The following is a 55,934-nucleotide window of genomic DNA, read 5'->3' as shown; positions in this document are numbered from 1 at the left end:
CCAGCAGCGCGGTTTGCAGCTCTTTCGGAGCCTTGTGGGAACCAGCCGAAAAGTCCAGCAGGTACGCCAGCTTATGGAGCAGGTGGCGGATAAGGACGTCAGCGTTCTCATTACCGGTGAGTCCGGTACCGGCAAGGAGGTGGTCGCCCGCAACCTGCATTACCATTCTTCCCGTCGTGATAAACCATTTGTTCCGGTCAACTGTGGCGCCATTCCGGCGGAGCTGCTGGAAAGCGAGCTGTTCGGCCATGAAAAAGGGGCCTTTACCGGAGCCATCACGGCCCGGGTAGGGCGCTTCGAGATGGCCGAGGGGGGCACTCTGTTTCTCGATGAGATCGGGGACATGCCGCTCAACATGCAGGTCAAGATTCTCCGGGTTCTGCAGGAGCGCACTTTCGAGCGGGTGGGAAGCAATCGCACCCAGTCTGCAGATGTGCGGGTAATCGCCGCCACCCATAAGCACCTGGAAGACATGATTGAATCCGGGGATTTCAGGGAAGACCTCTATTATCGCCTGAATGTGTTCCCCATCGAGATGCCGGCCCTGCGTGACCGGGTGGAAGATATTCCCCTCCTGATTAACGAACTCATTTCCCGGATGGAAAAAGAGAAGCGTGGATCGCTGCGGATGAATTCAGCGGCCATCATGAGTCTTTGCCGGCACGACTGGCCCGGTAACGTGCGTGAACTGGCGAATCTTGTCGAACGCCTGTCGATCATGCATCCCTATGGTGTAATCGGCGTGCAGGAGCTGCCCAAGAAGTTCCGCTACGTTGACGACTATGATGAGAATCGCCCGGTGGAGGACACGGGTATGCCTTCCGGTATTCCTGGCCTGGTGGGCCTGGATGCCCCGGCATTGCTGCCGGTGAACGGTATCGACCTGAAGGATTACCTCTCCAACCTCGAGAAACAGCTGATCCAGCAGGCGCTCGACGAGGCCGGCGGCGTTGTGGCCAGGGCTGCCGAGAAGCTGCGGATCCGACGCACTACTCTGGTAGAGAAGGTTCGAAAGTACGGGCTGCGGGAAGAGGAATCTGAGGAGTCCTGAGCAGGATCGCCCGGAATTTAGAGCTCCCTGAACGGCGTCAAAGGTTCGTAACCTGAGGCGCCGTTTCCGTTTCTGACCGACGTAAAATTGTCATTCTACTCTTTCAAGAATCTCCTTGCCTTTGAAATATATAGAAAAAATCAAGTTGGCACGTTGCTGGCTTACAAACCTGCAAACGAAGTATCCGAACTATGAGGTCCGAACCGACGGGCCGATCGGGGAGTCAGGTTATGAGTCAGGCACAATTTGTTCTTCAGTCCGGCGCGGGCGGCACAAAGACCAACGCTGCGGCGGACGTCAATGACAAGGTTACCGCCCTGTTTCCGGAACAGGACGATGAGGCGGTGGATACCGCCCTGGAATTGTTCAACCGGATGTCGCGGCAGATCACTGACTCCTACCGGACCCTCGAATCCCGGGTCAACCAGCTTTCCGGCGAGCTGAACCAGGAATCGCTCCAGCGTCAGCAGGAGCTTGAAGAAAAAGAGCAGCTGGCAGATCGTCTGTCCACCTTGCTGAACGCACTGCCTGCCGGCGTTGTCGTTCTGGATAGCCAGGGCGTGGTAACGCAGACCAACCCGGCAGCTATTGCGCTTCTGGGGGAGCCCCTTGACGGTGCCCGCTGGGTTGATGTCATCCATCGCTGCTTTGCGCCCCGGCGGGACGATGGCCACGAAGTATCTCTGAAGGATGGTCGCAGGGTCAGCATCGAGATCCGGACCATGGAAAACCAGCCCGGCCAGTTAATCCTGCTGACAGACCTAACCGAAACCCGGTACCTTCAGGCGCAGCTGGCACACGCCCAGCGCCTGTCTGCCATGGGCAAGATGGTTGCGTCTCTCGCTCACCAGATCCGTACTCCGCTGTCCGCGGCCATTCTTTACGGTGGTCATCTGAGCCAGGAGGACCTGGACGAAGAAATGCGCCAGCGCTGTGCTTCCCGCCTGATGTCGCGCCTGACCCACCTGGAACAGCAGGTGCGGGATATGCTCATTTTCGCCCGGGGCGAAACCCGGCTGGCCGAGGAGTTATCTGCCGACAAACTGGTCTCGGCACTGGCATCGGCAGTCGAGGGGCTGAAGCCGGCTCCGGGCGCGACAGTGAAGCTTGAGAACAAAATCTCCAGCGACTGCCGGCTGATGTGTAATCGGGATGCCCTAGTTGGCGCCTGTACCAATCTGGTGAATAACAGCCTGGAGGCCGGCGCTCGCCATGTGGCGGTTCGGGTAACCGAGGAAACCGGGGAACTGGTCATCCGGGTTGTGGACAACGGCCCAGGTTTTGAGCTCTCGGACGCTGCCCGGCTGACCGAAGCTTTTTATACAACCAAGTCCCATGGCACGGGTCTCGGCCTTGCAGTGGTTCAGGCCGTTATCAAGGCGCATCAGGGACGGTTTTCCATTGAATCGCCGGAGCAGGGCGGTGCTGTAGCCACCCTGCGTTTGCCGCAATTACGTAACAGACACTGATCGGAGGCAACCATGGCCAAGGCCCAGATTCTGATTGTTGAGGACGACCATGACCTGCGTGAAGCGCTGGTAACCACCCTCGAACTGGCAAAATTCCGGGTTCGGGAAGCATGCAATGCCAGCGAAGCCCTTGAGCGACTGGCCGAGGCTCCGGTGGATATGGTGGTCAGTGATGTCAACATGCCGGGTCTGTCAGGGCACCAGCTTCTGGCAGAGGTGCAGCGGCTGTACCCGGGCCTGCCAATGATGCTGATCACGGCCTATGGCCAGATCAGCGATGCGGTATCCGCCATGCAGGCCGGCGCTATCGATTATCTGGTGAAGCCATTCGAACCGCGTTTCCTGGTGGATGCCGTCAGCAAGGTTGTTGGCGGCGGGCGTGAGAAAGCCAGTGATGAACCGGTGGCAGAAGACCCGATCAGCAAGCGGATGTTCCAGCTGGCGACCAAAGTGGCCGGCAGCGATTCCACCGTCATGATCTCGGGGGAAAGCGGAACTGGCAAGGAAGTCCTTGCCCGGTTCATTCACCAGCAGTCCCCGCGGTCAGAGCAGCCATTCGTGGCGATCAACTGTGCTGCAATACCGGAAAACATGCTGGAGGCTATCCTGTTCGGTCACGAGAAAGGTGCCTTTACCGGTGCCGTCGCCTCCTCGCCCGGCAAATTCGAGCAGGCCAACGGCGGAACCATTCTGCTGGACGAGATTTCGGAGATGGATCTGGGGCTTCAGTCCAAGCTCTTGCGGGTATTGCAGGAGCGGGAAGTGGAGCGGGTTGGTGGTCGCAAGACCATCAGCCTGGATGTCCGTGTTGTAGCGACCACCAACCGGGATCTGGCGGATTACGTTCGCGAAGGCAAGTTCCGGGAAGACCTCTATTACCGTCTGACAGTGTTCCCGATGCACTGGCAGCCGCTCCGGGAGCGGCCGCTGGATATCATGCCACTGGCTACTTCGCTGCTTAAAAAGCATTGCCGCAAAATGAAGCTGACCGGGATTACCTTTGCCCAGGACGCAAAAAGTGCGCTTATGAATCATCAATGGCCGGGGAATGTGCGGGAGCTGGACAATGCCATCCAGCGAGCGCTGGTGCTGCACCAGGGAAATGTCATTCACTCTGGCGATCTGTGTCTGGAGCTGGGCATCACCGGCCGGCCGGACCTTCGCAGCGCGGCGCCGGTTTCGATGACCGAAACCGTTGCCAACATAGCAGCGGGCGAGCCGGATATTTCAGACTCTGGCTTTTCCCCCCTAGACGAACCTTCTCATTTGCGCAGTGACGAGCCGGAGGGCGCGGTTTCGCTGGGAGATGATCTGAGGCAGCAGGAATTCCGTATTATTATTCAGACACTCCGGAAAGAGCGTGGGCGTCGCAACAGGGCCGCGGAGCAATTGGGGATCAGCCCCCGCACGCTCAGGTACAAGCTGGCCCAGATGCGCGACGCCGGAATCGATCTGGACGCCGAAATGGCCTTGGTCTGACCCCCTGCAAGACGAACTCCTTCATTGGCACCCCTCGGGGTGCCGTTTTTTTATCTTCGATTCCCCATGCCGGTGGGGGCACCCTGCCCGTCGTCAAAAGTCCGTCATGGAACTTTCACGACTCCGTCCTTTTATCCGTAACCTTCTGATATTTTTATCTAAAAACTACTTGGCCTGCCAATTGCTTCACCGGAGCTAAGATTATCCCAAGAGCAATTCCGTCCCTGGGAGGGCGGAGCCAGGAGAGAGTTATGGTTCAGCGTGCCGACATCAACAGTGTTTTGTCCGATATCCGGTCCCTGCGTTCACAGATGATGCAGAACCAGCGGGTCGAGCAGGATCAATCGGTTCGTGGTCGCATAGACGGCCCTCGCCAGGTTCAGGAAACCCAGGAGACGCCCAGCTTCAATGACATGCTTAGCAACGCGGTGAACAACGTGAACGACCTCCAGAAAACGGCTGGGGATCTGCGAACCGCCTACGACATGGGCGATCCGAACGTAGACATCACCCGTGTGATGATTGCCGCCCAGAAATCCTCTGTCTCCTTCGAAGCGCTAACCCAGGTACGTAACCGGGTGGTTCGGGCCTACGAAGACATTATGAACATGCCGATCTGATAACGGAGCAGAGTCATGGCCAGCGTACCTGCAGAAACCAATGCCTCCAACATGCCCGCAGCCCGGGAGGGAGACGCGCCAGAGAGCCGTAGCGACCTGTTCATGGGGTTCAACCGGCTCAACCTGCTGCGCCAGATCGGGCTTATGGTGGGGCTTGCCGCCAGCGTGGCGCTGGGGCTGGCGGTCGTGCTCTGGGCTCAGGAGCCGAACTATCAGCCGGTGGTGGGTGATCTTTCATCCTACAATCCCCAGGATGTGACCACCATCCTCGAAAGCAACGGTATCGACTACAAGATGGATCCGCGCACCGGCGCATTACTGGTTCCCTCGGATCAGGTCTACAACGCCCGTTTGAAGCTGGCGGCCGAAGGTGTCACCGATCGTCAAACCATGGGCTACGAACTGCTGGACCAGGAACGTGGTCTCGGCACGTCCCAGTTTATGGAAACCATCTCATACCGGCGCGGGCTTGAGGGTGAGCTTGCCCGCACCGTTGCCAGCATGCGTGGCGTTCGGAATGCCCGTGTGCACCTGGCTATCCCGGAGCGCTCTGTCTTTGTTCGCGATGCCCGTGATCCCTCTGCCTCGGTGTTTCTTGAAGTTTTCGCTGGTCGCCGGCCAGAACAGGAACAGATTAACGCTATTGTGAATCTGGTTGCCGGCAGTGTTCCCATGATGAGCAAGGAACACGTAACCGTTGTCGATCAAAACGGCAATCTGTTGACGGGCAAGCAAAGTCAGAGCGGTGCGGATCAGATGGCGGACCAATACGAATACACCGCCAAAGTCGAGGAGCGTCTGACACGTCGGGTTGCCTCTCTCATCGGACCCATCGTGGGTGATGGCCGCTATCGTGCCGAAGTGTCGGCGGATCTCGATTTCTCCTCGGTGGAGCAGGCACAGGAATTGTTCAACCCCGAACAGCAGGCGGTGCGCAGTGAGCGTGAGCTGACCGAACGGCGCACTGCCGGCGCACAGGGCGGCATTCCCGGTGCGCTGGCAAACCAGCCGCCGGCTAATGCTACGGTGCCAGAGCAGGCTGCCGGTGGTGATGGTGAGCAGGCGGCGCCAGCACCGGTCAACGTGCGAAGTGAATCCACGCGGAATTATGAAATGGATCGTACTGTCAGCTACCGACGTCAGGAGCTGGGCAGAGTCAAGCGGGTGACCGTGGCTCTGGCGGTGGACGACATGAAAGTAGTGGATCCACAAACGGGCGAAGTCAGCTACGAGCCCTGGCCGGAGCAGGAGCTGCAGCGGCTCAGCATGCTGGTTAGGGACGCTGTGGGCTATTCAGCTGCCCGGGGTGACAGTGTTACGGTGATGAATACCGCATTTGCGCAGGAAGAATCCGTTGAATTCGAGGCTCCGGCGTTCTGGGAACAGCCCTGGTTCTGGGAACTGATGAAGCAAGTGCTCGCAGGCCTGGTGATTCTGGTGCTCGTGCTGGGGCTGCTGCGCCCAACGCTTAAAAGCCTGTCCGGCGGTGGCCAGCGGGAACGCGGCCTGGATTCCGGCTCCGGCAGTGGCGGTGGTTACGGGGGCCTGGATGACATCGAGGGTGGAGATGAGCTCCGCAAGGCCATGTCCGCTCAGGATGATCTGCTTTTGCCGGGTGCCACAGACGGTTATGATAGGCAGCTGAACGCATTGAAAGGGTTGATTGCCGAAGACCCGGCGCGGGTCGCACAGGTAATGCGCCAGTGGGTGAACGTCGATGACTGAGCAAGCCAATCAACAGGGTGGCGGTGAGCCATCAAAGCCGCAGCGGAAAATTCCGCGTGTGGAGCAGGCTGCGATTCTGCTCATGTCACTGGGCGAAGCGGATGCCGCAGAAATCCTCAAGCATATGGGCCCCAAAGAGGTCCAGCGTGTGGGCGTGGCCATGGCCCAGATGAAGGATGTCAGCAAGGACGAAGTGACCTACGTGATGAACCACTTTGTTGATGCCGTAGGCGGGCAGACCGGGCTTGGCGTAGGCAATGACGAGTACATCCGGACGATGCTCACCCAGGCGCTCGGCGACGACAAGGCATCCAGCCTGATCGATCGCATCCTGATTGGCGGCAATACCACCGGCCTCGATACTCTCAAGTGGATGGAGCCCCGGGCCGTTGGCGACATCATTCGCTACGAACACCCGCAAATCCAGGCCATTGTTATTTCCTACCTGGATCCGGATCAGGCCGCTGAAATTCTTGGCACCCTGGATGAGAAGGTCCGCCTTGATGTGATGATGCGTGTTGCGTCACTGGAGAGTATCCAGCCCCAGGCCTTGCAGGAACTCAACGATATCCTGGAGAAGCAGTTCTCGGGTGGCGCCGCCTCCCAGACCAGCCGCATTGGCGGGGTCAAGCGGGCAGCGGACATCATGAACTTCATGGATCGGAGCATCGAAGGCAATCTGATGGATTCCATAAAGGATATGGATCCGGACCTTGCCAGCACCATCGAAGACCTGATGTTCGTGTTCGATAACCTAAAGGAAGTGGACGACCGCGGAATCCAGGCGCTGTTGCGGGAAGTGTCCTCGGAAGTGCTGGTGGTGGCCCTCAAGGGCGCCGACGAGGAGGTTCAGAACAAGATCTTCAAGAACATGTCCAAACGCGCTGCGGAATTGCTGCAGGATGATCTTGAGGCCAAGGGGCCGGTCAAGGTCAGCGAAGTTGAATCCGCCCAGAAAGACATTATCACCATTGCACGCCGTATGGCCGAGGCCGGTGAAATCTCCCTCGGCGGTGCCGGCGAAGAAATGATGTGATGAAAGATTCCACCCGTGACGTCAATCGCATTCCCAAGGAACAGCTGACCGCCTATGAACGGTGGGAGCTGCCCCTGCTGGATGCCCGTGGCAATGAAGTAGCGCGGGAAGAGGAGCGCGAGGTCAAGCCCCTCACCGCCGCCGACATTGACGAGATTCGCGAGGCGGCCCGGGAAGACGGCTATAACGAGGGCCGGGAACAGGGTTACCAGGATGGCCTGAAGGCCGGCAAAGAGGAAGGCCACCAGGAGGGGCTGGAAACCGGCCTGGCAGAGGGCAGGGAGCAAGGCAAAAGTCAGGGCTACGACGATACCCGCAAGGAAATCGAGACCAAGCTTGACCGTCTCGAACATCTGCTCGGTGAGTTGCTGCTGCCGATCAAGCGCCACGAGGACGAACTTGAAACCTCTCTGGTCAACCTGACCACGGTTCTGGCCCGGGCGGTGGTCTATCGTGAACTGACCATCGACTCCTCCCAGATCCGTCACGTGGTTCGCCGCGCCATGGAGGCGCTACCCTCCACCGCGGAAAACATCCGCATCCATATAAACCCGGAAGACTGTGAAATGGTTCGCGAGGTGACCGCCCGCCTCGAAGCGTCCGCTTCCGTCATTGAAGACGCCAGTATTCTGCCCGGTGGCTGTAAGGTGGAAACCCGCCACAGCCTGGTGGATTTCACAGTTGAGAAACGTTTCCAGCGGGCCGTGCAGAGCATGCTGGACCAGCAGATGAGCGACAGTGAGGGCGGAGAAACCGAGGAACTGGACTCCATGATGGAAGACTTGACCGGTTTCCATCGGGACGTGCTGGATTCCCCGGAGACCGGGGATTCCTCAGACGATCCGAAGCCGGCGCAAAATACAGGTGACGGTGATGACCTCGAGCCTCGCTGATCGCCTCAACCGCTTTCAGGAGTTTCTGGGAAGCGAGCCCGAGCCTGAACTTTCCGGCCGACTGACCCGCATGGTGGGCCTTACCCTCGAATGTGTCGGCTGCCCCATGGTGGTCGGTGACCGCTGTGTCATTTTTGGCCAGAACACCGGTAATGTTGAGGCGGAAGTGGTGGGCTTTGAGGACGACCGGGTGTATCTGATGCCCCTGACAGCAATCGAGGGGCTCAAGCCCGGTGCCAGGGTTGTGCCTCTGTCTGCCGCAAGCCGGGTGCCGGTTGGCCCCCAGCTGCTTGGCCGGGTGGTCGATGGCAGTGGCGAGCCCCTGGACGGAAAAGGCCCCTTGCAGGCCGAAGCCCGCGTGGCGCTCACCGGCGATATTATCAACCCGCTGAACCGCGCCCCGGTGCGGCAGTCGATGGATGTGGGTATACGGGCGATCAATGCGTTGATGACCGTCGGCCAGGGGCAGCGCCTGGGTCTGTTTGCCGGCAGTGGCGTGGGCAAGAGTATGTTGCTGGGCATGATGACCCGCTTTACCGATGCCGACATCACCGTGGTGGGCCTGATTGGTGAGCGGGGCCGCGAGGTAAAGGAGTTTATCGAAGACATCCTGGGCGAAGAGGGCCTTTCCCGCTCGGTGGTGGTGGCCGCGCCCGCGGACGATTCGCCACTGATGCGGTTGCGCGCCGCCATGCTGACCACCCGGATTGCCGAGTATTACCGGGATCAGGGCAAACGCGTGCTCCTGTTGATGGATTCCCTGACCCGTTACGCCCAGGCCCAGCGGGAAATTGCCCTGGCCGTGGGTGAGCCGCCGGCGACCAAAGGCTACCCGCCCTCGGTATTTGCCAAACTGCCCCAGTTGGTGGAGCGAACCGGCAATGGTCGCCCCGGAGGTGGTTCTATCACGGCGTTCTACACCGTACTGACCGAAGGCGATGACCAGCAGGATCCGATTGCAGACGCTGCCCGGGCGATTCTGGATGGCCACATCGTACTCTCCCGCCGGCTTGCCGAAGAGGGACACTACCCCGCCATTGATGTGGAAGCGTCGATCAGCCGGGTGATGCCGCAGGTAACCGAGACCGAACATTTTTCCAGGGCCCAGCGATTCAAGCAGGTGTACTCACGGTACCAGCAGGCCCGGGATCTGATCTCTGTCGGCGCTTACGTGAAGGGTTCCGATCCCGAGACCGATTTTGCCATCACTCACATCGGTAATATGCGCCAGTTCCTGCAGCAGGGCCTGAATGAGAGTGCACCACTGAAGGAAAGTGTTGACCAGTTGCTGGCGGTGGTGCCAGAGCGTCGATCCCCCGATCGGCGTAAGTCGGCCGTGCCGAATCCGGCAGCTGGCGGCGGAGGTGATGCCTGATGCTGCGTTCCCGGCGTCTGGAAGTGGTTCTTTCCCTGGAGGAGCGCAAGGAGCAGGAAGCCCTGGAGCGAATGGGAGAGGCCAGGAAGCTGGCGGAGCAGCAGCGCGAACAGGTCCAGAACCTGAATCGCTACCAGCAGGAGTACCGGGATCAGATTCGCAACAGCCAACAGGGGATTGTGCAGGTGTCCAGGCTCCAGGCGTGGCAGGCCTTTATTGCGCAACTGGATCAGGTAATCCGGCAGCAACAGACGCAGCTGGAGCAGGCGGAAAAGGTCTTCGAGGCGCGCAAAAAGGAATGGCAGCACGCCTGGGAGCGCCGGCGTGGCATGGAAAAATACATAGAAACCTGCCGCCAGCAGGAGCAGAGGGAGCAGGATCTCCGGGAACAGAAGCTTTCGGATGAGGCCGCGGGGCGGGCTTTTAACCAACGTCGACGCTGAATCTTGCTCCGCATCAAGCAAATACAGATGCAAAATCAGACCACTCAGCTATCCTTACCGGATGTAGGGCTGGTAGTACACGCCGGTCAAATGCTGCTCTTGATAGCCCGGGAGGTTTTGGAATGCCGATCCAGACGCGCCGCGATGATGACGGTCAGACTCTTGTTATCAGGATAGAGGGGCGTTTCGACTTCAGCACCCATCAGGCGTTCCGTGATGCTTACGAGCACGGTGATCCGCACATCCGGAATTACATTGTGGATCTGTCTGACACCACCTACCTCGATAGCTCGGCGCTGGGAATGCTGTTGTTACTCCGTGATTATGCCGGAGGTGACAGTGCCGGAATCGTCATCGAAAACTGCAATAACGATGTCCGTCGTATCCTTTCAATCTCCAATTTCGAGCAACTTTTCAATATCCGCTGATGCTCGCGGACTGCCGGAGTACTCATGGATGATTCCGTTGCAGAACATAGCCGTCCCCTGAGAATACTGATCGCTGACGATTCAGACAGCGATCGCCTGATCCTCAAAACACTGCTGAAGCGACTGGGGCACGAAGTCCTTGATGTGGCAAACGGACTGGACGCGGTCTCTGTTTTCCAGCGGGAGGCGCCGGATCTGGTGCTGCTGGACGCCCTGATGCCGGTCATGGATGGCATGGAAGCGGCCCGTCAGATCAAGCTCCTGGCTGGCGAACGGCTGGTCCCCCTGATTTTCCTGACCTCCCTGTCTGAAGCCGGTGCCCTGGCCCGATGTCTGGAGGCCGGTGGCGATGACTTCCTGGGAAAGCCCTATAACCGGATCATCATTGAAGCCAAGATCAAGGCTTTCAACCGAATGCGATTGATGCACCGGGCCCTCTCGGATCAGCGGGATCTCATTCGTGAGCGCAACCGACAACTTACCGAAGAGCAGGAAATCGCCAAACGGGTCTTCGATAACGTGGCTCATTCCGGCTGCCTGGATGCCTCCAATATTCGTTATCACGCTTCGCCCCTGTCCATTTTCAATGGTGATGTGTTGTTTGCCTCGCCCCGGCCGGCGGGCGGGATGCTGATCTTCATGGGGGATTTCACCGGCCATGGTCTGCCGGCTGCCATCGGCGCCATGCCTGTAGCCGAGATCTTCTACGGCATGGCCAATAAGGGTTTTAACGGCCAGGACGTGTTGCGCGAGATCAACCAGAAACTCAAACGGATTCTGCCGACGGGCATGTTCTGCTGTGGCGCCATGATTGAGGCGGATTTCAAACTTAATCAGTTGCAGATCTGGAACGGCGGTCTGCCGGATGGCTGGCTGATCCGGACCACCGGAGAACTCCTGGCATTGCCATCGCGGCATCTTCCCCTCGGTATCCTTGCACCAGATCAGTTCAATGCCGATTTCGAGAGGGTTGGTGCCGCCCCTGGCGACAGAGTGCTGATGATGACCGACGGCTTTCTGGAATCTGCCGACAGCGCCGGCAACGTGTTCGGTGAGCAGGGCGTTACCGGCACGCTTGACCGGCTGGACGATGGGGACCATCCGTTCGATGCCATGATGTCCGCGGTTCACCGGTTCACCGGCAACTTTGAGGATGGCGATGACCTGACGCTCTGTTGTCTGGAAATGATGGACGAGGCGGGGCTGGCTACCCTGCCAGATCGTGCCGCACCGTCTGCTCTTGCCGGGCCGGCGGAATGGCGCTGCAGCTATGAAATCCGGGAAAGGACCCTCGGAGAGTTCAGTCCCCTGCCTCTGTTGCTTCATATCTGTATGGAGGTGCCGGGTCTTCGACGGAAGAGCGGCGAAATCTATACCCTGCTGGCGGAACTCTACAACAACGCGCTGGAGCACGGTGTTCTGGAACTCCCGTCAGAATGGAAGCACTCACCGGAGGGCTTTGGCCGCTACTACGCGGAGCGCAATCGGCGCCTGGCCAACGTGGAGGGTCACTACATCCGGTTCACACTGCACCATTCCCTGAAACCGGATGGAGGTCGGCTTCGTGTTATCTGTGAGGACAGCGGCCAAGGGTTTGATTTTCACAATCATCCCAGCGTGGCCCCCGGTAATTCCCCAACCATGAGCGGGCGCTATGCAGGGCGGGGCCTGCTGCTGTTGAAACGTCTGGCGGAGACCATCAGGTTTCATGAACAGGGCAATCATGTTGAAATTGTCTACGATTGGCAGTTCGCCCGTACAGCGGAGAATCGAGATGACTGATAAACCACACCTGGACGAGGAGGCACTGGCTGAGCTTCGAGACGTCATGGAGGACGAATTCGAAGTGCTGATACAGACCTATGTTGCAGATTCCCGCGACAGGATTCGGGGATTGCAAGAAGCCCTGAGGGCTGACGATAGTGACGCCTTTGCCAAGACGGCCCATAGCTTCAAGGGCAGTTGTATCAATATTGGCGCCCCACGACTTGGCGATCTCTGCCTGAGGGCGGAAATCGCAGGAAAGGAATCCCGGCTGGACGATGCCTCGGGATTACTGGATGACATCGCCCGGGAATTCGAACAGGTAATCGCAGGCCTGGATGGCTTGATGGTGGGGTGAATCAGGTCTATTCAGGCCGTTTGTCAGGCGAAGCAGGTGTGCGCTGGCATCACAATTGCTTTGTCCTTCGCATTGAGTGGATTAACCGCCCATGCACCGGCCAGGTCCGGCAAGGTGAGGGCGACAATGCGATAAAAGCGGCAAGAGGTTGCCATGGCCCAGATGGTTCTTCCCCAAACCCCCGCGCCCGGGACGCAACAAGATCCCGGCCCGTCAAAATCCGGAGCCAGCCGAGATCCGGCTGACAGGAAAAGCGATTTCGACTCTGTCTCCCAGGCTGAGCAAAAGCGGCTCGATCGCCAGAGGGCGGATCGGAACGCTGAGGCCAGATCTGCCGATGAATCCCGGGCGACCCAGGACACTTCTTCAGAGACGAAAACGGAAGCAAACGCGAACGCTGATCCAAAGGGTGGCGAAAAAGCCGACGCTGCCACGGATGCTGAATCACGGGACGCGGACTGGGCCGCTGTAGCAGGTGATGGCAAATCAGAGCCGACGGCGCTTCCCCTTACCTTTGTCGAGTTGCAGTCCTGGCTGAATCCAAAAGCCGGAGGTGCCGGTGAGTCCGCCATGTCAGCTACAATGCCGGGAGTCGGCGTCAATGCAGCCAACGGTGTTTCGGGCCAAGCGAATTCCGTTGCCGGATTGTTCAGTGGCCTTCTCACAGGGGCCTCGGGTCAGAAAGCTCAGTCCGGATCCGGCGGTGTTTCCGGCGATGCGACACTGACAGATGTCATGAAGGCCTCAGTGCTCACCGACTCCGGCCGCAATGCGGATTCCGGCTCGTTGATCAATTCTGGCCGCTTCCAGTCCGCCATGGATCTGGTGTCCCAGCAAGCGGCCAATAATGCCAATGGGGCAGCAAAACTGACGGCCGAGAACGCTGCGCCATTACGAGGTTATGCTACGTCCATTGATGTGCCGGTAGGCCATGCAGAGTGGGGCGACAAACTGGTGGGCAAGCTCAGCTGGCTGACTGCCCGTAACATGTCGGTTGCCGAAATCCACCTGACACCACCGGACATGGGCCCCATGGAGGTCAAGGTCCGGGTGCAGAACGAGCAGGCGAGTATTACGGTCCATTCGGCCAATCCCGTGGTCCGTGACCAGCTTGAACTGCATTCCCACCGGCTCAGGGATATGCTGGGTGAGCAGGGAATGTCGTTGGCAGGCTTCGATGTTTCCGATTCGCCTCGCCAGCAGACCGGCGAGCAGGGCACCGGAAACGATAATGGCTCCGGTGGCGGTTCGGCATCGCTGGTCGCTGGCGATCAGGACGATGAAGGCATCAGCTCCGGCAGCCTTGATCTCAGCTGGAAAGGCGAAGTAGACATCTTCGCCTGATACCCTTCGATATTCTCTTCCAATCTCCTTTGCCCATCCTTCCCGGCAACGCTAAACTGCTGTTCTGAACGGGAAGGTTGGGTGTTCTGGCCCGCCCTTTGCATCCAATCCTGAAAAGTCGCGGAAAATTGCTCCCCGTGACGGATTTCTGGCAAAGCGAACATTATGGCTGAAAATAACGAATCTGAAGCGGCTCCTGCCAAGAAGGGAAAACTGAAACTGATCATCATGCTGGTTGTGGTGGTGATCCTGGCCATTGTGCTGTCTGTGGTGGGTACCCTGTGGTTCCTGGGCGGCGGTCTTCCGGGCATGGGGGAGGAAGAGGGTGACGCAACCGAGGTTGCAGAGGAAACCTTTATTCCCAGCAGCTACTACCAGATGGAAAAAGCCATCGTTACCACGGTTCAGGCTGAGGGTCGCCAACGCTACGCCCAGGCTTATCTGGCGCTGGAGTCCACCGATCCACAGGCGCTTGAAGCTGCCAAGCTGCACATGCCTCTCATTCGAAGCCAGCTGGTGACAGTCCTTGGTAGCAGTAACTTCAACGAGCTGCAGACGCCCGAGGGCCGCAGTGGCCTGGCCGAGCGGATGCTGACCACGGTGAATCAGGTTCTGGAGCAGGAAGGCGAGCCCGCCATCAAACGGGTGTTATTCAGAAATTTTGTCGTGCAATAGCGCACGGGCCAAGGTACTTCACGGGCAGGACTACGTATGCAGGACTTGTTGTCACAGGATGAAATCGATGCCCTCCTCCACGGGGTGGATGACGGTGACATTGATACCTATGAAGAGACTGACGATACCGGCATAAAGAACTACGACCTTGCCAGTCAGGACCGCATCGTTCGGGGCCGGATGCCGACCCTGGAGATGATCAACGAGCGCTTTGCCCGTTACACCCGGATCAGCCTGTTCAACCTGATGCGTCGCAACGCCGATGTCTCCACCGGAGGCGTCCAGATCATGAAATTCGGCGAGTATATCCACACCCTGTACGTGCCCACCAGCCTGAACCTGTGCAAAGTCCGCCCGTTGCGCGGCACTTCGCTGTTCGTGCTGGATGCCAAGCTGGTCTTCAAACTGGTGGACAACTTCTTCGGTGGGGAGGGGCGGCACGCCAAGATCGAGGGTCGCGAGTTCACCCCGACCGAGACCCGCATCGTGCAGATGGTTCTGGATCAGGTGTTCCACGATATGAAGGAAGCCTGGCACGCGGTCCTCAAGGTGGATTTCGAGTACCTGAGCTCAGAAGTGAACCCGGCCATGGCCAACATCGTCAGCCCCAGTGAGGTGGTCGTGGTCAGCACCTTCCACATTGAACTCGACGGCGGCGGCGGTGAGCTGCATTTTGCCTTGCCCTATTCCATGATCGAGCCCATCCGCGACGTGCTCGATGCCGGGGTTCAGAGTGATATTGACGATGTTGATGAGCGCTGGGTGAACGCGCTCCAGGAAGACATCAAAGAGGTCAACGTTCCGATCAACACGACGGTCTGTCGCCGTCGGATCTCGTTGCGGGACATCGCCAAGATGAAAGCCGGTGACATTATCCCGGTGGAGGTGCCCGAGCATTTGACGGTCACCGCCAACGACATCCCCGTTTACAAGGCAACTCTGGGGACCCGTGACGGGAAACTGGCACTGCGGATTCATGAGCGGGCATCAAGGCCCAAGGTAAAGAAACAATTGAAGGTGGGACGCAATGGCTGACGACGACAAGAAAGACGAGCAGGAGCTCAGCGAAGACGAAAAGCTGGCTGCCGAGTGGGAAGCCGCCATGGAAGAGTCCGGGGATGAGGGCGAACGCGAGGACGAGTGGGCCGCTGCGATGGCTGAGGCCGGCGAGGCCGAGGATGATGTTCAGGCTGCCCCCATGGAGGAGTTTGAAACCGGAAGCGAACCCACGAAAGGGGGAGGCCCGGCTCCGGATATCGACGTTATTCTCGATATTCCGGTCACCATTTCCATGGAAGTGGGCAACACTGAGATTCCGATAAGGAACCTGCTGCAGCTCAACCAGGGCTCGGTTATCGAGCTTGACCGGCTGGCGGGCGAGCCGCTGGACGTGCTGGTAAACGGTACCCTGATCGCCCATGGCGAGGTGGTCATGGTGAATGAAAAGTTCGGCATCCGTCTCACCGATGTGATCAGCCCGGGCGAACGTATCAAGCGGTTGCAGAAGTAACATGTGGTCCAGAGTGACTGCGGCACTGGCGCTGCTTGTGATCAATCCGGTTGTTGCCCAGGAAACGGCAAAGACTGCTGCGCCTGATTCGCCGGTGCGAGCCCCGGATACCCTCGGAACCATTCTCAGCCTGGGGCTGGGTCTGGTGGCCGTGGTTGCCGTGATCTATGGCTGCGCCTGGATCATCCGCCGGATGAACGGCATGACCGGCATGAACAACAACGCCATCAAGGTGGTGTCGGTGATGGCCATTGGTGCTCGCGAGCGTATCGCGCTGATTGAGGTGGGCGGCCAGCAGATCCTGTTGGGTATTACCCCATCGGCGATCCGGACCCTGCATGTGTTTGACGAGCCGGTTGTCGAGGCTGGCAGCGCCGGCTCCAGTGATTTTGCCCGGCGTCTGCAGGGCATGATCGGCAAATCCTGGACTTCCCCGACAAGGAACGACTAGCCCCATGCTTGCGGCAACCATCAAGCGACTGCTTCCATCCCTGATTGTCTTGGCGGGCTTTGTCTGGGCGCCACTGGCGCTGGCTCAGGAGCCTTCCGGCATCCCTGGTATACCGGCTTTCACAGTGACGCCCGGAGAAGGCGAGGGCGCCCAGGAATACTCGGTAACCCTGCAGATCCTGGCGCTGATGACAGCGCTGACGTTCCTGCCGGCCATGCTCATGATGATGACGTCTTTTACCCGCATCATCGTTGTGTTTGCGATCCTGCGCCAGGCAATTGGCCTGCAATCCACACCGTCGAACCAGATTCTTCTCGGCCTGGCCCTGTTTCTCAGCATCTTCATCATGAAACCGGTGCTGGAAGAGGCCAACCGGGTGGCGCTGCAACCCTACATGCAGGAGGAAGTAACCTCCCTGGAGGCGGTCGAGCTGGCAAGCCAACCGTTCCGGAAATTCATGCTGGAACAGACCCGTGAGAGCGATCTGGCCCTGTTCATGCGGATCTCCGACACACAGTACGATACACCGCAGGACGTGTCCTTCTGGATACTGATGCCGGCATTCGTAACCAGTGAGCTCAAAACCGCGTTCCAGATCGGGTTTATCCTGTTCATCCCGTTCCTGATTATCGATATGGTGGTGGCCAGTGTTCTCATGGCCATGGGTATGCTGATGCTGTCGCCGATCATCATTTCCCTGCCGTTCAAGATCATGCTCTTTGTTCTGGTGGATGGCTGGGCCCTGATCATGGGCACACTCGCCGCCAGTTACGGAATATAGGAGGCATCATGACTCCGGAAACCGTTATCGACATTCTGCGCGAAGCCCTGTGGATGATCGTGCTTCTTGCCTCGATCATCATCGGCCCGGGGCTGGTGATTGGTCTTGTGGTCAGTACCTTCCAGGCTGCCACCCAGATTAACGAACAGACCCTGAGCTTCCTGCCGCGCCTGCTGGTTACGTTGATTGTCATCATCGTCTGGGGCCCCTGGATGCTCACGCAGTTGCTGGATCATGCCAACCGGTTGTTCGGCAACATACCCTACCTGATTGGCTGACGGATGATACCGGCGGAGATCAGCGCGGATGTGATCGGCCAATGGGTCGGCCAGCACCTCTGGCCGCTGTTCCGCCTGGCCAGCTTCCTGATGGTGATCCCCATTTTCGGTGCCCAGCTGGTGCCGGCCCGGATCCGTCTCGGGCTGGCCTTGCTGATGACCATACTCATCGCGCCCATGATACCGCCCGTTCCTCAGGTGGAAGCCCTGAGCGCCGATGCCGTGGTCATTACCCTGCAGCAGATACTCATCGGCGTCGGCATGGGCTTTGCGCTGACCGCACTCTGGCAGTTGTTCGTGATTGCCGGCCAGATGATCGCCATGCAGATGGGGCTGGGCTTTGCCTCAATGGTCGATCCGGCCAACGGTGTGAACGTGCCCGTACTGTCCCAGATTTACACCATCACCATCACCCTGTTGTTCCTGGCCATGAACGGCCACCTGGTTGCCTTTGAAGTGTTTATAGAAAGCTTCCGGACCCTACCTATTGGGATGGAAGGCCTAGGCCAGACCGGAGTCTGGGAACTGGCCCACCGGATCAGCTGGATGTTCGCCTCCGCCATGCTCCTGGCGTTGCCGGCGGTTACCGCCGTGCTGATCGTCAACATCTCCTTTGGTGTCATGACGCGCGCCGCTCCCCAGATGAACATCTTCGCGTTGGGTTTCCCGATTGGCCTGATTTTTGGATTGTTTGCCATATGGGTGCTGCACGCCAATTTTCTGCCGCACTTCGATCAGTACGCCCGGGAAACCTTTGATTTCATGCGGGGATTGCAGGGGCAGCCGTAGAGATTTATGGCCGAAGAAGACGACAACAGTCAGGAAAAAACGGAAGAGGCCACCCCCCGAAGGCTCGAAAAGGCCAAGGAGGAGGGCCAGACTGCGCGCTCAAAAGAGCTGGCCACCATGGCCGTCCTCCTGGCAGGCGCCGGCGGCATGCTGATGTTCGGCGCCAGCCTGGGAGCCTCGTTGGAGGCGATCATGCGAGATAGCTTCGTTATCGAACGCTCCGCCATCTTCGACATGCGCCACATGAGCGTGCAGCTCATTGAATCCTCCAAGGAAGCGGCCTGGGCTCTCTCTCCCATTCTGGTATTACTGCTGATCGCCGCTATCTTCGGCTCCATCGGCATCGGCGGCCTGCTGATCAGCGGCAAAGCCGTGGCCCCGAAACTCAATCGCATGGACCCCATCAAGGGCCTCGGGCGCATGTTCTCAATGCGCTCCCTTATCGAGCTGGTAAAGGCCATTGCCAAGGTCGGTCTGGTAATGGCCTTGGCCATTCTGATCCTCGATCTGCGCACGGAAGACTTGTTGGCCATTGCCGAGGAGCCGGTGGTGCCGGCCATGGAACATGTACTCTGGACCATCGCCTGGAGCTTTTTCCTGCTTTCCTGCGCCACCATCATCATCGCGGCGATCGACGTACCCTTCCAGATCTACGATCACCAGAAAAAACTGCGCATGACCAAGCAGGAGGTGAAAGACGAATACAAGGACACCGAGGGCAAACCCGAGGTCAAAGGCAAGATCCGCCAACTCCAGCGTGAAATGGCCCAGCGCCGCATGATGCAGGACGTGCCTACGGCAGATGTGGTGATCACTAACCCGACCCATTACGCCGTTGCCCTGAAATACGATCAGAAGGCGATGGCCGCGCCGATAGTGGTGGCCAAGGGCGCCGATGAGGTGGCCTTCAAAATCATGGAAATTGCCCGTGAGAACAAAGTCGAGATCCTGAGAACGCCGCCGCTGACTCGGGCGGTGTACCACAACACCGACATCGGCGAGGAGATTCCCGATGGCCTGTACATGGCCATTGCCCAGGTGCTCGCCTATGTGTTCCAGCTCCGACAGTTCCGCAAGGGGCGCGGGCCCAAGCCCGGTATGCCGGAGTTCCCGATTCCTTCGGATTTGCGGCGGGACGTTTAGTTTGGAGTTGGGTTTCTTTTGGTAGCCTGCGGGTTTGGGAGTTAGCGCGGTTGTGGCTGGCCTTTTCAGGACACGCTACGAGCACATCCATGTGCGCTTGACTGTGGCCATCCATGGCCACAGTCAGTCCTGAAAAGGCCACCCACAACCGCTTATCAAACCCCTTCGATATCGCTGAAAAATACCCATCCAACTCAGGAGCTTTTGGCGGATTCCCGTCGGGTTTGCGAGGTTTGTGGGGCTGCCTCCCAAAAATGTCGGCGGCCAAGGATGGCCGACGCCAAGCGCACATGGATGTGCTCGTAGCGGTTTTTGGGAGGCAGCCCCACGAACCTCTTCCCGCTAAATCATCAGGCTGGGGCAGGAGTGGAAGGCGAGATCAGCAACCAGCCTCGATAACCCGAACCATCGGCTCCCCGCGGCTTTCCGGAATCGGCAGTATCCCATACGAGGCCCGCGGGTCATGGACCGTGGTCGAGGTAAAGCCGCAGGACAGGAAGTGCTTGCGGGCCTGCTCGTCGGTCTGGAAGTGGAACGGTACCTCGCTACGGGTAACGGCCCCGAGGACGCCACCGAGCACTTTGAGGGTAGTGTTCAGCACCGGCTGGCGGGGTTGGTAGTAGCTTTCGGAGAGGTAAACCGAGCCCGGGCGTTTGGCCATGGCGGCGGCCAGTCGGCCGGTGGCCATCAGGCGGAGGGCCTTGCGGGCGGCCATGTCGGGCAGATCGGCTTCGACCATGTGGAGCAGAGGGTGTTTCTGCCGTAACCGAATGCCGCGGGGGGGCATGCCGGAGCTGTCAGTCGGCTTTCTGCTCATAGACGGCTTTACCCCATGCCTCGCGGCTGCCGGGCAGTATCAGGTTCAGGATGATGGCAGCCACCGCACAGAGCGCGATGCCTTCGAGGTGCCCGAGCACCATGCCGCCAATACCGAACACCAGGGTAACGCCTACGATAACCAGGTTGCGAGACTGCGACAGATCTACCTGGTGGCGGATCAGTGTGTTCAGGCCAACGACGGCAATGGAACCGAACAGCAGGCAGAGGATGCCGCCCATGACGGGCACCGGGATGGTTTGCAGTGCTGCGCCGAATTTGCCAACGAAAGCCAGAACAATGGCGATGCAGGCAGCCCACCACATGACCTTGGGGTTGAAATTCTTGGTGAGCATAACGGCGCCGGTGACTTCCGAGTAGGTGGTGTTGGGCGGTCCTCCAAGCATGGAGGCGGCGCTGGTGGCCAGGCCGTCACCCAGCAGGGTGCGGTGCAGGCCCGGCTTTTCCAGGTAGTTCTTTCGGGTCACGTTGCCGATGGCCAGCACGTCACCGATGTGTTCAATGGCCGGGGCAATGGCGACGGGGATCATGAACAGCACGGCGCCCCAGCTGAATTCCGGCGCAACAAAGTTGGGAACGGCGAACCAGGCGGCGTCCCGGATTGGCGTGGTATCCACGATACCGGCAAACGCGGAGAGGATGTAGCCGGTGATAACGCCGAACATGATCGGAATCAGCCGGAAAATGCCTTTCGACCAGACCGACATGATGATGGTTACGGCCAGCGAGATCATGGCGATCCAGATCGCCGTGTCGTAGGGAATCAGCTGGTTGGCGCCATCACCGGTGCGGCCGGAGGCCATGTGAACGGCAACCGGCGCCAGGCCGAGACCGATAGTCATGATCACCGGGCCGATAACCACTGGCGGCAGCAGGCGGCGGACAAAGCCGGTGCCCCGCAGCCGCACCAGTCCACTGAGGAAAATATAGAGAATACCCGCTGCCATCAGGCCGCCGAGTGTCTCTTCCATGCCGAACTTGCCTTTGGAGGCAATCACGGGGGCAATAAAGGCGAAGGACGACGCGAGGAAAATCGGGATCTGACCGCCGGTCACCACGTGAAAGATCAGGGTGCCCAGGCCGGCGGTGAACAGGGCCACGTTGGGATCCAGCCCGGTAATCAGTGGCATCAGAACCAGCGCGCCGAACGCCACCAGCAGCATCTGGGAGCCAGCAATGGCCTGTTTCCAGACCGGGTCGTTGGTATGGTCCTGCATTCTTAAACGTCCTTTTGCTTGGTGCCGAAGATTTTGTCGCCGGCATCGCCGAGACCCGGAAGGATGTAGCCTTTGTCGTTGAGGCGCTCATCAACGGAGGCGGTGTAGATAGACACGTCCGGATGTTTTTCCAGAACCTTTTCAACACCTTCGGGCGCGGCAACCAGCACCAGGGCCCGGATCTCGGTGCTGCCGGCCTTCTTGAGCAGGTCAATGGTGGAGATCATTGAGCCGCCGGTGGCGAGCATCGGATCGACAATCATGGCCATACGCTGGTCCAGTTCGCCCACCAGCTTTTCAAGGTAGGTGCTGGCCTCGAGGGTTTCCTCGTTGCGGATCTGGCCGACAACACTGACCCGGGCCACCGGAATCAGGCTGAGGACACCGTCAAGCATGCCAAGGCCGGCCCGCAGGATCGGCACGATGGTGACCTTCTTGCCGTGAATCTGTTCCACGTTAACCGGCCCTGCCCAGCCTTCGATGGTCTTTTCCTGCAGATTGAAGTCTTTGGTGGCCTCGTAGGTCAGGAGTGCACCGACTTCCTGTGCCAGCTCCCGGAAATTCTTGGTGCTGATATCCGCACGGCGCATGATGCCGAGCTTGTGGCGGATCAGAGGGTGTTTTACCTCGTGGATTGGCATGGGGTCACCTGTGTGTCTGGTTGGAATTTTGGCGTCGCGATCAAATGGCGCAAGGATACCGCATCTGGCAAGGGGAGTCAGGCCGCAAATGGCCGGTTCCGTGAAATCCACTAAGGGCTGGTACGGATCTTGCGATAACCCTTCCAAACGACGCTCCGGTGTCAGATTTTCGACCTTCAAAACGCCTGCAGGCACGGCCAATCGGAGAAGTATCCGGCATGGACAGAGCTTTAGTCCTCAATAACGTCAAAACCCTGACGCGGGGCAACCTGGGCATACCAATCATGCTGATGGGCTTGCTGGGCATGATGATTCTGCCCATGCCGGCGTTCCTCCTGGACGTGTTCTTTACTTTCAACATCACCCTGTCCATTGTCATTCTGCTGGTGTGTGTCTACGCCCTGCGGCCGATGGAGTTTGCGTCCTTCCCGACAGTCCTGCTGGTAGCCACACTTCTGCGTCTCGCCCTGAACGTGGCGTCTACCCGGATTGTTCTGCTGAACGGCCACGAAGGCGGCGATGCCGCCGGTAAAGTGATCGAATCCTTCGGCGCCGTTCTGATCGGCGGCAATTACGCCGTGGGTCTGGTGGTGTTTGCGATCCTGATGATCATCAACTTCCTGGTCGTGACCAAGGGTGCCGGCCGGGTCTCCGAGGTGAGCGCCCGTTTCACGCTGGATGCTATGCCCGGCAAGCAGATGGCGATTGATGCGGACCTGAACGCCGGCCTGATCAATCAGGATGAGGCCAAGCATCGTCGTGCCGAAATCGCCCAGGAAGCGGATTTCTACGGCTCCATGGACGGTGCGTCCAAGTTTGTGAAGGGCGACGCCATTGCCGGCCTGCTGATTCTTGCCATCAACATCATTGGCGGTATTGCCATTGGTATGCTGCAGCACGGTCTGGATTTCGGGCTGGCCATGGAGCGATATGCGCTACTGACCATTGGTGACGGCCTGGTGGCACAGATTCCCTCGCTGCTGCTGTCCACGTCTGCTGCAATCATGGTAACGCGGGTTACCTCCAGCCAGGATATGGGCGGCCAGATCCTCCAGCAAATGTTCAGCGCGCCCAAGGCGCTGTCCATTGCCGCCGCTATCCTGATCATTCTCGGTCTGATTCCCGGCATGCCCCACGTGGCCTTCCTGGGTCTGGGTGCACTGGCCGCCGGCGCTGCCTGGTATATCTGGAAGCACCAGCGACAGACCGTCGAAGAAGATGGCGCATTCCCGACTAGGGGCGCGGGCGGGGCGGCTCCACGGCCGGCGGGTCGTGATCTGCCTCCAGGCGGTGACGCTGGCGGCGATCAGGGGCGTCAATTACCGGCCCCCGGAGAGACCAAGGAGCTGGGCTGGGACGATGTGTCCACTGTCGATATTGTCGGTCTGGAAGTGGGTTACCGGTTGATCCCGCTGGTGGACAAGTCACAGGGTGGCCAGTTGCTCAGTCGTATCAAGGGCGTTCGTAAAAAGCTGTCCCAGGATCTCGGCTTCCTGATGCCCTCGGTCCACATTCGAGACAACCTCGATCTTATGCCCAACGTCTACCGCATCACCCTGATGGGCGTGACGATTGCCGAAGCGGAAATCCATCCGGACCGCGAACTGGCCATCGACCCCGGTCAGGTATTCGGAAAGATAGAAGGCATTGAAGGCAAGGATCCGGCGTTCGGTCTGGACGCCAGCTGGATTGAGCCAGACAAGAAAGAGCAGGCCCAGACGCTCGGCTATACCGTGGTCGATGCCAGTACGGTGGTCGCGACCCACCTTAACCAGGTACTGCAGAAACACGCCCACGAGCTGCTGGGCCATGAGGAAGTCCAGAAATGGCTGGATCAGCTTGAAAAGATTTCTCCGAAGCTGGCCGAGGAACTGGTACCCACCACCGTATCCATCAGTCTGCTGCTGAAAGTGCTGCAGAACCTCCTGAAGGAAGAAGTGCCGATCCGAGACATGCGGTCCATTGCCGAGGCCATCGTGAACGTGCATCCGAAGAGTCAGGATCCGAAGCTGTTGACCACCGTTGCGCGGCAGTCCCTGCGCCGGATGATTGTCCAGAGTATCTGCGGCAACGAATCAGAGATACCGGTGATCACCCTGGATCCGGATCTGGAACAGTTATTGCTAAAGTCTGTTCAGCAGAGTCAACAATCCGGCGGACAGGAAGATATTGGCCTGGTTCTGGAGCCGAATATGGTTGAAAAACTCCAGCGCTCGCTTCAGGAGAGCGTCCAGCGTCAGGAGATGCTCGGCAAGCCAGCCATTCTGCTGGTGTCCGGGCCCCTGAGGCCGGTGCTGGCGAAGTTCGCCAGCTACGGGGTAGAGCGGCTCCATGTGCTCTCGTACCAGGAAATTCCGGATAACAAACAGATTACGATCGTGGCGTCCGTTGGCCAGTAACGGCGCGGATGACAGAGCGGACAGCGCCGGCACGGCGTTGCCGGTGGAGGAAGAGGCATCATGAAAGTAAAACGGTTTTTTGCTCAGACCATGGCCGAGGCGCTCAAGCAGGTCAGTGAACAGATGGGGCCGGACGCCGTGATCCTTTCCAATCGTCGGGTCGACGGCGGTGTCGAAATTGTGACGGCGCTGGATTATGACGAGAATATGGCGCGCCAGCGACTGGGCAACCAGGCAGAAGAAGCCACCAACGGGTCCCGCTTGGCCGAGATGCAGGCCGACCAGCACAGGCGTCTTGAGGACGAGCTGAGCCGGTCCCGGGACCGCATCCGTGAAGTACGGGAAAAGCGGGCATCGCAGGGCGCGAGCTACGCCGGTTCGTTCGCTGCCATTCAGGAAGAGGTGAGCGGTGGTTTTGGTGATATTGAACTTCTGCCACAGGCGCCGAGGGAAGCCTATTCTGATGAGCTGGCGCAGATGCGGGCCGAGATCAGCTCGCTCAAAGACATGATGCAGGGCCATCGGCCGCAACAGGAGCCGGAGGTTTCTGCGACCACCGCCGTGCAGCAGAGGCTTGCCGAGCGCTTGCAGGAGTTCGGCCTCGGCAGTGATCTGGCGGGGTCAATTTCCCGTCGTCACAAGGCGGGGCGCCTGGAAGACGGTTGGAAGCAGTCCCTGAAAATGCTGTGTACCGGGGTTCGGACCTCCCGCATGGAGTGGCTGGATGAGGGTGGCGCCTACGCGTTGGTGGGTCCGACAGGGTCCGGGAAAACCACCACCATTGGCAAGCTGGCCGCGCGCTACGTGCTCAAACACGGTTCCGACTCGGTGGCACTGGTGACCACGGATCGCTATCGGGTGGCGGCGCACGAGCAGTTATTCGTGTTCGGTCGGATCCTGAATGTGCCGGTTCGGGTCGTGGATGAGAGCCACAGTCTGGACGATATTCTGGACGAGCTGTCAGACCGTCATCTGGTGCTGATTGATACCGCCGGACTGACCAGTGCGGACAAAGGCTATCAGGAACAGCTGGCCGAACTGGCTCGCAGCCATCACAATATCAAAACCCATCTGGTGGTCTCGGCAACCAGTCAGCCTCGCATCATGAAATCCGTGTGGCATTGCTATAAGATGGCAAATCTTGCGGGCTGTGTGATGACCAAAATCGACGAGGCCCTGACGCTGGGCGAGTCTCTCGGGTTTGTGATGGAAACCGGTCTGCCGGTAGCCTATTACACAGACGGCCAGAAGATTCCTGAAGACCTGCACCACGCAGAAGCCGTTCCGCTGGTGCGGTTGGCCGTGGATCGGCTGAAAACACTCCAGCAACAGCAAGCGGTCGCAGAGGGCCTGAAAGAGCACGCCTGAGACCGGACAGATTGACAGCAGGCGTCGGAGACAAAGCCGGCGAAACGTGGCGAGAGACCAAAAACAGTATGAGCAGAGCACATCCGGTACAGGTGATTGCAGTTTCCGGCGGAAAGGGTGGTGTCGGCAAGAGTAACGTGTCGGTGAACCTCGGAATTGCCCTGGCGCAGAAAGGCCTGAGAGTGGTGCTGCTCGACGCCGATCTGGGGCTGGCCAATATCGACGTCTTGCTGGGCATCACTGCCAATCGCAACCTCCAGGATGTTCTGGCCGGCGATTGTGATCTGAAGGACGTTCTGGTGAATGGACCCGGTGGCATCAAGATTGTCCCCGCCTCTTCCGGTACCCAACGAATGACCCAGCTCAGCCCCATGGAACATGCCGGGCTGATTAATGCGTTCAGCGAACTGGGTGATCAGATCGATGTCCTGATCGTTGATACCGCCGCCGGGATTTCCGAGTCAGTGGTCAGTTTTCTGAGAGCGTCTCAGGAGCTGCTGCTGGTTGTCTGCGACGAGCCGACCTCGATCACCGATGCCTATGCCCTGATCAAGCTGATGAACCGTGATTATGGAACCAACCGCTTCCGTATTCTTGCCAATCAGGTTCGGAATGAGCAGGAAGGCCGGCATCTGTTTGAAAAACTGACCCGGGTCACCGAGCGCTTCCTCGATGTGGCACTACAATACGTAGGAATAGTTCCCTACGATGAGGCCGTGAAGAAAGCGGTTCAGCGGCAGCGTGCGGTGCTGGACGCCTATCCCAGGGCGAAAGCTTCACTGGCCATCAAGGCGCTGGCGGACAAGGTAGATAGCTGGCCGTTGCCGTCCTCGCCCCGTGGGCATCTGGAATTTTTTGTGGAGCGGCTCGTCGAAGTCTGAATCGGATCCAGTCAAACAAAAAACCGGATACATGACATTGGCGAAAAACCTCGGAATCTATAACCAGTCAAGTGCGCAGAAGCCGGCTCAGCTCATTGAGCAGCACGCGCCGCTGGTCAAGAAAATTGCCCTTCACCTGATGGCTCGCCTGCCGGCGTCCGTCCAGCTTGAAGACCTGATGCAGGCCGGCATGATCGGTCTGCTCGAGGCCGCCCAGCGTTACAGTTCTACCAAAGGTGCTACCTTCGAGACTTACGCCGGTATCCGTATTCGCGGCGCCATGGTGGACGAAATCCGCAAGGGTGACTGGGTCCCCCGTTCCGTGCATCGCAACGCCCGTCGCATTTCCCAGGCCATCAAGGCCGTTGAAGATAGACTTGGCCGCGAAGCCCACGACCAGGAAGTGGCCGAAGAGCTGGGTATGGGGCTGCCCGAATACCACTCCTACCTTTCCGGTTCCAACAGCGGTCGACTTTTTAGCCTCGACGAGCTCAATGAATCCGGAGAGCTGCCGATAGAACAGACAGAGACGCAGGATAATCCCCTTGAGGGGTTGTCCTCCGATGCCTTCCGGCGGAGCCTCGCTGAGGCGATTGAAGACCTGCCGGAGCGGGAAAAGCTGGTGTTGAGCCTTTACTACCAGGAAGAACTGAACCTCAAGGAGATTGGCGCGGTGCTCGGCGTCAGTGAGAGCAGGGTAAGCCAGATTCACAGCCAGGCAGCCCTGCGCCTTCGGGGACGGCTCTCGGATTGGCGTCAGGAATCGGACAACTGACCGCGTTCAGTCTGTGTCGCCAACGAGGTAGTCTGTAGTTTTTGGTAACCGATGCTTTACAACCGAAGCAAAGGTCCGACAATAAGCGGTTAAAACAGCGGCCTGCTAGACTTTGAACGCAAAGGTCAAACGAATTCCGGGTGTTACTAACTGGAGGTCCCATTGGACAAAAACATGAAAATCCTCATTGTGGACGACTTCTCCACAATGCGACGGATCATCAAGAACCTGCTGCGTGATCTTGGCTTCACCAACACCGATGAAGCTGACGACGGCAACACGGCACTGCCAATGCTCAAAAGCGGCAAATACGATTTTCTGGTGACCGACTGGAACATGCCTGGCATGTCAGGCTTCGACCTGCTCAAGGCCGTTCGGGCGGACGAGAATCTGAAAACCCTGCCGGTATTGATGGTAACTGCTGAGGCCAAGCGCGACCAGATCGTTGCCGCTGCCCAGGCAGGCGTAAACGGGTATGTGGTCAAGCCGTTCACCGCTGCCGTGCTCAAGGAAAAGATTGAGAAAATCTTTGAAAGAATCCAGTAACCAGAGGTCGGATGGCTCTCATGAGCGATAGCAAAAAGAACCATCGGGGCCTTGAACCGGAGGTGACGGAAAAGCTCCAGCGGCAGGCAGCGGAACTGGCCGAGAGTGTTGATGCGGGTGATTATGCCAAAGCCATGACCCTGATCAATGAACTCAGCGAAGTCAGGGATCAGGGTCTGTACCGTGAGGTAGGGCGGCTGACGCGGAGCCTGCACGAAGCAATCCGGAACTTCCAGATTGATCCCCGTAACGCCGAGCAACAGGAAGCACTGTCAAAGATGACAGATGCCTCTGATCGTCTCGAATACGTTGTGCAGATGACCGGTGAAGCAGCCAACCGGACCATGGACCTGGTTGAGGAAACCATGCCGGTGGCCAATGCCCTCAGAGACGAGGCCGCCGCGTTGCGTGATGAGTGGCAGCGCCTGCGTCGCCGGGAAATGCAGCCGGCTGAGTTTCGCGAGCTGTACGGCCGGATTGATCGCTTTTTTGTCAGCATGGCAACCGATGCCGACACCATGTACAGCAACCTGTCGGAAATCCTGCTGGCTCAGGATTATCAGGATCTGACAGGTCAGGTCATCCAGAAGGTCACCGCCCTTGTGAAAGAGGTTGAGGAGCAGATGCTCAGCCTGGTGGTGATGGCCAGTCATGTGGACCAGCTCACGGGCACGGTGCACCAGATTGAAGAAAAAGAAGAGTCTGCAGAGAAGGGCGTCGGGCCCCAGATCAAGGCCGATGAGCGTGAAGATGTAGTTTCGGGGCAGGACGACGTAGACGACCTGTTGTCCAGTCTCGGTTTCTGAATAATGAGGGTAACGCATGGCGTTTGATGCTGATGAAGAGATTTTGCAGGACTTCCTCGTAGAAGCCGGCGAGATCCTCGAAAAGCTGTCAGAGCAGTTGGTAGATCTTGAGCGACATCCTGACGACAGTGATCTGCTCAACGCCATCTTCCGTGGTTTCCATACCGTGAAAGGCGGAGCCGGCTTCCTTCAGCTTGAAGCGCTGGTGAACTGCTGCCATTCCGCGGAAAACGTTTTCGACATCTTGCGTAATCACAAGCGCAAGGTGGATTCCGAACTGATGGACGTGGTTCTAGAAGCACTCGACTACGTCAATGCCATGTTTGAGCAGGTCCGCAATCATGAGGAGCTGACACCGGCTCCGGACGAACTTATTGCCCGTCTGGATGCCCTGGCCCAGCCTGAGGGCGAGGGGGCACCGGCCGCTGCCGCTCAACCTGAGCAGGAAGAGAGCGAACCGGCAGAAGACGGTGGCGACATCACCGACGACGAGTTCGAACAGCTTCTGGACGCACTGCAGGACGAGAAATCAGCGGAGGTTTCCTCGGCTTCGAGCGCCGGATCGGCCGGCGGTGACCAGGAAAGTTCTGGAGACGACGAAATAACCGACGACGAATTCGAAGCGCTACTGGACCAACTGCACGGAAAAGGTCAGTTTGCCGGTGCGCCAGCTGGCGAGGAAGAGGCTTCTGGTAAAGAAGAAAAGCCGGCTGCCAAGGCCGGATCTGCTGGCGGCGACGACCTGATCACCGACGACGAATTCGAGAAACTGCTGGACGATCTTCACGGCAAGGGCGGAAGCCCGACCGCGGGCGGAGAGCCTTCAGCCTCGAAAGAGCCTGCAGCTCCAAAACAGCCCTCAGCGCCGAAACAGCCTGCATCTTCAAAAGAGCCGGCTTCACCGAAAGCAAACACGTCAAAGCCCGAAAAATCGAAGCCGGCCGAGAAGCCGGAGGCCAAAGGCGCTGCCGCACCGGCGATGCCTGCTCGCGAGAATGCCCCGGCCGCGGAAACGACGGTTCGTGTCGACACCAAGCGGCTCGATGACATCATGAATATGGTGGGTGAGCTGGTGCTGGTGCGTAACCGCTTGCAGCGTCTGGGTGCTGAAAGTGAAGACGAACACATGCACAAGGCGGTATCCAACCTGGATGTGGTTACGACTGATCTCCAGTCCGCCGTCATGCAGACCCGCATGCAGCCGATCAAAAAGGTGTTCGGCAGGTTCCCCCGCGTTGTGCGCGATCTCGCCAGAAACCTCAAGAAAGAGGTGAACCTGGTGATGCATGGCGAGGAAACCGATCTGGACAAGAACCTGGTTGAAGCGCTGTCTGATCCGCTGGTTCACCTGGTGCGGAATTCGGTGGACCACGGGATCGAGGCTCCGGAAGTCCGCGAGAAGGCCGGGAAGCCACGCCAGGGCACGGTTACCCTCTCTGCCGAGCAGGAGGGAGACCATATTCTGCTGTTTATCGAGGATGACGGCGCGGGCATGGATCCGGAAGTCCTGCGCCGCAAAGCAGTCGAAAAGGGTATCTACGACCAGGACGCCGCGGACCGGCTGACCAATTCGGAGTGTTACAACCTTATTTTTGCCGCCGGATTCTCCACCAAGGAGCAGATTTCGGATGTGTCCGGACGTGGCGTCGGCATGGATGTGGTGAAAACCAAGATTGGCCAGCTCAATGGCCAGTTGAGCATCGAATCCGAGCTGGGCAAGGGCTCTCGCATTGTCATCAAGGTTCCGCTGACGCTCGCCATCATGCCCACCCTGATGATCATGCTGGGCGATCAATCCTTTGCGTTGCCGCTGGTCAACGTGGTCGAGATTTTCCATCTGGACCTGACCAAGACCAACATCGTCGATGGGCGCGAGTGCATTGTGGTTCGGGATAAAGTCTTCCCGCTATTCCATATCAAGCGCTGGCTGGTTCGTGGCGGTGCTGGCCAGGAGGTGCCCGATAACGCCCATGTTGTCATTGTGGCCATGGGTACCAAGCAGGTCGGGTTCGTGGTCGACCAGCTGGTTGGTCAGGAAGAAGTGGTTATCAAGCCCCTTGGGCGAGCGCTCCAGGGTACGCCAGGCATGGCCGGTGCCACTATTACCGGCGATGGCCGGATTGCACTCATTATTGATGTGCCAAGCCTGTTGCAACATTACGGTTGAGCCGGGCCTTCCGGCGCTTTTTGCCAGAGAAGGCCGAAGAACGATGGATTGGGTAGGAGAAGTGGATGACAGTTTCTGTCCTGGTCGTTGACGATTCAGGGTTTTTTCGCAAGCGGCTGACGGAAATCCTGACCAGCTCCGGCCAGATCAAAGTGGTAGGTGCTGCGACCAATGGTCGGGAAGGCGTTGAGCTGGCCGAGAAACTGCGTCCCGACGTGATTACCATGGATTATGAGATGCCCGTGATGGATGGCATCTCTGCCGTGCGCGAAATCATGCGCAAACATCCGATACCGGTGCTCATGTTCTCATCGCTCACCTATGAGGGCGCCCGGGTCACACTGGATGCGCTCGAGGCCGGCGCCGTTGATTTTCTGCCCAAGAATTTCGAAGAAATTGCCCGGGACAACAGTCAGCTTCAGAAAATCTTGATTGAGCGGATTCTGGATGTAGCCCGCAGTCGTCCCGGCAACCGTTCTCCTGCGCCTTCCCGCGCGGAACCTTCAGCTCCGGCCTCCCGGGCGCCGGAGCCTGCAGGGCGCCCGCGTCCGGAACCAGCACCGCGTCAGCGTCCTGACACCCGGGCTCCGGCAGCGTCGGCAGGTTCTCCGGGCGAAACCGAGGCCCCCAGGCGCCATGGCCGCCGTGGGCCGGCCAAGCATTACGCCGTTGTTGGCATTGGTACTTCAACCGGCGGCCCGGTTGCCCTGCAGCGGGTACTGACGGTGTTGCCCGCGACCTTCCCGGCACCGATTGTTCTGGTGCAGCATATGCCGGCGAGTTTTACGCCTGCCTTCGCCGAACGCCTTAACAAGCTCTGCCGGATTGAAGTCCGGCAGGCTGAGGATGGTGATGTGTTGCGGCCCGGCCTGGCTTTGCTGGCGCCCGGCGGCAAACAGATGATGGTCGAGAATCGGGGCGGACAGCCCAGGATCCGTATTCTGCCCGGAGACGAGCGGCTCAATTACAAACCCTGCGTGGACGTTACCTTCGGTTCTCTTGCCCGCAGCTTTCCGGGCAAGACGCTGGGCGTCATTCTTACCGGGATGGGCTCGGACGGCAAAGAAGGCTGTCGGATGATGAAGCAGAGCGGTTCCGATATATGGTCCCAGGATGAAAAATCGTCTGTGATCTACGGCATGCCGATGGCCGTCGCCAAGGCAGGGCTGACGGATGATGTATTGTCCCTGGACGAGATCGGGCCACGCCTCGCGGAAGGTGTGTGCTGATGGATATCCTGAGCCTGCTCGGGGTCATACTGGCCTTTGCCGCAATTCTTGGCGGTAACCTGCTGGAAGGCGGAGCGGTTGGCTCACTGTTTAATGGGCCGGCGGCCATCATCGTCATCGGTGGCACTCTGGCCGCGACTATCCTGCAGACCTCGTGGCCCATGCTGAAGCGGGCTTTCACTCAGGTGCGCTGGGTCTTTTTCCCGCCGTTTATCAACCTTGAAGACGGTATCGGAAAAGTCATTGACTGGAGTGTAAAAGCTCGCAAGCAGGGCTTGCTGGGCCTTGAAGGGCTTGCCGAGCGCGAGCCGGAGCCCTTTGCCCGCAAGGGGTTGCAGTTGCTGGTCGACGGTGCCGAAACCGAGACCATCAGGGGCATCATGGAAGTTGATCTGGAATCCCGTGAGCAGAGGGATCTGGAGTCGGCCAAGGTGTTCGAGGCCATGGGTGGTTACTCGCCAACCATCGGCATTATCGGGGCTGTCATGGGCCTGATCCAGGTGATGACCAACCTTGAGGATCCCCAATCCCTGGGTAGCGGGATCGCAACCGCCTTTGTAGCCACCATCTACGGTGTGGCGCTGGCCAACCTCCTGTTCTTCCCGGTCGCTAACAAGATGCGCGGTATCGTGCGGGAGCGCACCCGCTATGAGGACATGATGATCGATGGCCTGATTGCCATCGCCGAGGGTGAAAACCCGAAATCCATCGAATTGCGGCTGCGGGGCTTCCTGCAGTAAGCATGCGCAGGCCAACTTATGCGGCGCCGTAGGCAACCCCAGGATGATCTGCACAACAAGGAGCGGTGGCTGATTTCCTACGCGGATTTCATCACCCTGCTGTTCGCCTTTTTCGTCGTGATGTACTCGGTATCGTCCGTTAACGAAGGCAAATACAAAGTCCTTTCTGAAACCCTGACCGGCGTGTTCAATGCACCCCAGCGCTCCTTCCAGCCAATCGAGATTGGCGACCAGCCCCAGAGATCGCTGAATGCGCCTGCCGAGAACGTAATCCCGCCGGCGGTGACCGAAGCGCCCCGAAATCCGGAGATGGACGCGCAGGCGCGGACCGAAGCGCTGCGAGCCATGGCTGACCAGCTTTCCATGGAGTTTGATGAGCTGATCAACCAGGGCGTGGTGTCGCTTGAGACCAGCGACCAGTGGCTGGAGCTGAATCTGCCCAACAGTCTGTTGTTTGGCAGCGGCGATGCCGAGCCCCATTACGATGCGTTCGAGGTGGTCGAGAAAATCGCCACGGTTCTGAACAACCGGGACAACGCTGTCAAAGTGGAAGGCTTCACCGATAATCAGCCGATCAGTACCTCCCGTTTTCCGTCAAACTGGGAATTGTCAGCCGCCCGGGCGGCTGCCATGGTCCGGATGCTGGTGATGGAGGGCATCGAGCCGGAACGTCTGGCGGCTGTCGGCTATGGCCAGTATCAGCCGGTTGCCCGGAATGACACTGAGGAAGGGCGCCGCAGAAACCGCCGGGTGGTATTGCTGATCTCCCGTGACGCCAGTATTCGCGGTGCCATGCGCTGACCCGATCGTCGGCAGATGCGTATAGAGCCATTGGCATGGTTCCTGTATTACTCCCCGTTAACAATAAGGCGCCGGCAACAGCTTGCCGGATTTTCCGAGGACTGGTTCAAGTTGCCCGGGGAATGGCCGATAAACGGGACTGTGGCAACGGTTAATTGCCGGCCACACCGATGTATTCTCTGGAGAATCAAAGCGTGCGAATCTGGGCAGTAGCCAATCAAAAAGGTGGTGTCGGTAAAACCACGAGTGTGGTCGCCCTGGGCGGCTTGCTTGCCGAACGCGGCAAGCGTGTTCTCGTTGTGGATCTGGACCCGCATGGCTCGCTCACCAGCTGGTTCGGTTACGATCCGGATACAATCGCGCACAGTGTTTTCGACCTGTTCCAGCACCAGGGCAAGGTTCCGGAAGGGCTACCCGCCCAACTGATTACGGAGACCAGCTGCAAGGGCCTGTCCCTTTTGCCGGCGAGTGCAGCCCTGGCTACCCTTGAGCGACGAATGATCGGCGTGGAAGGCATGGGGCTGATCATTTCCCGGGCCCTGACTCAGCTTTGGGACGACTTTGATTATGTCCTGCTCGACAATACTCCCTCTCTGGGGGTTCTGATGGTTAACGCCCTTGCGGCAGCCCAGCATCTGATCATTCCCGTGCAAACCGAATTTCTGGCCATCAAGGGCCTGGAGCGCATGCTCCACACCCTGAAGATGATCATGCGTTCCCAGAAAAACGAACTTTCTTACACCATTGTGCCCACCTTGTATGACCGGCGGACACAGGCGTCGGTGAAAAGCCTGAACCTGTTGCGGAAGACCTACCGCGAGTCCCTCTGGCAGTTTGCGATTCCGGTGGACACCAAGTTTCGGGATGCCAGCCAGGGCGGCATAACACCGTCCGCGCTGGATGCCGAAACCCATGGTGTCCGCGCCTACAGCCATCTGCTGGATGATCTCATGGCCCGGGTGGGCAGGGTGAAGGAGCGTCAGCATGGCTGACGATAAATTGACACGGCTGGCGGATCCGGAAACTGCCATTGCCAGTTATCTTGACGAACTGCTGCACACGGCCACTGATACGGCGCTTCGGGAGGAAATCGAAGCGCCGGAACCGGTGAAACCTGCACCTCCGGAACCGCGGGTGGCAACCCGCACGAAACCGGCATCTGTGCCAACCGTCGAAAAACCGCCGGCAAGACCTGAACCACCCAAACGGGTCCGGGAAACGCCGGCGGAACCTGAGAGGCCAGTGGTGCGACAGGTGCCGGAAGCGCCGGTGCCGAAGGCAAGGATTGAAGCTCAGCCTGCGCCGGAGCCGGCCGCGCCGCCGTCCCGCCCGGAGTGGTCAGAACAGCCCTTTGAGTGCCTCATTTTCACGGTGGCCGGTCTGCAGCTGGCGGTGCCTCTGATTCTGCTCGGTGCCATTCACCGCATTGAAGAAGAGATCCGGCCCATCCCGGGAAGTCCACGCTGGTACATGGGAATCCGCCCGGACCGGGATCAGAACCTGAGGGTGGTGGATACCGCCGAATGGATCATGGCAGGGCGGGTGCCGCCCGATGCCCGGGACAACTACCGGTTCGTGATCCGGCTGGATAACAGCGACTGGGGGCTCGCCTGTGATGACGTCGCCCAGTCCTTTACCCTCCGGCCGGACGAAGTGCGTTGGCGCACAGCCCGAAGCAAGCGTCCGTGGCTGGCCGGCACTGTGATTGACCACATGTGTGCGCTGATTGATGTGCGCACCATGGCAGACTTGCTGGTGAGGGCGGAAAGAGAGCACCATCTGGATCTGAGCTGACGCAAACAATGGTTACTGAATGAAACCGAGCCGTGCTGGCACGGTTTGTGCCCTTAACTATAGTATTGGGCACTGATGATATTTTTTTGACGATCAGGTTGCCCGCCGGGCAGCCCAAGAGGAGAAACATCGCTATGGCATCCCCGAGCGGACAAACCAATCAGGCCCAGGACGATCAGGTACTGCAGTACGTTACCTTCCGGCTGGATGATGAGACCTACGGTCTGAACGTCATGCAGATTCAGGAAGTGCTGAGATACACGGAGATTGCTCCGGTTCCGGGGGCCCCGGATTATGTGCTCGGCATCATCAACCTTCGGGGTAACGTGGTTACCGTTATCGACACCCGCCGGCGCTTTGGCCTGGCCGATGCCGAAGTAACCGATGCCACCCGGATTGTGGTTATGGAATCTGCCAACCAGGTTATGGGCATTCTGGTGGATTCTGTCGCCGAGGTGGTGTACCTGAAAGCCAGCGAAATTGAAACTGCACCGAACGTGGGTAACGAGGAAAGTGCCAAATTTATCCAGGGCGTGTGCAACAAGGATGGCGAACTGATCATTCTGGTTGAGTTCGACAAGATGCTGTCAGACCACGAGTGGGCTGAAATCGCGGCACTGTGATCCGGGGCAACCCGCTACAGGCCTCACGATGGATGCCTTCCGTGGCAATTAACGGGAGACATCCGTCATGTTTGCAGAAATTCCTTCATACCTTCCCTGGGCGCTGACTGTTGCGGCCCTGTCTCTGGTTTTCGTTCAGGGCCTGGTTCTCGGGCGCCAGGTACGTAGCCTCAGAGCAACGCTGAAAGAGCGCTGTGATACCCTTGGCCGGGAACTGCATGCCACCACCAGTGGCAGCATGGGGGTAGGGCAGCGGTTGGTTAGCTGTGAGCGTCAGTTGCACGAGCTGAGGACCACGCTCGACGAAATGCGCCAGAACGATCCGCTGCGAATCTCTTACGATGAAGCCTCTCGACTGATTGATCTCGGCGCCGATATCGACGATCTTATGAACACGTGCGGAATTTCCCGTCCCGAGGCCGAGCTGGTGTCAGCACTCAGAAAACGTCAGGCGGCCTGATACCAAGCCGTTACGGACGTTGTTGAATGAAGAGAGTCTATCCGAGGGCCCTTGAGGCCCTTCGATCTGTATCCCGCCATGATTTTGTTTCCGGTTCCGACCTGGTTGCCTCAATAACCGGCCACTCCATTCCCCGCGAAGAAACTGTCAGCCACATTCTCTCCCTGCTCCCGGAAATAGAACCGGATCAGATGGTGATGCACGTGGGCGGTGGCTCAGGCTATTTTGCCGCTGTGCTGTCCGGGCTCGCCCATCGGGTCCTGTACGTGGAGCGGAATGCCGTTGTCGCCGAGGCTGCCAGAGAGCGGTTTGTCCGTCTGGGTATGCACAATGTGGATGTCGTTGTTGCCCGTGCGGAAGAGGCGCCCGAGCCTGATCCACTCTGTGATCTCGTTTTGTGTACCTCGTTTGTCAGGGACCAGACTGCCCTGGCGCACCTGGTTCGTGAGGGGGGGCGCCTGGTGTGTCTTGAAGGGCGAGCGGGACCCGTCCCGAGCCTGGCCATGTTCGAAAAACAGGGTGCCAAGCTCAAGCGTGTGCGCACCCTGGGCTGGGTCGACTTCAACCGTAACGTCGAGCAGATCCTCATTGATCAGGGTGTCGTGGACGAAGCGGTCCTGGCCGAGGCAAAGGCGGAGGCAGCGAAGCAGAATTGCCGGCTGCTGGACGTGCTCCGCCGGAAACTGAATCTTGAAGAGATTGATCTCTACCGTTCTCTTGCCCGTCAGCGGGGCATGACCTTCACCGATGCGGACGAGCTTCTGCCGGATCTCCATCCGGCGCTTTTCCGGCGATTTTCCCGAACGTTTCTGGATCTCTCACGACTGATACCCATCGCCGAGGAAGATGGTCGGATCACGGTTGTGACCGACGATCCCGATGCGCGCACTGATCAGCTCGAGCGGTTGAGTCCTAACCAGGTGGTTGACTGCCTGCTGGTTACACCGACGGACTTTCGTCGGCTCTGGTCAGCTCTTGATCTGACTGCCAAAGGGCGCCGCTTTGCAGCGGATCAGGAACCAACCCCGAACCAGGCGGCGGACCCGACTGGCAGCAAGGATCAGCTTCTGGGCAAGGATCCGAAAAACAAGCACGTCAGCCCCTATCTGGTGTCTGTCTACGAAGCCATTCTGATGGACGCTGTAAGTGAAAAAGCCAGCGACATCCATATAGAACAGTACGGTGACCGGATTCGCATTCGCCTTCGGGTGGATGGCGATCTTCATGATCTGCCCCAGTACCAGCTGTCGGCCCGGGAGATGAAAGGGGTGATTAACGTCATCAAGCTGCGGGCAGAGCTGAACATCGCCGAGCACCGGCTGCCCCAGGGTGGGCGGTCCCGGCTGCAGCTCGGCGATATGGCCTACGATCTGCGGATACAGACCCAGCCTTCGCTCCATGGCGAACATGCCGTTATACGTCTGCTGCCGCAGACCGGCCGCGCCATGACCATTGCCGAACTTGGCATGTCATCCATGATCGGTGCCCGTTATCAGCGCTTGCTGGATAACCCGGCGGGACTGGTGCTGGTGGTCGGTCCGACCGGGTCAGGCAAGTCCACCACGCTGTATGCGGGGCTGCAGACCCTTGCCGATGACGGCCGCCGGAAAGTTATCACGGTGGAAGACCCCATCGAGTACTCCATCGACAACATTCAACAAACCCGGGTCAGATCAGAAATTGGCTTTGGTTTCGCCGATGCCATGAGGGCGTTTGTCCGGGAAGATCCGGATGTCATTCTGGTGGGCGAGATCCGTGACCAGGAAACCGCTCTGGAGGCGATACGGGCCTCCCAGACCGGCCACGTGGTTCTGTCCACGCTGCACTGCAACGACGCGGTGGATTCACTGCAGCGCTTGTATGATCTGGGTATCCACCCGAATTCCATTGCCGGTGAGCTGCTGGCTGTCATCGCCCAGCGGCTGGCCAAGCGCATCTGCAAGCATTGTTGCCAGCCTGCAGAGCCGGACCCGGTGATTCTGTCCGAGGTGTTTCCCGACGGCCCGCCCGCGGATTTCCGGTGTTTTCAGGGCGCCGGTTGTGACAAATGCAACGGCCGCGGCACCCAGGGTCGAGTGGCAATTGTCGAGTACATGGAAGTCGATTCGGACATCCGGAACGCCATTTCCAGCCAACCGCCCATCGGGGAGCTGCGCTGGCGAGCTCTTGATGCCGGCCTGGTGACCATGCGGGACAGCGCCCTGGACCATGTGATTGAAGGCATTATTCCGCTTTCCGAACTGCCGCGGATTCTCCCGAGGGAGCGCATGGCACCGGAAGTTCGGGGCGGCCGCAGGAGTCAGGAATGAGCAACAAGCAATCTGTTAACAAGGCGGCCCAGCGGGAGCCCGTGGAGGTAGTCTACGCCGCGGAGCTGGACAAGCTCAGGAGTATGGATCATGGCCCGGTGCCACCAGGCTGGCAGATGTCGCCGCGGGCGGTGGAAAAGTTCGTCATGGGGGATGAGAAACTCGGCATTGAGCGGAAGTTCGTTGCCGACCGGGCCATGGTGGTCCGGATCATCATTTCCCTGTGCACCAGCCGCGGCTGCCTTCTGGTCGGCGAGCCGGGTACCGCCAAATCCTGGTTGTCGGAGTTGCTGGCCGCCGCCATTTCGGGAAGCTCCACGTTAACCTTGCAGGGTGGGGCGGTGAGCAGCGTCGGGCAACTGCTGTATAGCTGGAACGAAGCGGTACTGCATACCGAGGGCCCCTGCCTGAAGGCGTTGGTACCCAGCCCCTTGCTGCGGGGCATGATGGAAGGGCAAATGGTCCGGTTTGAAGAGATCGCCCGCTGCCCACAGGCGCTGCAGGATGCGCTGCTCTCTGTGCTGTCCGACAGGGTGGTGGTGATTCCCGAGCTGGCGGGCGAGGACGGTGTGGTGCTCGCGCGGGAAGGTTTTAACGTTATCGCCACGTCCAACAGTATCGACGAGGGTGTGCACCGGATGAGCGCTGCCCTGAAGCGGCGAATGGACTTCGAGGAAATCCGGCCTATCCGTCATCTGGCCGACGAGATGGATGTTGTGCTCCGGGAGGTCCGCAGGGCCAACAGTCGGGCTGGCATCGAGGTGGCGCTGGAAGAATCGGTGGTCGAGATTCTGGTGACCATGTTCCACGAGCTGCGCAATGGCCAGACCCTGGACGGACGCAGCACCGATCGCCTCGCCGGTTCGGCTCTTTCCACCGCGGAAGCCGTGTCGGTCGCTCACGCGGCCAGCCTCAACGCCTGGTATTACGGTGGCGGAAGCATCACGGTTGAGCAGCTGATGCACCACATCATCGGCTCGGCCCTGAAGGACCAGCCGGAGGATCGGCGCCGGCTGCGTCATTACTTTGAAACCACGGTGGCGCCAAGGCGTGGCGACAACTGGCAGCAGGCCTGGGCGCTGCGCTCACTGATTCACTGAATCATCCGGTGCGCCGGGTTTGCGATCTTCTGGGGTGAGCCCGCGAATGTGGAAGGCAAACGCCAGGATCTCCGCAATTACCCGGTAGAGCGATTCGGGAATCTCTTCGTTCAGTGACAGGCGGGCCAGAATGCTGGCCAGCTCCGCATTTTCGTAAAGGGGAACGTTGTGCTCCCGGGCGATTCGGATGATCTCCTCCGCCAGCTCGTGGGTGCCAGTGGCGCTGATGGTGGGCGCTTTCTCACCGTCGTACTTGAGCGCAACGGCGGCCCTGCTTTGCTGTTCTGTTTCTGATGTCATGCCCGTGTATCCACCAGTCTGTGTTCGAGTCGGGTGACGCTGCTTTGCGGCGTGCCGCGGCGGCAATCCAGGTCTGTCACTTCCAGGCCCAGATCGGTTAGGCTCTGTCGCAACGCGGGAAGCTCCTGGTTCACCTGACGCAGGGTTGTCTGTTTTTCTGCCCAGACCCGGGCGCTCACTGCCTGTTGGCGAAGGGCAACATCGAAATGCAGGGAGCCAGCCTCATCCAGGTCCATGGTCAGTGAAAGCCGCCACTCGGCTGTGGTGGTTTTCGCGGATCGGGTTTCCGATTCCCGGTCTTCGGGATATTGTTCGATCCGGACCTGCGCCAGCCTCGGTTCATTCTGTGGCGTCAGCCATGGCAGATCGAGTACGAGGGTAGAGGCAGGTGCGGGCCCTGCTGCATCGCCGCCACCGCGGGCAGTAAGTACCTGGCTGTGCAACTGGTTGACGGTGATCCGGTTGAGCATTCCGGCCAGCAGGCGGAGCATCTGCCCGACGCTGGGCGCTTCGCCACTGCCGGGGGCCTGGGGTGTGGCCAGCGGTTGGGGAAATTGCAGCGGCGCCTGCATCAGCTCCGGCGTCGAGATAGGTGTCAGCCGGTTGAAGTGTTCTGGTGTACTGCCCTGTTGGGCAAGCAAGGCGGTGATCACTCTACCCAGCGCCAGCTTGAGATCGGGCAACTGGGCAGAGGGTGCCTGGGCCAGTCGCGACTCGGCGAACAGGCCACTTTCTGAAAGCCATTGCCGGACCTGTTGCGATGTCGTGTCCTGGCTGCCAGAACCGGGAGTCAGACTGTTCCCCGAAGGCAGCCTCGCCATCATTTGTTCAATAGCCTGTCTGGCGGCCTCCGGCAGAGGTTGGGGGCCTCGCGATGAGGGCAGTTGGCCCGGTAGCGGGTCTTGCCGGAGGCCTTGTGTGAGAGTGCCCAGCAGCCTTGCCAGTCCACCATCCAGGGTTTGCTGCCAGGGCAGTCGCTGGGCCAGCGCTCGGGCGATACCGGCTTCGGGTGCGGGTGCCAGTTTGCCCATCAGCTGCAGCTCATTGCCGGCCCGCATCACTTTTACCCAGTCACCGGTTGCCAGTTCAGTCTTGCCGACGGCCGCCTGAACCAGAAGAGACTTGCCGCGAATGTCCAGTAACAGGTCCGCGCTGTTACCGCCCTGACGGTTGATGATCTCGGCCACCCGGGCCAGGGTGGTTTCCCGGTTCGTCAGCTGCAGCTGATCGAGCAGTTGCCGCGCTGATGCGGCCGCGGGCTCCCGGGCCGCTTCGGTTGAGACTGAAGGCCGGGACGTCTGTGTTGCAGGCTGGGCTGGAGGTGTCGGGGGCTGTTGTCCGTTGGGTAGTTTCATCGTCACTGATTTGATGTTGGACAAGAGTAATCCGCCGGCGCTTTTGTTATAATACTCCGCGCCGGCAGGTCATGCGCGAACAATGTTCATGGTCGCCGCTGTCACGAATGCACCCGATGCCGTCTTCACGCGCATCGTCCTGGTTACGGGGTCCTGATGTCTGAGCCGTTATTACAGGCTGTCGATCTGCAGTGCGAGCGGGATGAACGGATCCTGTTCCGTGACCTGTCGTTCTCCATACTGCCCGGTACGGTCGCCCGTGTCGAGGGGCCGAACGGCTCCGGCAAGACCACGCTGCTGCGAATGCTGGCCGGCCTGAACGACGCCTGGTCCGGCAATCTGCTCTGGTGCGGCAAGTCCAGGTCTGCCCAGCGGGAAGAATTCCTCCGCAATACCCTGTATCTTGGCCACCGGCCTGGCATAAAGCCGTTGCTGACACCGATGGAGAATCTCCGGGCACTGACGGCCGGGCGGCGGCCGCTGCCAGATCCCGTTCTGCGTCAGGCGCTTGATGGCACCGGATTGACCGGGTTCCAGGATGTGCCCTGTCGCAATCTTTCGGCGGGGCAGCAAAGACGGGTTGCCCTGGCGCGCCTGTTGATTGCCGACGAGCCGCTCTGGCTGCTGGATGAAGTTTTTACCGCCATTGATGCCAGCGGTGTCAGCGCCATTGAACAGCTGCTTCAACAACGGGCTGCCGAGGGAGGTGCGGTGGTAGTGACGACCCATCACGATCTCAGATTGCCCGGTATGCAACGCATTGTGTTGGGCGGAGGGTCGACCGATGAATGCTGATTGCAGGCCGGCACTGACTTTGCGGCAAGACACCGTCGGTGCGCTGGCGGCAATGCAGACCGTGTTTGCCCGGGATATGAAGGTGGCCTTCCGGCAGCGCCAGGATCTGCTCAATCCGCTGTTGTTTTTTGTCATGGTCGTAACCCTTTTTCCCCTGGGGGTTAGCCCGGAAGTGTCATTTCTGCGGGAGGCCGGGGCCGGTATCCTGTGGGTAGCGGCGTTGCTATCGGTGTTGTTGTCGCTGGACCACCTGTTTCGCCATGATTTTGACGACGGCACGCTCGAGCAACTTGTGCTTCAGCCCCAGCCCCTGTTTCTACTGGTACTGGCGAAAACAGCGGCGCACTGGGTGTTAACAGGCTTGCCGCTGGTGGTGCTAACGCCGGTTTTGGGCGTAATGGTCCATCTTGACGGGAACTCCATCGGAGTTTTGTGTCTAACGCTGCTGATCGGTACACCGGTGCTGAGTCTGATCGGGTCAATCGGCGCGGCGCTGACGCTTGGATTACGGTCGGCAGGGGTGCTCTTGTCTCTGTTGATCATTCCGCTGTACATTCCCGTCCTGATTTTCGGAACAGGTACGGTGGCTTCGGCCGCAGAGGGCGCTCCCGTGGGAGCCTATCTGGCCCTGATGGGCGCGTTTCTGGTGCTGGCACTGACCCTGGCACCCTTTGCATCGGCAGCGGCGCTGCGTATCAGCCTGTTCAACGGGTAAAACAAGGTAACGGTAGGACGGTAACCATCTGATGTGGCAATTTTTTCACAAGCTGGGTTCTCCCAAATGGTTCTTCGGGATTGCAGCCCGGCTGATGCCCTGGCTACTGGCAGGTGGCATCCTGCTGTTGATGGCAGGCATTGTCTGGGGGCTGGCCTATGCTCCCAAGGATTACCTGCAAGGCAACAGCTACCGCATTATTTTCATCCACGTCCCTACGGCCTTTCTCGCCCAGTCGGTCTACGTGATGATGGCGGTGGCGGCTGTCGTCACTCTGGTCTGGCGCATGAAGCTGGCGGATGTATTCGTCAAGTCGGTCGCACCGGTGGGGCTGGTACTGACCTTTCTTTCCCTGTTTACCGGAGCGGTCTGGGGTAAGCCCACCTGGGGTACCTGGTGGGTCTGGGATGCCCGGCTGACCTCGATGCTGATTCTTCTGTTCCTGTACGGTGGTGTCATTGCCCTGGACAGGGCAATCAACGACGAAAAATCCGCGGCGCGGGCTGTATCGGTGCTGGTTCTGGTCGGGGTGGTGAATATACCGATTATCCAGTACTCCGTTGAATGGTGGAATACGTTACATCAGCCGTCGACGTTCAAACTGACTGAAAAGCCGTCCATGCCGGCGGAAATGTGGGTACCGCTGCTCCTTTCGGTACTCGGGCTGTACCTGCTGTTCGGCTGGCTGGCCTGTTTGCGTATGCAGACCGAGATTCTTCTGCGCGAGCAGAGAACGCGCTGGGTTAAAGATTATGTGTTGGCCGGGAGGGGCTGAAGCATGGCATTTGAATCCTTTTCGGCATTTATGGTGATGGAAGGTCACGGGCCCTATGTCTGGGCCTGTTACGCCGTATTTTTCCTGCTGATGATCGGCCTTATGGTATGGTCTCTGCGTCGCCGCAACGCCGCTATTGAGGCCTGCCGTCGCGGTTATGAGTTTCAGGCAGGCCGGCAGGACCCGCAGGCTGCGTCAGCTTCGGCAGCGTCCTTCACCCGCGTCAAGGTTTCCCAAGACTGAAAGGCAGATATCTGATGCATCCAATCCGAAAAAAGCGACTGACTATTGTCCTGTTCCTGCTGGTGGGGCTGGCCATCGCTGTGGGTCTGACCACCTATGCGCTGCGACAGAACATCAATCTGTTCTACGACCCCACCCAGATTTCCGCCGGCGAAGCGCCGGTGGATGTCAGAATCCGGGCCGGTGGTATGGTCGAGGAGGGCTCGGTTCTGCGTGATCCGGACAGCCTGATGGTTGAGTTCAAGGTGACCGACTTCAACGCGTCTGTGCCGGTTCAGTACACCGGTATCCTTCCGGATCTGTTTGCCGAGGGGCAGGGTGTGGTTGCCATGGGCAGGCTGAATGAAAGTGGCCGCTTTGTGGCCGATCAAGTGCTGGCCAAGCACGATGAAAACTATATGCCGCCGGAAGTCGCGGATGCGCTGGAGAAGGCCTCGAAGGGTCGGCATGCAGCCAGTGGCAGTGCGGAAACCGTGTCCTACTAACCGATTTATCTAACAGCCTGGTTTCTGGAGGCCTTTAATGTATCCCGAACTCGGACAGCTTGCACTGATTCTCGCACTGTTGTTGGCAGTGCTTCTATCCGTAGTCCCTTTGGCCGGTTCTTTGACCGGCAGAAACAATCTTCAGGCGTTCGCCAGGCCGCTGGCGTCCGGCGTGTTTGTCTTCGTGGGGCTTGCTTTTGCCGTCTTGACCCATGCCTTCGTGACTGACGACTTTTCGGTGGCCTATGTGGCCAATAACAGTAACAGCCTGTTGCCCTGGTATTACAAGTTCAGCGCTGTTTGGGGCGGTCACGAGGGCTCGCTGCTACTCTGGATACTGATGCTGGCGGGCTGGACGTTGGCGGTCGCTATTTTCAGCCGTCGCCTGCCGGCGGTGATGATCTCCCAGGTGCTCTCGGTGCTGGGCATGGTCTGCGTCGGCTTCCTACTGTTTATCGTGATTACCTCCAATCCGTTCGACCGTTTGTTGCCCAATGTGCCCGCCGATGGCGCAGATCTGAACCCCTTGCTCCAGGATTTCGGGCTGATCGTGCATCCGCCGATGCTCTACATGGGCTATGTCGGCTTTGCCGTTGCTTTCGCTTTTGCCATTGCTGCGCTGATCAATGGCCGCCTCGATGCCGCCTGGGCCCGTTGGTCGCGCCCCTGGACCACGGTTGCCTGGGCCTTTCTCTCTCTGGGTATCGCCCTCGGGAGCTGGTGGGCCTACTACGAGCTGGGCTGGGGCGGCTGGTGGTTCTGGGATCCGGTCGAAAATGCATCGTTGCTGCCCTGGTTGTCGGGGACTGCACTCATGCACTCGCTGGCCGTTACCGAGAAGCGCGGCGTGTTCAAGAGCTGGACCGTACTGCTTGCCATTGTCACCTTTTCACTAAGTCTGCTGGGCGCTTTCCTGGTCCGTTCCGGCGTGCTCACCTCTGTGCATTCTTTTGCGGCGGACCCGGAGCGGGGCACCTTCCTGCTGGGCCTGCTGGCAGTAACGGTGATCGCAAGCCTGGCGCTCTATGCGTTCCGGGCGCCGGTGGTTCACGTCCGGTCGCGCTACGGCTCGTTTTCCCGAGAGGTTTTCCTGCTTCTTAACAACGTACTGTTGGTTTCCGCCACGATTCTGGTGGCGGTCGGCACACTGTATCCGCTGGTTCTTGATTATCTGGAACTGGGCAAACTGTCGATCGGTGAACCGTTCTTCAATCTGACGTTCAGCCCACTGGCCGTCGCAACGGGCCTGTTGCTGGGCGCTGGTATCTTCTCCCGCTGGAAGAAAACCGATGGTGGCTGGCTGGCGCGCAAACTGCTGTGGCCCTTGGCAATCAGCATCGTTGCCACCACGGCGGTCCTGATCGGCTATGGTGGGTTCAAGCCCTGGGCTTTCCTCGGCGTGTTTTCTGCCATGTGGGTAACCGTTGCTACTTTCTGGGATCTCTGGGAAAAATCATCGTCCCGAAAAGGCCGTCTGCACGGCCTCAAGCGGCAGTCCCGCAGCTATTACGGCATGGTGCTCGGGCATCTGGGCCTGGCCATTACCATGGCGGGGGCTACGGTGGTTTCCAACTACGGCATTGAGCGTGATGTTCGCATGGTGCCGGGCGATGTCGCGACCGTCGGCGATTATCATTTTGTATTCAGGGATATCGGCGCGCGCCAGGGCGCTAACTTTACGGCTCAATATGGCACCTTCGATGTCATGTTGGATGGCGAGCGTGTTTCCGTGCTTCATCCCGAGAAGCGCCAATACTCCGTGGGGATGAGCGTCATGACCGAGGCCGATATCGACGCCGGTCTGTTCCGGGACATCTACGTGGCCACTGGTGAGCGCATCACCGACGAGGCTTGGGCCATCCGGCTGCAATACAAGCCGCTTGTTCGCTGGCTCTGGCTGGGCTCGCTGTTTATGGCAGCCGGCGGCTTCCTGGCTATCGCTGATCGCCGCTACCGCATCCGGGAGGGAGCTGACACGAAGGTGCAGACCGATACTGTCGCGCCTGAGCCAGGTTCTGCGACGTCCGCTGGAGTTACCTCATGAAGCGGTTCCTGCTCTTTCTGCCACTGCTGATTGCCCTTGTTGTTGGTGTCGTGCTGTTCGCGGGTATCGGCAAGGATCCGACCAAACTGGAATCGGCTCTGGTTGGCAAACCGGTGCCAGAGTTCAGTCTGAAAGATTTGCACAACGCTGATGTCGTGCTCGATCAGAGCCTGTTTCGTGGCCAGGTCACTCTGCTGAATGTCTGGGGCACTTGGTGCCCCGCCTGCAAGGACGAGCACGACGACCTGATGTGGCTGGCCGAAGAGAAAGGCGTCAACATCATTGGTCTCAACTACAAGGACAACCGCGAGGATGCGCTGTTGTGGCTTGACCGTTTGGGCGACCCTTACCGGAAAATCATCTATGACCCCCGGGGCACACTCGGGTTTGATCTGGGGGTATACGGCGCGCCGGAAACCTTCGTGATTGATGCCGAAGGCGTGGTTCGCTATCGCCATGTGGGTGTGGTCAATAAGGCGGTCTGGGAACAAACGCTGCTGCCTGTGTTCAATGACGCTCAGGGGAATGGCTGATGGTCCGGATCGTTTATTTGATGTTGGTGCTTCTGCTTTCCGGTGCCGCTGCAGCCGAGGTGGCCGACGTATACGATTTTTCGGATCGGGCTCAGGAGCAGCGTTACCAAAACCTGATCGCGGAATTACGCTGCCCGAAATGCCAGAACCAGAACATCGCCGATTCCAACGCGCCTATCTCCAAGGATATGCGCGATGCGGTCTACCGGATGATGAAAGACGGCGCCAGCAACGAGGAGATCGTTGAGTCCTTGGTAGGCCGATTCGGTGAGTTTGTCCGCTACAAGCCGGAATTCGATAGCCGGACCTTTTTACTCTGGGCGACCCCGGCCATTACTGTGCTGGGTGGGCTTCTCGTGGTGGCCGGTGTGGTCATCCGCTCCCGGCGGGCCGGGCCGGAAAGCCCAGCGCTGAGTGCCGAAGAAAAAGCCCGGGTCGACAAAATGCTGGCAGACCGGGACAGATGGTCCTGACGCTGGCTTTACCCGGAATGCCCTGGTCGCCACCTCATTCTTAATTCTGAACCTGTGATTGAAACTCCATGACTGACACTTTCTGGATTGCTGCAACGGTACTGATCATTCTTGCCCTTATGTTTGTGATGTACCCGGTCTTTTTCCATCAGCTGGGTGCGAGAAAACAGACGGATCTGAAAAACCAGAACCTGATGGCCTACCGCTCCCGGATGAAGGAACTCGATAGCGAATACGAGGCCGGTATTCTGGATGACGAGAATTACCGCCAGCTCAAGGGAGAGCTCGCCGGCAGCATGCTGGACGATGTGCCGGAACAGGAACAGGAACAGGCGCGGCCTGTAATCCGTGGCCGAAAAAGTGCCATGGCAGTGGCGCTGGTGGCGATTCTTCTGATCCCGGCGGCTACCGTTTACCTATATGAGCGTTGGGGGGCGATGGACCGGGTTGAGCAGTTCATCACCATGGAGGAGATGGGCGCCACCGACGGATTCAGACAGGCCCAGATGATTGAACTGTCAGGACAGCTCCGGGACCGGCTGGAAGCCAGCCCGGATAATCCGGATGGCTGGGCAATGCTGGGGCGCACCTACATGCGACTGGAGCGCTATGATGATGCGGCCTGGGCGTTCAGGCAACTGGCCAACAATGTCAGTGACGATGAGCGGGCAGAAGCCGTCGCTTATGGTCTTTCTGCCCAGGCGCTGTTCTTCGGTAGCCAGGGTGCCATGACGGAAGAGGTCACCGCGGCCATTGAACAGGCTCGTGACCTGAACCCGGATGAAGTCAATGCCCTGGGATTGCTGGGTATCAATGCCTTCAGCCAGGAGAATTACCGGGAAGCCATCGAGTTCTGGGAGCGAATACAAACCGTTGCACCGGACCACCCGCAGATCGCGTCCATACAGGAAGGGATTCGTGAAGCCTACACCCGTCTGGGTGAGGAACCGCCGGCGCGGGTGGCCGAACCTGAAGCATCCGGTGTCGGGGTTACTGTTCGAGTGACGCTCGCCGAGGACTTGCAGGACCAGGTGCCGGCGGATACCACGCTGTTTCTTTTTGCGCGTCAGGCCAATGTCCGGCAGGGGCCTCCGCTGGCCGTTGCGCGGCTGACAGCAGACCAGTTGCCGGTGGAAATTCGCCTGGACGACCGGTATGCGATGTCACCCCAGGCCACCATTTCCAGTGTTGACCAGGTCGTCGTGACGGCCCGTCTCAGTCGTTCCGGCAGTGTCAACGCACAGGCGGGTGACTGGCAGGGCAGCACCGACACGCCCGTGGCGGTAAACGAAAGCCAGGACGCGCCGGTAGCGGTTGTGATCGATCAGCAACTGATTGACTGATCCTCAGGAGAGACCCTCGGGATAAAGCGGAGGCAGATCGGCGTTTGCCCGCGTCTGTTTTCGCTTCCGAATGGCCTCAAGAGTCCGGGCCAGTGGCCGTCCATCCCAGTCTTCGTTGCCATGGTCTGGCGCAAAGAACCGGGCCTGGAGCTTGCCGAGCTCTGTTGCCATGGTCTCGTCCTGGAAGTGGTGCACAACGTCAGACGCGGAACGGAAGTGTTCGCCGGGTCTGTGCCGATTGGCCCATGCTACCAGCAGCTCCGGTGTCTGGGCTGAACCGCTTCTCACGGCCGTGATCAGGTGCTCGAAGGCGACATCTTCATCGTCATTGTGCTGAGTAAAGGCGGGGGCGTTCTTGGCGCCTTTGCGCGACCACCACCATGCCATCAAGGTTCCGGCCCAGAGTATGCCGAACGCCAGGGTGAGCCACTGCCACGGCCCGGCCTCCGGTGCTGTCCGGTCAGTCGATGATTCCGGGCTAATCGTGTCCGGTTCAGGGGCCGGTTCTCCATTCGCGGGTTGCGGCGGTTCGGCGGCGACGGTATTCGGGTCCGTCACCGTCAGGGTTTTTTCCGGGATGACGGCAACGCGTTCCCGATCCGCTTCGGTATCCCACCAGTAAATGCGAATGGCTGGCAACGTCATCTGTCCCGCCTCAACCGGTACCAGAGCCACGGATTGCTTCAGCGAAGAGGTCAGGCCTGCCGGCGTTGTTTCGGTCTGCCTCTCTGGCTCTTCCGGGTAACTTCTCAGTCCGTCCGGGACCGTATCGGGTAAGGGTGGCAGTGCCTCCCCGGGCAAGCCCGCCGCCGTCAGCCTGATCTCTCGGGTAATGTTTTCGCCGGTCGCGACTTCCAGTGACGGAGGAAGCCCGGACTCCTCAAGCGACAAGCCTGTTGCCGGCAGCCAGGTATCGCCACTGAACTGGGCCGGGACATCCTTGACCGGCACCTCAAAAAGCTCCTCACTGTCCCTCAGGAAACGGAGGCTGCCAGAGGCATCTCTGGCCTGTCCCTCGAAGCGTACGGGGGGCAGCTTCAAGGTTCCCGGTTGTTGGGGGAAGATCGCGTAGCGCCGCTCCACCACGCGGTATCGCACACCGTCGCGATAGCGTGAAAATTCCTGCTGCCTGCCCAGGGATTCGATAATCACATGGGGATGGGTCGGCTCAGACAGCTCGCCGCGAATGAGGTTGCCCCTGAAGAAAAGCCGCACTGTCAGGATCAGTTGCTCCTGCACATAGACTTCATCCTTGTCGGCGGACAGCTCGATAAAGCTGTCCCGGCCGGGTGCGGCCTGATCCGGGGGTGAGCCATCCACCACTTCCACCGTTACCGGCTCTGACACTGCCCCTTTAAAAGTGAGCGCCGGGATGGTCAGCTTGCCGGTGGTTTTGGGTGCGAGCTGGTAGGTCCAGGTAATCTCGCCCACCATCTGGTTGTTCACGGTGCGGATACTGTATTGCTGGTTCTGGGCCAGAATCTCGAAATCCGGTTCCACTTTCTCGATATCCGGCTTGGGCAGGTTGGACATGTCGAAGTCAAACAGGTTGCCCAGGTTGATATCGATCTCCATGCTGCCCTTCACGGTCAGTGTGAGGACCTCACCCTCGTAAAGGCGGGTCCGGTCGGGCTCGACCGTCAGTTGCTGTGACTGTGTCTGTGCCTGGGCCGGCAGCCAGATTACTGTTAAGAGTGCCGTCAGCAGAAAAAGACAGACGGCGGGTGTAATCAGCCGTTTTACCATGGTGTATCGCCCTCATCGGATGGAGTCTGGCGTTGTTGATACTGCTGCAGAAATTTGCGCTGTAATAATCCGCCCGGATTGTCAGGGACGCGCCTGAGCCACTGCTCCTGGCTCTGGGTCAGCGGCGTTTCAGAGATAGAGGCGGGTGCCGGGGACTGGCCGGACGGGGTTTCCTGCTCCCCGGAAGCCTGCTCGGGATCTCCGCGCTCGCCCGCCTGCTGTTGATTCTGTTCAGCCGTCTGGCCGCCTTGCTGATTCTCCGTGTCGGAAGAAGACTCGTTGTTTTCCGGGTTCTGCTGCTGACTGTTCCCCTGACTGCCGGGATTCTCGCTTTCACTGTTTCCGTTCTGGTCCTGACGGTTTTGTTGCTGATTACTGCCGTCGCCCTGGGAGTCCCGGGAATCCTGTTGGTTGTTATCCTGATTGCCGTTCTGGTTCTGCTGTTTTTGATTCAGAAGTTCCTCGACAATTCTCCGGTTGTGAAGGGCGTCTTCCATGTCGGGCGCTGCGTTCAGCGCCGCATCATAGGCAGCCAGGGCCTCTTCCAGTTTTCCGGCACGGGCCAGGGCATTGCCCCGGTTGTAACTGGCACGGGGACCCTGATTGCGCGCAAACGCTTCGGCGGCGCTGTCGAACTTGCCGGAACGATAGAGCGCAGAGCCCCGCCATTCCGGGTCTTCAAGCTGGCGGGCGGCTGATTCCGGGTTGTCCTGAATCAAGGCGGGAGCTCGCTGATCTTCCCTCTGCCAGAGTTCTTCCCAGCTTATGGCGGCTGCCGGCTGCGGCCAGACCGGCAGCAGGATCAAAGCAAGCGCACTGAGAGCCCCCCGGCGCCACCCCACCAAAACCAGCGGCAGCGCGAGCCAGAGCAACCAGTAACCGTCATCCTGCCAGCGATTGACCGTCAGGCCGTCCTCGGAATCCTGCCAGTCGTCACTGTCCCGCGGGCTCAGGTCGAGCGCTTCAATATCGGTGTCGTCCAGGGTCAGCTCATGGCTCTGGCCGCCGCTGCTGCGGGCGAGTGCCGCCAGCGCTTCGGGTTCAGCACGACTGATGACAATGTCGCCGTTCTCCCTTATGAAACCGCGCCGGGCGAGGGGAATGGGGCCTCCGTTCTCGGTGCCGACGACCAGGGTATTGAGCGCGTATCCGGTGCCGGAAAGCGTGTCCCGAATGGTACCTTCGTAGTCGTCATTGATGCTGTCCGTGATTAACAGGATGCGACCTTCGCCCGGTGCGCCTTGTTCCAGCAATGCCTTTGCGCGGGCAACGGCGAGATCGGCCCGGTTGCCTGTCGCCGGCATGATCACCGGGTCCAGCACGTTGAGCATGCCCTCAATCGTACGGCCATCATCGGTCAGCGGTGTCACCACGTGGGCATCGCCGGAAAAGACGAGCAGGCCGGTCAGGCTGCCTTCCCGAAGTTCGAGAATATCCCGGATCTTCCGTTTGGCCCGGGTCAGTCGATCAGGTTCCACGTCCGTTGCCAGCATGGACAGTGAAAGGTCCAGTGCGATCACGAGGCTGTCGCCGGGTTGTTTCAGCGGTGTCGGTGCCTCCCGCCAGGCCGGTCCGGCCAGGGCCAGGGACAGAATGATCAGAGCCAAAGAGGCCGGAACCAGAGGTGACTTGTTCGACTGGCCCGAGCTGCCGTTGTGACGAATCAGGGGCGAGAGCAGGCGGGCCGGAATAAGCCGGGACCATCCGCTGTCGCCCATGCGGAGTTGCCGGAATGCAAGATACAGTATCGGTATCAGCAGGATTAACAGCAGCCAGAGCGGGCGCAGGAAATGGAAGTCAGCCCACATGCGTTTCCTCCTCCTTGCTCCGGCGGGTTTCAGCAACAAGTTCCCGCCCGTGGCGGACGAGGAACAGCGCCAGCCACAGAATGACCGCGAGCCCGGCAGGCCAGACATAGAGCTCGGTTACCGGCCGATAGAACTTGCCTTCAAGCTCGATCGGTTCCAGTCGATCAATGCTCTCGTAGATAAGCTCCAGCTCGGGCAGGCTGCGCGCCCGGAAATACTCCCCGCCGGTCTGCTGGGCCATGCGGGTTAGCAGGTTTTCGTCCAGATCCCTGGATGGGTTGACCCGGCGCGAACCCAGCAGCCCACGCTGGACCATGGACTCGGCGCCAATACCAATGGTGTACAGGCGAATGCTGGCGGCCGCGGCGATTTCGGTAGCTTTGTCTGGGGTGATTTCGCCCGCAGTATTGGCGCCATCAGTCAGCAGGACCACAACGCGCTGATCCTGGGGCCGGTTTCTCAGGCGTTTCGTTGCCAGGCCCACGGCGTCGCCAATGGCCGTGGCGCGCCCGGCCATGCCAAGGCCCGCCTCACGCATCAGGGTTCTGACCGTCTCCAGATCGAAGGTGAGCGGCGCCTGTACGTAGGGCTCGGTGCCGAACAGGATCAGACCTAACCGGTCACCCTGGCGGCGGGAGATAAAGTCATCAAGCACGCGCTTGACCGCCTGCAATCGATTAATACTCCGGCCCTGAAGGACCATATCCTGTTCATCCATGCTGGGGGAGATGTCGACGACCAGCATGAGATCCCGGCCGGAAACGGGCATCTGGACCTGCTCGCCCACATGCTGCGGCCGTGCCAGAGCAACCACCAGAAGCGTCCACATCAGGAACAGCAACAGTTGCTGCCAGAGCGGTACGGCATTGCCACGACGACTGACACCGGGCAGGTCCGACAGCCAGTGGCCAACCGGCAACACGGGCGCGTCGACCGATTGCGCTCCGGGCTTGCGCCATTTGAGAATCAGGGGCAAGAGCACCAGAACCAGAGCCCAGGGCCAGGCGAGATTCAGCATTTCTGACCTCCCAGCCACAAACGGGCGAACGCCAGGGCGTCGGCCGGCTTGGTTGAAACCTCAGGTCGCCAGGCACTGTGAACCAGCGCTTCGGCAACCGGTCTGGACGCAACCCGGTCCTTCGGGGCGGTCTTTAACAGGAATTCCACCCAGGCATCGCCGGTCAGCGCTTCCGGGTGCTGTTCCGGGTAGCGCTCGCGGGCGGCCTGCTTCAGCAGGGTGTTCAGTTGTGTGAACCACGCGGGGGTCGTGGCTGCTGATCGTTCCAGTCTGGCGAGTTCGGCCCGAGCGGAGCGGAACCACCGGTTTCTTTGTCTCCGCCGGATAAACAGCCAGACCAGGGCAGCAAGCACAGCAATGAGCAAAATGGCCAATACCCACCAACCTGGCGCCGGAGGCCAGAGGCCCACTGTTTCAGGCAGGTGAATGTCCCGAAGCTGGCTGAGTGGATCCTGCGGGTTCATCCTATGCGGCCTCCGGGTCCCAGCAGCAATTTGAGGGTCGCTGCGGGGTCATTCGCCGTGGACACTTCTGCCATGGTAACGCCGGAGGTACGGAAACACTCTGCCAGCCGGTGTTCATGGTTGGTGACTTTCTCGTGCCAGGCCTTCTGGAACCGGAGGTTTCCGGCATCGAACCATACCGGTCCGTCCGGGCCGGCTATCGCAAAGCGTCCGCTTTTCGGCAGCTCTTTTTCCAATGGATCCACGACCCTCAGGGCGCTGACGCCGTTATGGCGGGCGAGCGCGCCGAGCAGGGTGCCCGTCTCCTCTGAGATATCCAGGAAATCGCTGATCACGAAAATCCGGCTACCGGTATGGGCCACCCTGCGAGCCTCGGTCAGTGCCATGTCCAGGCGGCTCTGGCCGGACGGCTCGTTTTGTTCCGGCCCTCGATTATCCCTTCTTTGCAGTTCATCGAGAGTATCCAGCAGTCGCAGCACTGATTTCTTCCGCCGCGCCGGGCGAAGCACTCTCAGGGCCTCGTCGTTAAAGACAATGCCACCTACCTGATCGCCCGACCAGAGTGCCAGCCAGGCCAGAATGGAGGCGATCTGTGCGCAACGAACCTGCTTGAAGGCGCCGGTACTGGCAAAAAACAGGCTTGGGCCGAGATCGCAAAGAAGAAGAACGGGCCGTTCCCGTTCCTCCTCATAAAGCTTGGTATGGGGCTCCTGACGCCGCGCCGTTACCCGCCAGTCGATGCTACGGATGTCGTCCCCGGGCTGGTACAACCGTACCTCGGCAAACGCCATGCCCCGGCCGCGTTGCGGCGAGCGCTGCAAGCCGGCCTGACGCGTCCGAACCGGGCGGGCAGAGGGCAGTTTCAGTGCCCGTGCGTCTGCCTGCAGGCGGATCAGATCCGGTAGGCCGATGTGCGTTATTGCGTCGGTGTTGCCCATGCCTGACGGCTCCCGTGTCTTGCTTCCGTCGATGGCTTCAGGCGCTCACCGGAACACGTTCGATCAGCCGTTCGATAACCGTGTCAGCGGTCATGCCTTCGGCCTCTGCTTCGAACGTGAGGAGGATGCGGTGTCGTAGCACATCGAAGGCCATGGCTCGGACATCGTCGGGTGTTACGTAATCCCGGCCGTCTAGCCAGGCCAACGCCCGGGCGCAGCGGTCCAGGGCGATGGTGCCACGGGGGCTGGCGCCGAAGGCTGTCCACCGGGCCAGTTCCGGGTCCAGTGCCGCCGGGTCGCGGGTTGCCAGCACCAGGGCCAACAAATATTGCTCTACGGGTTCCGCCATGTAGATGTTCGCGACTTCCGCGCGGGCATCAAACACCTGGTCTGGCGTCAGGCGAAGGTCCGTTTTCGGAAGGCCGTGACGATAATCGTTACGGGCCAGTTGCAGGATGGCCTTCTCCGCTTCCGCCGACGGGTAGTGGATAACCACGTGCATCAGAAAGCGGTCCAGCTGGGCTTCGGGCAGCGGGTAGGTACCTTCCTGCTCAATGGGATTCTGGGTGGCCATCACCAGGAACAGCCGGTCCA

57 protein-coding genes (2 of these 57 only partly in view) are annotated in these 55,934 nt (G+C 59.5%); 46 read left to right on the top strand and 11 right to left on the bottom strand.

Annotated features, from left to right (window positions below):
* The 21 genes from AC5JQH_RS02690 to flhB all read left to right on the top strand — a co-directional run.
* Positions 1 to 1,051: the 3' portion of a sigma-54 dependent transcriptional regulator gene (locus AC5JQH_RS02690; RefSeq protein ID WP_424007464.1), read on the top strand. It extends 401 nt beyond the left edge of the window; the window shows 1,051 of its 1,452 coding nt (coding positions 402-1,452); its start codon lies off the left edge, out of view; its stop codon occupies positions 1,049 to 1,051.
* Positions 1,052 to 1,281: 230 nt separating this feature from the next.
* Positions 1,282 to 2,520: a sensor histidine kinase gene (locus AC5JQH_RS02685; RefSeq protein ID WP_493805248.1), complete on the top strand. Its 1,239-nt coding sequence runs from the start codon at positions 1,282 to 1,284 to the stop codon at positions 2,518 to 2,520.
* Between the two features lie 12 nt (positions 2,521 to 2,532).
* Entirely contained in the window at positions 2,533 to 3,999 is a 1,467-nt protein-coding gene (locus AC5JQH_RS02680) for a sigma-54-dependent transcriptional regulator (protein WP_008173057.1), read from the top strand.
* Positions 4,000 to 4,250: 251 nt separating this feature from the next.
* Positions 4,251 to 4,619, top strand: a complete 369-nt coding sequence (gene fliE / locus AC5JQH_RS02675; RefSeq protein WP_008173058.1) for a flagellar hook-basal body complex protein FliE — start codon at positions 4,251 to 4,253, stop codon at positions 4,617 to 4,619.
* A 15-nt stretch (positions 4,620 to 4,634) separates the two neighbouring features.
* Entirely contained in the window at positions 4,635 to 6,344 is a 1,710-nt protein-coding gene (fliF, locus tag AC5JQH_RS02670; protein ID WP_493805247.1) for a flagellar basal-body MS-ring/collar protein FliF, read from the top strand.
* Complete coding sequence (gene fliG, locus AC5JQH_RS02665; RefSeq protein WP_273071293.1) at positions 6,337 to 7,380, top strand: flagellar motor switch protein FliG; 1,044 nt, start codon at positions 6,337 to 6,339, stop codon at positions 7,378 to 7,380. The genes fliF and fliG overlap by 8 nt, the downstream gene beginning before the upstream one ends.
* Positions 7,380 to 8,273, top strand: coding sequence for a flagellar assembly protein FliH (locus AC5JQH_RS02660; protein ID WP_273071295.1), 894 nt, complete (start codon positions 7,380 to 7,382; stop codon positions 8,271 to 8,273). The genes fliG and AC5JQH_RS02660 overlap by 1 nt, the downstream gene beginning before the upstream one ends.
* The gene (gene fliI, locus AC5JQH_RS02655) at positions 8,254 to 9,648 is read left to right on the top strand and encodes a flagellar protein export ATPase FliI (RefSeq protein WP_053112489.1); all 1,395 of its coding nucleotides are present in this window, start codon (positions 8,254 to 8,256) and stop codon (positions 9,646 to 9,648) included. The genes AC5JQH_RS02660 and fliI overlap by 20 nt, the downstream gene beginning before the upstream one ends.
* Complete coding sequence (fliJ, locus tag AC5JQH_RS02650) at positions 9,648 to 10,091, top strand: flagellar export protein FliJ (protein ID WP_008173065.1); 444 nt, start codon at positions 9,648 to 9,650, stop codon at positions 10,089 to 10,091. The genes fliI and fliJ overlap by 1 nt, the downstream gene beginning before the upstream one ends.
* A gap of 122 nt (positions 10,092 to 10,213) precedes the next feature.
* On the top strand, positions 10,214 to 10,519 hold the full coding sequence (locus tag AC5JQH_RS02645; RefSeq protein WP_053112487.1) for an STAS domain-containing protein: 306 nt from the start codon (positions 10,214 to 10,216) through the stop codon (positions 10,517 to 10,519).
* A 24-nt stretch (positions 10,520 to 10,543) separates the two neighbouring features.
* A complete protein-coding gene (locus AC5JQH_RS02640) occupies positions 10,544 to 12,301 on the top strand; it encodes a PP2C family protein-serine/threonine phosphatase (RefSeq protein WP_491713222.1) in 1,758 nt (585 codons plus the stop codon).
* Complete coding sequence (locus tag AC5JQH_RS02635) at positions 12,294 to 12,641, top strand: Hpt domain-containing protein (RefSeq protein ID WP_008173068.1); 348 nt, start codon at positions 12,294 to 12,296, stop codon at positions 12,639 to 12,641. Before AC5JQH_RS02640 ends, AC5JQH_RS02635 begins: the two co-directional genes overlap by 8 nt.
* A gap of 153 nt (positions 12,642 to 12,794) precedes the next feature.
* Entirely contained in the window at positions 12,795 to 13,985 is a 1,191-nt protein-coding gene (locus AC5JQH_RS02630; protein WP_482902464.1) for a flagellar hook-length control protein FliK, read from the top strand.
* A 165-nt stretch (positions 13,986 to 14,150) separates the two neighbouring features.
* Positions 14,151 to 14,660, top strand: a complete 510-nt coding sequence (locus AC5JQH_RS02625; protein ID WP_008173070.1) for a flagellar basal body-associated FliL family protein — start codon at positions 14,151 to 14,153, stop codon at positions 14,658 to 14,660.
* A gap of 36 nt (positions 14,661 to 14,696) precedes the next feature.
* Positions 14,697 to 15,695 carry a flagellar motor switch protein FliM gene (gene fliM / locus AC5JQH_RS02620; RefSeq protein ID WP_493805246.1) on the top strand — a complete coding sequence of 333 codons (999 nt, stop codon included), beginning with the start codon at positions 14,697 to 14,699 and terminating at the stop codon, positions 15,693 to 15,695.
* The gene (gene fliN, locus AC5JQH_RS02615; protein WP_053112483.1) at positions 15,688 to 16,170 is read left to right on the top strand and encodes a flagellar motor switch protein FliN; all 483 of its coding nucleotides are present in this window, start codon (positions 15,688 to 15,690) and stop codon (positions 16,168 to 16,170) included. The genes fliM and fliN overlap by 8 nt, the downstream gene beginning before the upstream one ends.
* Position 16,171: 1 nt before the next feature.
* Positions 16,172 to 16,621 carry a flagellar biosynthetic protein FliO gene (gene fliO, locus AC5JQH_RS02610; RefSeq protein WP_273018029.1) on the top strand — a complete coding sequence of 150 codons (450 nt, stop codon included), beginning with the start codon at positions 16,172 to 16,174 and terminating at the stop codon, positions 16,619 to 16,621.
* A 4-nt stretch (positions 16,622 to 16,625) separates the two neighbouring features.
* Complete coding sequence (gene fliP / locus AC5JQH_RS02605) at positions 16,626 to 17,402, top strand: flagellar type III secretion system pore protein FliP (protein WP_008173074.1); 777 nt, start codon at positions 16,626 to 16,628, stop codon at positions 17,400 to 17,402.
* Positions 17,403 to 17,410: 8 nt separating this feature from the next.
* Positions 17,411 to 17,680 carry a flagellar biosynthesis protein FliQ gene (fliQ, locus tag AC5JQH_RS02600; protein ID WP_008173075.1) on the top strand — a complete coding sequence of 90 codons (270 nt, stop codon included), beginning with the start codon at positions 17,411 to 17,413 and terminating at the stop codon, positions 17,678 to 17,680.
* 3 nt (positions 17,681 to 17,683) lie between these two features.
* Positions 17,684 to 18,469, top strand: coding sequence for a flagellar biosynthetic protein FliR (gene fliR, locus AC5JQH_RS02595; protein WP_008173076.1), 786 nt, complete (start codon positions 17,684 to 17,686; stop codon positions 18,467 to 18,469).
* 6 nt (positions 18,470 to 18,475) lie between these two features.
* Positions 18,476 to 19,612 (top strand): flagellar biosynthesis protein FlhB, encoded by a 1,137-nt coding sequence (gene flhB, locus AC5JQH_RS02590; protein WP_062782263.1) that lies wholly within the window; start codon positions 18,476 to 18,478, stop codon positions 19,610 to 19,612.
* 379 nt (positions 19,613 to 19,991) lie between these two features.
* Here the strand turns inward: flhB and AC5JQH_RS02585 are convergent, their stop codons facing one another.
* Genes AC5JQH_RS02585 through upp form a run of 3 tightly spaced genes read right to left on the bottom strand, consistent with a single transcriptional unit; the run spans position 19,992 to position 22,307 of the window.
* On the bottom strand, positions 19,992 to 20,429 hold the full coding sequence (locus tag AC5JQH_RS02585) for a hypothetical protein (protein WP_053112472.1): 438 nt from the start codon (positions 20,427 to 20,429) through the stop codon (positions 19,992 to 19,994).
* Complete coding sequence (locus tag AC5JQH_RS02580) at positions 20,410 to 21,666, bottom strand: uracil-xanthine permease family protein (RefSeq protein WP_088556889.1); 1,257 nt, start codon at positions 21,664 to 21,666, stop codon at positions 20,410 to 20,412. Before AC5JQH_RS02580 ends, AC5JQH_RS02585 begins: the two co-directional genes overlap by 20 nt.
* A gap of 2 nt (positions 21,667 to 21,668) precedes the next feature.
* Positions 21,669 to 22,307, bottom strand: a complete 639-nt coding sequence (gene upp, locus AC5JQH_RS02575; RefSeq protein ID WP_008173081.1) for a uracil phosphoribosyltransferase — start codon at positions 22,305 to 22,307, stop codon at positions 21,669 to 21,671.
* A 218-nt stretch (positions 22,308 to 22,525) separates the two neighbouring features.
* Between upp and flhA the strand changes: the two genes are divergently transcribed.
* The 16 genes from flhA (at position 22,526) to AC5JQH_RS02495 (ending at position 40,305) form a co-directional block, all read left to right on the top strand.
* Entirely contained in the window at positions 22,526 to 24,706 is a 2,181-nt protein-coding gene (gene flhA / locus AC5JQH_RS02570) for a flagellar biosynthesis protein FlhA (protein WP_288366781.1), read from the top strand.
* A gap of 60 nt (positions 24,707 to 24,766) precedes the next feature.
* Positions 24,767 to 26,074 carry a flagellar biosynthesis GTPase FlhF gene (flhF, locus tag AC5JQH_RS02565; protein ID WP_459421377.1) on the top strand — a complete coding sequence of 436 codons (1,308 nt, stop codon included), beginning with the start codon at positions 24,767 to 24,769 and terminating at the stop codon, positions 26,072 to 26,074.
* 68 nt (positions 26,075 to 26,142) lie between these two features.
* Positions 26,143 to 26,955: a MinD/ParA family protein gene (locus AC5JQH_RS02560; RefSeq protein WP_482902463.1), complete on the top strand. Its 813-nt coding sequence runs from the start codon at positions 26,143 to 26,145 to the stop codon at positions 26,953 to 26,955.
* A gap of 31 nt (positions 26,956 to 26,986) precedes the next feature.
* A complete protein-coding gene (locus AC5JQH_RS02555; RefSeq protein ID WP_008173085.1) occupies positions 26,987 to 27,730 on the top strand; it encodes an RNA polymerase sigma factor FliA in 744 nt (247 codons plus the stop codon).
* A gap of 162 nt (positions 27,731 to 27,892) precedes the next feature.
* Positions 27,893 to 28,276 carry a chemotaxis response regulator CheY gene (gene cheY, locus AC5JQH_RS02550; protein ID WP_008173086.1) on the top strand — a complete coding sequence of 128 codons (384 nt, stop codon included), beginning with the start codon at positions 27,893 to 27,895 and terminating at the stop codon, positions 28,274 to 28,276.
* Between the two features lie 20 nt (positions 28,277 to 28,296).
* Positions 28,297 to 29,082, top strand: a complete 786-nt coding sequence (locus AC5JQH_RS02545) for a protein phosphatase CheZ (protein WP_008173087.1) — start codon at positions 28,297 to 28,299, stop codon at positions 29,080 to 29,082.
* A gap of 16 nt (positions 29,083 to 29,098) precedes the next feature.
* A complete protein-coding gene (locus tag AC5JQH_RS02540) occupies positions 29,099 to 31,249 on the top strand; it encodes a chemotaxis protein CheA (protein ID WP_008173088.1) in 2,151 nt (716 codons plus the stop codon).
* A gap of 65 nt (positions 31,250 to 31,314) precedes the next feature.
* Positions 31,315 to 32,478, top strand: coding sequence for a protein-glutamate methylesterase/protein-glutamine glutaminase (locus AC5JQH_RS02535; RefSeq protein WP_008173089.1), 1,164 nt, complete (start codon positions 31,315 to 31,317; stop codon positions 32,476 to 32,478).
* The gene (locus AC5JQH_RS02530) at positions 32,478 to 33,218 is read left to right on the top strand and encodes a flagellar motor protein (RefSeq protein ID WP_008173090.1); all 741 of its coding nucleotides are present in this window, start codon (positions 32,478 to 32,480) and stop codon (positions 33,216 to 33,218) included. The genes AC5JQH_RS02535 and AC5JQH_RS02530 overlap by 1 nt, the downstream gene beginning before the upstream one ends.
* An 18-nt stretch (positions 33,219 to 33,236) precedes the next feature.
* Positions 33,237 to 34,019 carry a flagellar motor protein MotD gene (motD, locus tag AC5JQH_RS02525; protein WP_008173091.1) on the top strand — a complete coding sequence of 261 codons (783 nt, stop codon included), beginning with the start codon at positions 33,237 to 33,239 and terminating at the stop codon, positions 34,017 to 34,019.
* A 194-nt stretch (positions 34,020 to 34,213) separates the two neighbouring features.
* Positions 34,214 to 35,011 carry a ParA family protein gene (locus AC5JQH_RS02520; RefSeq protein WP_039881985.1) on the top strand — a complete coding sequence of 266 codons (798 nt, stop codon included), beginning with the start codon at positions 34,214 to 34,216 and terminating at the stop codon, positions 35,009 to 35,011.
* Positions 35,004 to 35,813 carry a chemotaxis protein CheW gene (locus AC5JQH_RS02515; RefSeq protein WP_008173093.1) on the top strand — a complete coding sequence of 270 codons (810 nt, stop codon included), beginning with the start codon at positions 35,004 to 35,006 and terminating at the stop codon, positions 35,811 to 35,813. Before AC5JQH_RS02520 ends, AC5JQH_RS02515 begins: the two co-directional genes overlap by 8 nt.
* 134 nt (positions 35,814 to 35,947) lie before the next feature.
* On the top strand, positions 35,948 to 36,436 hold the full coding sequence (locus AC5JQH_RS02510) for a chemotaxis protein CheW (protein ID WP_008173094.1): 489 nt from the start codon (positions 35,948 to 35,950) through the stop codon (positions 36,434 to 36,436).
* 67 nt (positions 36,437 to 36,503) lie between these two features.
* Positions 36,504 to 36,896: a DUF2802 domain-containing protein gene (locus tag AC5JQH_RS02505; RefSeq protein WP_008173096.1), complete on the top strand. Its 393-nt coding sequence runs from the start codon at positions 36,504 to 36,506 to the stop codon at positions 36,894 to 36,896.
* A gap of 26 nt (positions 36,897 to 36,922) precedes the next feature.
* Complete coding sequence (locus AC5JQH_RS02500) at positions 36,923 to 39,205, top strand: ATPase, T2SS/T4P/T4SS family (protein WP_053112460.1); 2,283 nt, start codon at positions 36,923 to 36,925, stop codon at positions 39,203 to 39,205.
* A complete protein-coding gene (locus AC5JQH_RS02495) occupies positions 39,202 to 40,305 on the top strand; it encodes an ATP-binding protein (protein WP_286802499.1) in 1,104 nt (367 codons plus the stop codon). The genes AC5JQH_RS02500 and AC5JQH_RS02495 overlap by 4 nt, the downstream gene beginning before the upstream one ends.
* Here AC5JQH_RS02495 and AC5JQH_RS02490 read toward each other — a convergent pair.
* Together AC5JQH_RS02490 and fliK are read right to left on the bottom strand one after the other, a co-directional pair.
* Complete coding sequence (locus AC5JQH_RS02490; protein ID WP_008173099.1) at positions 40,291 to 40,605, bottom strand: EscU/YscU/HrcU family type III secretion system export apparatus switch protein; 315 nt, start codon at positions 40,603 to 40,605, stop codon at positions 40,291 to 40,293. The genes AC5JQH_RS02495 and AC5JQH_RS02490 overlap by 15 nt on opposite strands.
* The gene (gene fliK, locus AC5JQH_RS02485; RefSeq protein ID WP_286802496.1) at positions 40,602 to 41,984 is read right to left on the bottom strand and encodes a flagellar hook-length control protein FliK; all 1,383 of its coding nucleotides are present in this window, start codon (positions 41,982 to 41,984) and stop codon (positions 40,602 to 40,604) included. Before fliK ends, AC5JQH_RS02490 begins: the two co-directional genes overlap by 4 nt.
* 132 nt (positions 41,985 to 42,116) lie before the next feature.
* On the opposite strand from fliK, the gene ccmA reads away from it, so the two are divergent.
* From ccmA to ccmI, 9 genes are all read left to right on the top strand, one after another.
* Positions 42,117 to 42,755: a cytochrome c biogenesis heme-transporting ATPase CcmA gene (gene ccmA / locus AC5JQH_RS02480; protein ID WP_053112454.1), complete on the top strand. Its 639-nt coding sequence runs from the start codon at positions 42,117 to 42,119 to the stop codon at positions 42,753 to 42,755.
* The gene (ccmB, locus tag AC5JQH_RS02475) at positions 42,745 to 43,470 is read left to right on the top strand and encodes a heme exporter protein CcmB (protein ID WP_405420462.1); all 726 of its coding nucleotides are present in this window, start codon (positions 42,745 to 42,747) and stop codon (positions 43,468 to 43,470) included. The genes ccmA and ccmB overlap by 11 nt, the downstream gene beginning before the upstream one ends.
* A 31-nt stretch (positions 43,471 to 43,501) precedes the next feature.
* The gene (gene ccmC, locus AC5JQH_RS02470; RefSeq protein ID WP_008173103.1) at positions 43,502 to 44,245 is read left to right on the top strand and encodes a heme ABC transporter permease CcmC; all 744 of its coding nucleotides are present in this window, start codon (positions 43,502 to 43,504) and stop codon (positions 44,243 to 44,245) included.
* A gap of 3 nt (positions 44,246 to 44,248) precedes the next feature.
* Positions 44,249 to 44,488 carry a heme exporter protein CcmD gene (gene ccmD, locus AC5JQH_RS02465; protein ID WP_053112452.1) on the top strand — a complete coding sequence of 80 codons (240 nt, stop codon included), beginning with the start codon at positions 44,249 to 44,251 and terminating at the stop codon, positions 44,486 to 44,488.
* Positions 44,489 to 44,502: 14 nt separating this feature from the next.
* Complete coding sequence (gene ccmE, locus AC5JQH_RS02460) at positions 44,503 to 44,973, top strand: cytochrome c maturation protein CcmE (RefSeq protein ID WP_104270017.1); 471 nt, start codon at positions 44,503 to 44,505, stop codon at positions 44,971 to 44,973.
* Between the two features lie 37 nt (positions 44,974 to 45,010).
* Complete coding sequence (locus AC5JQH_RS02455; protein ID WP_008173106.1) at positions 45,011 to 47,017, top strand: heme lyase CcmF/NrfE family subunit; 2,007 nt, start codon at positions 45,011 to 45,013, stop codon at positions 47,015 to 47,017.
* Complete coding sequence (locus AC5JQH_RS02450) at positions 47,014 to 47,550, top strand: DsbE family thiol:disulfide interchange protein (RefSeq protein WP_008173107.1); 537 nt, start codon at positions 47,014 to 47,016, stop codon at positions 47,548 to 47,550. Before AC5JQH_RS02455 ends, AC5JQH_RS02450 begins: the two co-directional genes overlap by 4 nt.
* Complete coding sequence (locus AC5JQH_RS02445; RefSeq protein WP_008173108.1) at positions 47,550 to 48,023, top strand: cytochrome c-type biogenesis protein; 474 nt, start codon at positions 47,550 to 47,552, stop codon at positions 48,021 to 48,023. Before AC5JQH_RS02450 ends, AC5JQH_RS02445 begins: the two co-directional genes overlap by 1 nt.
* A gap of 68 nt (positions 48,024 to 48,091) precedes the next feature.
* Positions 48,092 to 49,366, top strand: a complete 1,275-nt coding sequence (ccmI, locus tag AC5JQH_RS02440; protein ID WP_491713226.1) for a c-type cytochrome biogenesis protein CcmI — start codon at positions 48,092 to 48,094, stop codon at positions 49,364 to 49,366.
* Positions 49,367 to 49,369: 3 nt separating this feature from the next.
* Here ccmI and AC5JQH_RS02435 read toward each other — a convergent pair whose 3' ends face one another.
* The 6 genes in view from AC5JQH_RS02435 to AC5JQH_RS02410 are tightly spaced (at most 37 nt apart) and all read right to left on the bottom strand, a layout consistent with a single transcriptional unit that may run on beyond the window.
* A complete protein-coding gene (locus tag AC5JQH_RS02435; protein WP_493805245.1) occupies positions 49,370 to 51,112 on the bottom strand; it encodes a BatD family protein in 1,743 nt (580 codons plus the stop codon).
* Positions 51,106 to 52,920 carry a vWA domain-containing protein gene (locus AC5JQH_RS02430; protein ID WP_493805244.1) on the bottom strand — a complete coding sequence of 605 codons (1,815 nt, stop codon included), beginning with the start codon at positions 52,918 to 52,920 and terminating at the stop codon, positions 51,106 to 51,108. The genes AC5JQH_RS02435 and AC5JQH_RS02430 overlap by 7 nt, the downstream gene beginning before the upstream one ends.
* Positions 52,910 to 53,938, bottom strand: a complete 1,029-nt coding sequence (locus AC5JQH_RS02425; RefSeq protein ID WP_082220533.1) for a vWA domain-containing protein — start codon at positions 53,936 to 53,938, stop codon at positions 52,910 to 52,912. Before AC5JQH_RS02425 ends, AC5JQH_RS02430 begins: the two co-directional genes overlap by 11 nt.
* Positions 53,932 to 54,402 carry a DUF4381 domain-containing protein gene (locus AC5JQH_RS02420; protein WP_493805243.1) on the bottom strand — a complete coding sequence of 157 codons (471 nt, stop codon included), beginning with the start codon at positions 54,400 to 54,402 and terminating at the stop codon, positions 53,932 to 53,934. The genes AC5JQH_RS02425 and AC5JQH_RS02420 overlap by 7 nt, the downstream gene beginning before the upstream one ends.
* Positions 54,399 to 55,340 (bottom strand): DUF58 domain-containing protein, encoded by a 942-nt coding sequence (locus AC5JQH_RS02415; RefSeq protein WP_273096808.1) that lies wholly within the window; start codon positions 55,338 to 55,340, stop codon positions 54,399 to 54,401. Before AC5JQH_RS02415 ends, AC5JQH_RS02420 begins: the two co-directional genes overlap by 4 nt.
* 37 nt (positions 55,341 to 55,377) lie before the next feature.
* On the bottom strand, positions 55,378 to 55,934 hold the 3' portion of the coding sequence (locus AC5JQH_RS02410; RefSeq protein ID WP_014577587.1) for an AAA family ATPase. Its footprint extends 406 nt past the window's final position; the window shows 557 of its 963 coding nt (coding positions 407-963); its start codon lies beyond the right edge, outside the window; the stop codon is at positions 55,378 to 55,380.

The sequence above is a fragment of the Marinobacter sp. H13 genome (assembly GCF_059072335.1).
Note: the sequence above shows the minus strand (reverse complement) of the source record. Positions and strands in the feature narration are given on the sequence as shown.

Coding starts and splice junctions, on each gene's coding strand:
- AC5JQH_RS02645 (WP_053112487.1), top strand. CDS start 10,214: ATGCCGATCCAGACGCGCCGCGATGATGACGGTCAGACTCTTGTTATC.
- AC5JQH_RS02545 (WP_008173087.1), top strand. CDS start 28,297: ATGAGCGATAGCAAAAAGAACCATCGGGGCCTTGAACCGGAGGTGACG.
- AC5JQH_RS02640 (WP_491713222.1), top strand. CDS start 10,544: ATGGATGATTCCGTTGCAGAACATAGCCGTCCCCTGAGAATACTGATC.
- AC5JQH_RS02455 (WP_008173106.1), top strand. CDS start 45,011: ATGTATCCCGAACTCGGACAGCTTGCACTGATTCTCGCACTGTTGTTG.
- ccmI (WP_491713226.1), top strand. CDS start 48,092: ATGACTGACACTTTCTGGATTGCTGCAACGGTACTGATCATTCTTGCC.
- AC5JQH_RS02435 (WP_493805245.1), bottom strand. CDS start 51,112: ATGGTAAAACGGCTGATTACACCCGCCGTCTGTCTTTTTCTGCTGACG.
- AC5JQH_RS02505 (WP_008173096.1), top strand. CDS start 36,504: ATGTTTGCAGAAATTCCTTCATACCTTCCCTGGGCGCTGACTGTTGCG.
- flhF (WP_459421377.1), top strand. CDS start 24,767: ATGAAAGTAAAACGGTTTTTTGCTCAGACCATGGCCGAGGCGCTCAAG.
- ccmB (WP_405420462.1), top strand. CDS start 42,745: ATGAATGCTGATTGCAGGCCGGCACTGACTTTGCGGCAAGACACCGTC.
- fliI (WP_053112489.1), top strand. CDS start 8,254: ATGACCTCGAGCCTCGCTGATCGCCTCAACCGCTTTCAGGAGTTTCTG.
- AC5JQH_RS02580 (WP_088556889.1), bottom strand. CDS start 21,666: ATGCAGGACCATACCAACGACCCGGTCTGGAAACAGGCCATTGCTGGC.
- fliG (WP_273071293.1), top strand. CDS start 6,337: ATGACTGAGCAAGCCAATCAACAGGGTGGCGGTGAGCCATCAAAGCCG.
- fliO (WP_273018029.1), top strand. CDS start 16,172: ATGTGGTCCAGAGTGACTGCGGCACTGGCGCTGCTTGTGATCAATCCG.
- ccmE (WP_104270017.1), top strand. CDS start 44,503: ATGCATCCAATCCGAAAAAAGCGACTGACTATTGTCCTGTTCCTGCTG.
- upp (WP_008173081.1), bottom strand. CDS start 22,307: ATGCCAATCCACGAGGTAAAACACCCTCTGATCCGCCACAAGCTCGGC.
- AC5JQH_RS02515 (WP_008173093.1), top strand. CDS start 35,004: ATGGCTGACGATAAATTGACACGGCTGGCGGATCCGGAAACTGCCATT.
- AC5JQH_RS02680 (WP_008173057.1), top strand. CDS start 2,533: ATGGCCAAGGCCCAGATTCTGATTGTTGAGGACGACCATGACCTGCGT.
- AC5JQH_RS02540 (WP_008173088.1), top strand. CDS start 29,099: ATGGCGTTTGATGCTGATGAAGAGATTTTGCAGGACTTCCTCGTAGAA.
- flhA (WP_288366781.1), top strand. CDS start 22,526: ATGGACAGAGCTTTAGTCCTCAATAACGTCAAAACCCTGACGCGGGGC.
- AC5JQH_RS02420 (WP_493805243.1), bottom strand. CDS start 54,402: ATGAACCCGCAGGATCCACTCAGCCAGCTTCGGGACATTCACCTGCCT.
- fliR (WP_008173076.1), top strand. CDS start 17,684: ATGATACCGGCGGAGATCAGCGCGGATGTGATCGGCCAATGGGTCGGC.
- motD (WP_008173091.1), top strand. CDS start 33,237: ATGCGGCGCCGTAGGCAACCCCAGGATGATCTGCACAACAAGGAGCGG.
- AC5JQH_RS02430 (WP_493805244.1), bottom strand. CDS start 52,920: ATGTGGGCTGACTTCCATTTCCTGCGCCCGCTCTGGCTGCTGTTAATC.
- fliF (WP_493805247.1), top strand. CDS start 4,635: ATGGCCAGCGTACCTGCAGAAACCAATGCCTCCAACATGCCCGCAGCC.
- AC5JQH_RS02490 (WP_008173099.1), bottom strand. CDS start 40,605: ATGACATCAGAAACAGAACAGCAAAGCAGGGCCGCCGTTGCGCTCAAG.
- ccmC (WP_008173103.1), top strand. CDS start 43,502: ATGTGGCAATTTTTTCACAAGCTGGGTTCTCCCAAATGGTTCTTCGGG.
- AC5JQH_RS02660 (WP_273071295.1), top strand. CDS start 7,380: ATGAAAGATTCCACCCGTGACGTCAATCGCATTCCCAAGGAACAGCTG.
- ccmA (WP_053112454.1), top strand. CDS start 42,117: ATGTCTGAGCCGTTATTACAGGCTGTCGATCTGCAGTGCGAGCGGGAT.
- fliM (WP_493805246.1), top strand. CDS start 14,697: ATGCAGGACTTGTTGTCACAGGATGAAATCGATGCCCTCCTCCACGGG.
- fliN (WP_053112483.1), top strand. CDS start 15,688: ATGGCTGACGACGACAAGAAAGACGAGCAGGAGCTCAGCGAAGACGAA.
- AC5JQH_RS02585 (WP_053112472.1), bottom strand. CDS start 20,429: ATGAGCAGAAAGCCGACTGACAGCTCCGGCATGCCCCCCCGCGGCATT.
- AC5JQH_RS02530 (WP_008173090.1), top strand. CDS start 32,478: ATGGATATCCTGAGCCTGCTCGGGGTCATACTGGCCTTTGCCGCAATT.
- AC5JQH_RS02500 (WP_053112460.1), top strand. CDS start 36,923: ATGAAGAGAGTCTATCCGAGGGCCCTTGAGGCCCTTCGATCTGTATCC.
- AC5JQH_RS02495 (WP_286802499.1), top strand. CDS start 39,202: ATGAGCAACAAGCAATCTGTTAACAAGGCGGCCCAGCGGGAGCCCGTG.
- AC5JQH_RS02510 (WP_008173094.1), top strand. CDS start 35,948: ATGGCATCCCCGAGCGGACAAACCAATCAGGCCCAGGACGATCAGGTA.
- AC5JQH_RS02560 (WP_482902463.1), top strand. CDS start 26,143: ATGAGCAGAGCACATCCGGTACAGGTGATTGCAGTTTCCGGCGGAAAG.
- AC5JQH_RS02635 (WP_008173068.1), top strand. CDS start 12,294: ATGACTGATAAACCACACCTGGACGAGGAGGCACTGGCTGAGCTTCGA.
- AC5JQH_RS02415 (WP_273096808.1), bottom strand. CDS start 55,340: ATGGGCAACACCGACGCAATAACGCACATCGGCCTACCGGATCTGATC.
- fliE (WP_008173058.1), top strand. CDS start 4,251: ATGGTTCAGCGTGCCGACATCAACAGTGTTTTGTCCGATATCCGGTCC.
- AC5JQH_RS02535 (WP_008173089.1), top strand. CDS start 31,315: ATGACAGTTTCTGTCCTGGTCGTTGACGATTCAGGGTTTTTTCGCAAG.
- fliJ (WP_008173065.1), top strand. CDS start 9,648: ATGCTGCGTTCCCGGCGTCTGGAAGTGGTTCTTTCCCTGGAGGAGCGC.
- flhB (WP_062782263.1), top strand. CDS start 18,476: ATGGCCGAAGAAGACGACAACAGTCAGGAAAAAACGGAAGAGGCCACC.
- ccmD (WP_053112452.1), top strand. CDS start 44,249: ATGGCATTTGAATCCTTTTCGGCATTTATGGTGATGGAAGGTCACGGG.
- AC5JQH_RS02425 (WP_082220533.1), bottom strand. CDS start 53,938: ATGCTGAATCTCGCCTGGCCCTGGGCTCTGGTTCTGGTGCTCTTGCCC.
- fliP (WP_008173074.1), top strand. CDS start 16,626: ATGCTTGCGGCAACCATCAAGCGACTGCTTCCATCCCTGATTGTCTTG.
- AC5JQH_RS02625 (WP_008173070.1), top strand. CDS start 14,151: ATGGCTGAAAATAACGAATCTGAAGCGGCTCCTGCCAAGAAGGGAAAA.
- AC5JQH_RS02685 (WP_493805248.1), top strand. CDS start 1,282: ATGAGTCAGGCACAATTTGTTCTTCAGTCCGGCGCGGGCGGCACAAAG.
- AC5JQH_RS02630 (WP_482902464.1), top strand. CDS start 12,795: ATGGCCCAGATGGTTCTTCCCCAAACCCCCGCGCCCGGGACGCAACAA.
- fliQ (WP_008173075.1), top strand. CDS start 17,411: ATGACTCCGGAAACCGTTATCGACATTCTGCGCGAAGCCCTGTGGATG.
- AC5JQH_RS02555 (WP_008173085.1), top strand. CDS start 26,987: ATGACATTGGCGAAAAACCTCGGAATCTATAACCAGTCAAGTGCGCAG.
- AC5JQH_RS02450 (WP_008173107.1), top strand. CDS start 47,014: ATGAAGCGGTTCCTGCTCTTTCTGCCACTGCTGATTGCCCTTGTTGTT.
- AC5JQH_RS02445 (WP_008173108.1), top strand. CDS start 47,550: ATGGTCCGGATCGTTTATTTGATGTTGGTGCTTCTGCTTTCCGGTGCC.